At 52.7% G+C, this 57,671-nt stretch carries 41 protein-coding genes (1 of these 41 running past the window's edge); 17 read left to right on the top strand and 24 right to left on the bottom strand.

From position 1 onward, the window contains the following. The 5 genes from AB1L42_RS21655 to AB1L42_RS21635 all read left to right on the top strand — a co-directional run. On the top strand, positions 1-215 hold the 3' portion of the coding sequence (locus tag AB1L42_RS21655; protein WP_367061421.1) for a hypothetical protein. The gene continues 91 nt to the left of window position 1, outside the view; only the last 215 of its 306 coding nucleotides appear in the window; its start codon lies off the left edge, out of view; its stop codon occupies positions 213-215. Between the two features lie 107 nt (positions 216-322). After that, entirely contained in the window at positions 323-898 is a 576-nt protein-coding gene (locus AB1L42_RS21650; RefSeq protein WP_367061417.1) for a ParB N-terminal domain-containing protein, read from the top strand. An 80-nt stretch (positions 899-978) separates the two neighbouring features. Beyond that, a complete protein-coding gene (locus AB1L42_RS21645; protein WP_367061414.1) occupies positions 979-1,722 on the top strand; it encodes an ATP-binding cassette domain-containing protein in 744 nt (247 codons plus the stop codon). A 384-nt stretch (positions 1,723-2,106) separates the two neighbouring features. Next, positions 2,107-2,694: a hypothetical protein gene (locus AB1L42_RS21640; protein ID WP_367061411.1), complete on the top strand. Its 588-nt coding sequence runs from the start codon at positions 2,107-2,109 to the stop codon at positions 2,692-2,694. Continuing rightward, positions 2,612-4,111, top strand: coding sequence for a terminase large subunit (locus AB1L42_RS21635; protein ID WP_367061408.1), 1,500 nt, complete (start codon positions 2,612-2,614; stop codon positions 4,109-4,111). The genes AB1L42_RS21640 and AB1L42_RS21635 overlap by 83 nt, the downstream gene beginning before the upstream one ends. Before the next feature lie 64 nt (positions 4,112-4,175). Here the strand turns inward: AB1L42_RS21635 and ubiE are convergent, their stop codons facing one another. The 4 genes from ubiE to AB1L42_RS21615 all read right to left on the bottom strand — a co-directional run bounded on the left by ubiE (position 4,176) and on the right by AB1L42_RS21615 (position 8,915). Continuing rightward, positions 4,176-4,919, bottom strand: coding sequence for a bifunctional demethylmenaquinone methyltransferase/2-methoxy-6-polyprenyl-1,4-benzoquinol methylase UbiE (ubiE, locus tag AB1L42_RS21630; RefSeq protein WP_367061405.1), 744 nt, complete (start codon positions 4,917-4,919; stop codon positions 4,176-4,178). A 153-nt stretch (positions 4,920-5,072) separates the two neighbouring features. Next, positions 5,073-7,070 carry a redoxin domain-containing protein gene (locus AB1L42_RS21625; RefSeq protein WP_367061402.1) on the bottom strand — a complete coding sequence of 666 codons (1,998 nt, stop codon included), beginning with the start codon at positions 7,068-7,070 and terminating at the stop codon, positions 5,073-5,075. A gap of 152 nt (positions 7,071-7,222) precedes the next feature. Beyond that, the gene (locus AB1L42_RS21620) at positions 7,223-8,008 is read right to left on the bottom strand and encodes a PIG-L family deacetylase (protein WP_367061399.1); all 786 of its coding nucleotides are present in this window, start codon (positions 8,006-8,008) and stop codon (positions 7,223-7,225) included. After that, positions 8,001-8,915, bottom strand: coding sequence for a hypothetical protein (locus tag AB1L42_RS21615; protein ID WP_367061396.1), 915 nt, complete (start codon positions 8,913-8,915; stop codon positions 8,001-8,003). Before AB1L42_RS21615 ends, AB1L42_RS21620 begins: the two co-directional genes overlap by 8 nt. A 246-nt stretch (positions 8,916-9,161) precedes the next feature. Between AB1L42_RS21615 and rpsT the strand changes: the two genes are divergently transcribed. Further along, positions 9,162-9,425 carry a 30S ribosomal protein S20 gene (gene rpsT / locus AB1L42_RS21610; protein WP_367061393.1) on the top strand — a complete coding sequence of 88 codons (264 nt, stop codon included), beginning with the start codon at positions 9,162-9,164 and terminating at the stop codon, positions 9,423-9,425. A gap of 336 nt (positions 9,426-9,761) precedes the next feature. On the opposite strand, the gene AB1L42_RS21605 is transcribed toward rpsT, so the two are convergent. After that, positions 9,762-11,348 (bottom strand): hypothetical protein, encoded by a 1,587-nt coding sequence (locus AB1L42_RS21605; RefSeq protein ID WP_367061390.1) that lies wholly within the window; start codon positions 11,346-11,348, stop codon positions 9,762-9,764. Between the two features lie 151 nt (positions 11,349-11,499). Between AB1L42_RS21605 and hisF the strand changes: the two genes are divergently transcribed. The 3 genes from hisF (at position 11,500) to AB1L42_RS21590 (ending at position 14,447) form a co-directional block, all read left to right on the top strand. Then, positions 11,500-12,360, top strand: a complete 861-nt coding sequence (gene hisF, locus AB1L42_RS21600) for an imidazole glycerol phosphate synthase subunit HisF (RefSeq protein ID WP_367061387.1) — start codon at positions 11,500-11,502, stop codon at positions 12,358-12,360. Between the two features lie 72 nt (positions 12,361-12,432). Continuing rightward, positions 12,433-12,681: a hypothetical protein gene (locus tag AB1L42_RS21595; protein WP_367061384.1), complete on the top strand. Its 249-nt coding sequence runs from the start codon at positions 12,433-12,435 to the stop codon at positions 12,679-12,681. Between the two features lie 167 nt (positions 12,682-12,848). Then, positions 12,849-14,447, top strand: coding sequence for a calcineurin-like phosphoesterase family protein (locus tag AB1L42_RS21590; protein WP_367061381.1), 1,599 nt, complete (start codon positions 12,849-12,851; stop codon positions 14,445-14,447). Positions 14,448-14,598: 151 nt separating this feature from the next. Here AB1L42_RS21590 and AB1L42_RS21585 read toward each other — a convergent pair whose 3' ends face one another. Then, positions 14,599-16,188 (bottom strand): TrkA C-terminal domain-containing protein, encoded by a 1,590-nt coding sequence (locus tag AB1L42_RS21585; RefSeq protein ID WP_367061378.1) that lies wholly within the window; start codon positions 16,186-16,188, stop codon positions 14,599-14,601. Positions 16,189-16,570: 382 nt separating this feature from the next. Next, positions 16,571-17,503 (bottom strand): GDSL-type esterase/lipase family protein, encoded by a 933-nt coding sequence (locus AB1L42_RS21580; RefSeq protein WP_367061376.1) that lies wholly within the window; start codon positions 17,501-17,503, stop codon positions 16,571-16,573. A 334-nt stretch (positions 17,504-17,837) separates the two neighbouring features. Here AB1L42_RS21580 and AB1L42_RS21575 point away from each other — a divergent pair, with 334 nt between their 5' ends. Together AB1L42_RS21575 and AB1L42_RS21570 are read left to right on the top strand one after the other, a co-directional pair. Next, positions 17,838-19,199, top strand: coding sequence for a cyclopropane-fatty-acyl-phospholipid synthase family protein (locus AB1L42_RS21575; RefSeq protein WP_367061373.1), 1,362 nt, complete (start codon positions 17,838-17,840; stop codon positions 19,197-19,199). Between the two features lie 136 nt (positions 19,200-19,335). Beyond that, on the top strand, positions 19,336-20,658 hold the full coding sequence (locus AB1L42_RS21570) for a DcaP family trimeric outer membrane transporter (protein ID WP_367061370.1): 1,323 nt from the start codon (positions 19,336-19,338) through the stop codon (positions 20,656-20,658). Positions 20,659-20,709: 51 nt separating this feature from the next. On the opposite strand, the gene AB1L42_RS21565 is transcribed toward AB1L42_RS21570, so the two are convergent. Both AB1L42_RS21565 and AB1L42_RS21560 read right to left on the bottom strand, forming a co-directional pair. Then, a complete protein-coding gene (locus tag AB1L42_RS21565) occupies positions 20,710-21,435 on the bottom strand; it encodes a protein-tyrosine-phosphatase (protein WP_367061367.1) in 726 nt (241 codons plus the stop codon). A gap of 255 nt (positions 21,436-21,690) precedes the next feature. Beyond that, positions 21,691-23,067: an MFS transporter gene (locus AB1L42_RS21560; RefSeq protein WP_367061364.1), complete on the bottom strand. Its 1,377-nt coding sequence runs from the start codon at positions 23,065-23,067 to the stop codon at positions 21,691-21,693. 302 nt (positions 23,068-23,369) lie between these two features. On the opposite strand from AB1L42_RS21560, the gene AB1L42_RS21555 reads away from it, so the two are divergent. Together AB1L42_RS21555 and AB1L42_RS21550 are read left to right on the top strand one after the other, a co-directional pair. Then, the gene (locus AB1L42_RS21555) at positions 23,370-24,581 is read left to right on the top strand and encodes a sialidase family protein (protein ID WP_367061361.1); all 1,212 of its coding nucleotides are present in this window, start codon (positions 23,370-23,372) and stop codon (positions 24,579-24,581) included. Positions 24,582-25,046: 465 nt separating this feature from the next. Continuing rightward, the gene (locus AB1L42_RS21550; protein ID WP_367061358.1) at positions 25,047-25,286 is read left to right on the top strand and encodes a hypothetical protein; all 240 of its coding nucleotides are present in this window, start codon (positions 25,047-25,049) and stop codon (positions 25,284-25,286) included. Positions 25,287-25,664: 378 nt separating this feature from the next. Here AB1L42_RS21550 and carB read toward each other — a convergent pair whose 3' ends face one another. Then, positions 25,665-28,943, bottom strand: coding sequence for a carbamoyl-phosphate synthase large subunit (gene carB, locus AB1L42_RS21545; RefSeq protein WP_367061355.1), 3,279 nt, complete (start codon positions 28,941-28,943; stop codon positions 25,665-25,667). Between the two features lie 450 nt (positions 28,944-29,393). Further along, the gene (locus tag AB1L42_RS21540; protein WP_367061352.1) at positions 29,394-30,569 is read right to left on the bottom strand and encodes a M24 family metallopeptidase; all 1,176 of its coding nucleotides are present in this window, start codon (positions 30,567-30,569) and stop codon (positions 29,394-29,396) included. Between the two features lie 203 nt (positions 30,570-30,772). On the opposite strand from AB1L42_RS21540, the gene AB1L42_RS21535 reads away from it, so the two are divergent. Continuing rightward, complete coding sequence (locus tag AB1L42_RS21535) at positions 30,773-31,309, top strand: hypothetical protein (RefSeq protein ID WP_367061349.1); 537 nt, start codon at positions 30,773-30,775, stop codon at positions 31,307-31,309. Positions 31,310-31,392: 83 nt separating this feature from the next. On the opposite strand, the gene AB1L42_RS21530 is transcribed toward AB1L42_RS21535, so the two are convergent. From AB1L42_RS21530 to AB1L42_RS21515, 4 genes are all read right to left on the bottom strand, one after another. After that, the gene (locus AB1L42_RS21530) at positions 31,393-32,616 is read right to left on the bottom strand and encodes a DUF1501 domain-containing protein (RefSeq protein WP_367061502.1); all 1,224 of its coding nucleotides are present in this window, start codon (positions 32,614-32,616) and stop codon (positions 31,393-31,395) included. Positions 32,617-32,763: 147 nt separating this feature from the next. Then, a complete protein-coding gene (locus AB1L42_RS21525; protein WP_367061346.1) occupies positions 32,764-36,498 on the bottom strand; it encodes a DUF1553 domain-containing protein in 3,735 nt (1,244 codons plus the stop codon). After that, positions 36,495-37,928 (bottom strand): DUF1501 domain-containing protein, encoded by a 1,434-nt coding sequence (locus AB1L42_RS21520; protein WP_367061343.1) that lies wholly within the window; start codon positions 37,926-37,928, stop codon positions 36,495-36,497. Before AB1L42_RS21520 ends, AB1L42_RS21525 begins: the two co-directional genes overlap by 4 nt. Next, positions 37,918-41,106 (bottom strand): DUF1553 domain-containing protein, encoded by a 3,189-nt coding sequence (locus tag AB1L42_RS21515; RefSeq protein WP_367061340.1) that lies wholly within the window; start codon positions 41,104-41,106, stop codon positions 37,918-37,920. Before AB1L42_RS21515 ends, AB1L42_RS21520 begins: the two co-directional genes overlap by 11 nt. 952 nt (positions 41,107-42,058) lie before the next feature. Between AB1L42_RS21515 and AB1L42_RS21510 the strand changes: the two genes are divergently transcribed. Both AB1L42_RS21510 and mscL read left to right on the top strand, forming a co-directional pair. Further along, entirely contained in the window at positions 42,059-42,940 is an 882-nt protein-coding gene (locus tag AB1L42_RS21510) for a DUF1571 domain-containing protein (protein ID WP_367061337.1), read from the top strand. Positions 42,941-43,301: 361 nt separating this feature from the next. Next, positions 43,302-43,814 (top strand): large conductance mechanosensitive channel protein MscL, encoded by a 513-nt coding sequence (gene mscL, locus AB1L42_RS21505; RefSeq protein ID WP_367061334.1) that lies wholly within the window; start codon positions 43,302-43,304, stop codon positions 43,812-43,814. Between the two features lie 56 nt (positions 43,815-43,870). On the opposite strand, the gene AB1L42_RS21500 is transcribed toward mscL, so the two are convergent. From AB1L42_RS21500 to AB1L42_RS21470, 7 genes are all read right to left on the bottom strand, one after another. Further along, complete coding sequence (locus AB1L42_RS21500) at positions 43,871-45,337, bottom strand: ATP-binding protein (RefSeq protein ID WP_367061331.1); 1,467 nt, start codon at positions 45,335-45,337, stop codon at positions 43,871-43,873. A 183-nt stretch (positions 45,338-45,520) separates the two neighbouring features. After that, positions 45,521-47,392 (bottom strand): ABC transporter ATP-binding protein, encoded by a 1,872-nt coding sequence (locus AB1L42_RS21495; RefSeq protein ID WP_367061328.1) that lies wholly within the window; start codon positions 47,390-47,392, stop codon positions 45,521-45,523. Between the two features lie 185 nt (positions 47,393-47,577). Continuing rightward, complete coding sequence (gene mntR, locus AB1L42_RS21490; RefSeq protein WP_367061325.1) at positions 47,578-48,111, bottom strand: manganese-binding transcriptional regulator MntR; 534 nt, start codon at positions 48,109-48,111, stop codon at positions 47,578-47,580. A gap of 288 nt (positions 48,112-48,399) precedes the next feature. Further along, entirely contained in the window at positions 48,400-49,365 is a 966-nt protein-coding gene (locus AB1L42_RS21485) for a nucleoside hydrolase (protein WP_367061322.1), read from the bottom strand. Between the two features lie 29 nt (positions 49,366-49,394). Continuing rightward, positions 49,395-50,666: a Gfo/Idh/MocA family oxidoreductase gene (locus AB1L42_RS21480; RefSeq protein WP_367061319.1), complete on the bottom strand. Its 1,272-nt coding sequence runs from the start codon at positions 50,664-50,666 to the stop codon at positions 49,395-49,397. A gap of 144 nt (positions 50,667-50,810) precedes the next feature. Next, positions 50,811-52,277, bottom strand: a complete 1,467-nt coding sequence (locus tag AB1L42_RS21475; protein WP_367061316.1) for a hypothetical protein — start codon at positions 52,275-52,277, stop codon at positions 50,811-50,813. 61 nt (positions 52,278-52,338) lie between these two features. Next, positions 52,339-52,824 (bottom strand): flavin reductase family protein, encoded by a 486-nt coding sequence (locus AB1L42_RS21470; protein WP_367061313.1) that lies wholly within the window; start codon positions 52,822-52,824, stop codon positions 52,339-52,341. 324 nt (positions 52,825-53,148) lie between these two features. Between AB1L42_RS21470 and AB1L42_RS21465 the strand changes: the two genes are divergently transcribed. Continuing rightward, positions 53,149-53,373, top strand: coding sequence for a hypothetical protein (locus tag AB1L42_RS21465; protein WP_367061310.1), 225 nt, complete (start codon positions 53,149-53,151; stop codon positions 53,371-53,373). A 127-nt stretch (positions 53,374-53,500) separates the two neighbouring features. Here AB1L42_RS21465 and AB1L42_RS21460 read toward each other — a convergent pair whose 3' ends face one another. Further along, positions 53,501-54,172: a DUF4956 domain-containing protein gene (locus AB1L42_RS21460; protein ID WP_367061307.1), complete on the bottom strand. Its 672-nt coding sequence runs from the start codon at positions 54,170-54,172 to the stop codon at positions 53,501-53,503. Between the two features lie 279 nt (positions 54,173-54,451). Further along, complete coding sequence (locus tag AB1L42_RS21455) at positions 54,452-56,263, bottom strand: CotH kinase family protein (protein ID WP_367061303.1); 1,812 nt, start codon at positions 56,261-56,263, stop codon at positions 54,452-54,454. Positions 56,264-57,671: the final 1,408 nt, after the last annotated feature.

The raw sequence follows: 57,671 nt of genomic DNA, 5'->3' as shown, positions 1-57,671 counted from the left end.
GGGCGGATCAACGAAAATGGAAGTACCTGGCGATGCTCGCACTTCGCGAGAATGCAGGATGGCCGCTCGACCGGATTGGCAATGTCTTCGGTCATCCCAAAGGGCACGTCACTCGATGTCTGACACGAATTAAGCAGGAGCTTCGCGAAGAATTCGATGTCTCTCCGGAAATGCTTGGTGCCGACGAAGATGATCCATTTTCCGACATCACTTGAGACTGACTTGGTCTCAACATTCGCTGTCTTCACCTCGAAGCAATCCTGCCTCGTCGCTGACAACCGATTGAAGGTCTCTCTCCTGCTGTCTGCTCAGAAGGAATTTCATGATTATCGAAACTCAACCGATTCATGCTTTGAAGAATGCGCCTTACAACCCGCGAGTCACTCTGCAACCGGGTGACGAGCGGTGGGAACGCCTGCAACGATCGCTGGATGAATTCCAACTCGTTCAGCCGATTGTCTGGAACCGCCAGACTGGTCATGTTGTTTCCGGCCACCAACGTCTCGCGGTTTTGAAACATCAAGGTGTTGAACAGATCGAATGTGTGGTGGTTGACCTGCCGCTCGAGCGTGAGAAAGCGCTCAATGTCACGCTCAACAATGCAGAAGTCGGAAGTTCGTGGGATACGAGCAGACTCATCGACCTCGTTTCTGAACTTCAAGATCTCCCGGAAATGGATGCCACTCTCACCGGATTTGACGACCAGCAACTCCGTGATCTCGTGTTGTCACCGAACGAAACTGAATCGATCGCTGGTGAAGAGGACTTCGATTCTGATCCTTCCAAAATGCGAGTCATATTGGAAATTCCGGAAGAGGAATGGGAAACGGTCGAAACAGATCTCGACAGCCTCTTGAGCCTGCACCCTGAGATTCGACTTCACCTGCTTCACAAATAGATCGTTCGAGACTTAGCTCCCCACTCCCCTGCACTCGATTCTCTCGATCGATCCTCCCTGAATTCGAAACTACCCAACCAATGAAAATCTCTGCACAGCATCAATTTCTTCCGAAGGCTCCAACCGCTCGGTCCGCCATGGTGATGGATCACTTTGGAATCAGCTTTGAAACGGGGCACCATGTCATCGCGAGTGACCTCGAACTACCAATTACTCCGGGATCAATCGTTCTCTTCACAGGAGATAGCGGGGCAGGAAAGTCTTCCCTGATGCGGGCTGTTCGACAACAACTCGAATCCGCGAATGAGACCGTCGTCGATCTTGAAGATCTCGATAAAGCCGACGAACTTCTCGTCAACTCGTTTCAATTGCCGCTTCCGGAAACACTTCAATTGCTGGCTCGATGCGGGCTCGGTGAATCGCAGCTGATGCTCCGGACTCCCTCGGAACTTTCCGCCGGGCAATACTATCGATACCGGCTCGCGCAAGCGATTTCGCAGAAACCGAAGTGGATTGTGGCAGATGAATTCTCAGCCACTCTCGACCGGGAACTAGCGAAAGTTGTGGCCTGCAACATCCGTCGAATTTGTGATCAGTCCGGAATAGGATTTTTATTCGCGACGACACATCGTGACTTCGTCGACGATCTTCGCCCCAATCTCCATGTACTCTGTTCACTCGATGGAGGCATCGAAGTTGTTAGCGAAAAGAGTAAAAAAAAAGACATCTCTCAATCTCTAGCGACATGTGGATCTCACGCGGTTCCAAATCCGACTGGCCGTACTTCTCTCGGTGGCATTATCGAAGCAGCAAGCTCGGCTTAGTTCGAGCAATTTTCGTCCTTTGGCTTCGCGATCAGCCGATTGGAATTTGCGTCTTCAACTCTCCTCCCAAATCTCTCGCCATGCGAAATCGCTTCTTTGGTCGTTCTGGGCGCTGGGAGCGAACAGCGATGCAGGCTTTGAACCGTCAGTTGATCTCGCTGTCGCGAGTTGTCCTGCACCCAACCTATCGAGGTGCAGGCCTGGCCTCTGCGTTTGTTCAGAAGTGCTGTCAGATGACCGGCTATCCGTGGATCGAAACTCTCGCCGAGATGGGACACATCAACCCTTTCTTTGAGCGAGCCGGGTTCCTGCGAATTGGCACATCGCAGCCTGGTCCGCGTTCGCGAACTTCTCACTCCACTCTGTACGGAAGCAGAAAGAGACATGGCCAAGAAAAAAGCCTCCTCACCAAAGAGACCTTCGAAAAAAGCCGCTTCGCGAACCCGATCTACTACATCTTCGACAACCGAGAGCACTCCGGCCAAGCGGCAAGCTCTGCAGGCAATCGAAACGACCAAAGTCGAGAAAGCTGATCCAACTCCAACTGCCAGCTATTTGCGGACTGACAACGTCAACAACCTTCTGACGAAAGATCAGCAGTTCGCCTACATCACACTGCTTTCCAAGGGTGGGTCGCCAGCTGCCGCCTGCAGCCAAATCGGAATTGCACTGGCTGACGTGATCTGGACGTGCGAACACGACGCGCAGTTTGGCTTGATGCTTGAGCGCATTCAGGAACTTCTCAGTCAGAATGTGGCAGCTGCACTGTATCGATCCGCGATGGAAGGCAGCGTCACCGCCCAACAGTACTACCTGAAAAATCGACCGCCACCGAATTGGGCCGCCTACGCAGCAGAATCTCCCTCGACTTCTGAGACAGAAATGACCGATGACGAATTTCTTGAGTACTTCCGAACGGAAGCGACTGCACTCCTTGATCGCATCAGCCAAAGCCAGAACTCTTCAACGTGACCTCGGTGAGCCAGAACGCTTTCGCAACCGAGTGCTGATTCCGAGCGAGCAACTACTTCCTTTCTCATCAGTCGCTGCACCGTGGCAGATCGAAGATCTCGGTGCATTGGATGAAGCCTGGAAGCGACTCGCATCCGGCGATGTTGAGCCCGACGCCAATGTGATTCGCAGAGCGTATATCGAACGTCCTCGCGGCCACTCGAAAACGTCGGATATGGCCCTTCAGATCTCTTGGATTCTGCTGGCTGCCGTTCGTCCAGTGACCGGTCTCGCAGCAGCCGCTGACCGCGATCAGGCGAAGTTTTTGTATGACTCGATTCAACGACTGACGAATGCTAATCCAAATCTCTTCGAAGAACTCTCATTCGTCCAGCATCAGATCAAGAACAAACGTACTGGAAGTCGACTGGAGGTGATTTCCTCTGATGTCAAAAGTTCCTTTGGAGCCCTTCCAGACTTCGTCGTCTGCGATGAGTTGTGCCACTGGGAAAAGCCCGACATGTGGTACTCTCTCCTCTCATCGGCAGCAAAAAAATCGGAATGTGTCCTTTCCATTCTGACAAACGCCGGAGTCGGGAAAGGTTGGCAATGGGAAGTCCGTGAACATGCCCGTCAGAGTTCTTCGTGGCACTTTTCTTCGCTTGATGGACCGCAGGCACACTGGATCACAGACGACTGGTTGCAGGAACAACGCTCGCTCTTGCCCGAACCAGTCTTTGAAAGACTCTGGCTCAACCGCTGGCAGCACTCCGATGGAAACTTTGTCACTCTGGATGAAGCGGAAGCTTGTCGCGACTCACTTCTGATGTATCAGGTGTGCGGCCAACCTGGAATTCCGTACGTGGCGACGATCGACTACGCCGAGAAGCACGATTTGACCGTCGGTTGTGTTTGCCATCTCGATGGGGAAAAAGTGATCGTCGACCGGATGGACGTCGTCAAACCTTCTCCCCAGAATCCAACACGAATCCAATGGGTTGAAGACTGGATCGAGGATATCGGCAGCCGTTTTCATCGCGTGCGATTCGTCGTCGATGAATATCAGTTGCTCAGCACCATTCAGCGGTTGGAGAACCGTTACCCGATTGAACGGTTCGCATTCCGGGCTGGAGGAGGCAATGAACGACTGGCGGTCACACTCCGTCAGTTGATCCTTCACCAGAATGTTGGCTGGTATGCTGACTGCGGGGCTGTCGATGGCTTCCACCGTGACGATCTTGAGACCGAACTCTCATCGCTGTTGTTGCGACAGACGTCACGGGGACGGGTTCGCATTGATCATATCGCGGATGGCGTGCATCACGACGACCGATCATTTGCCCTTGGAGTTGCGTGTCTGGCACTGAAGGACGAAAACCACGTCGAAGATCACTTCGTCGTGACTCCACCTTCACTCACTGGAGACTTCCTGTGGTGATCTCGAAGAATTCGAAACCAATGCTTTACTCAAGCTTCCGGTGAAGCCCCGATCAGACAGCGCTTCAAGCAGGTTTGTGACCGATATAGAGCGTGGCGATTCCGAACGTCAGCGGCGTAAACGAAACGTCTTTCAATCCGCACTCGGTCATGATCTCAGCCAGGGCTTGACCACTTGGAAACTCGCTGACCGAAGCAGGCAGATAGTCATAAGCCTGCTCTGAGTTCGACGCAAAGAGTTGCCCGAGTCGTGGAAGGACGTTGCGAAAATACCATCGATACATTCCCGCCAACCCCGGCAGAGTGGGATTGGAGAACTCAAGAATCGCAACCCGACCGCCCGGCTCGCAAACCCGAATCATCTCTTTGAGGCCGTTGCGTGTGTCTGCGACGTTTCGCAATCCGAAAGCGACTGAAACAATTTGAAACTGATCGTCAGGGAACGGAAGCGACTGCGTATCAGCTTCAATGAAATTGATTTCTGAGTTGTCTTCGTCAGCACGTTTGAGGTGAGCTGTTTTCTCGCGTGCCAGTTCGAGCATTCGCGGTGTAAAGTCGGTTCCCGTGACAGGAACTTGTTTTCCGCCAGCTTTCCAGAAAGCAATCGCGAGATCACCAGTTCCGGTGCAGACATCCAGGACCGGAGACGTTCCCTGAATCGGAACCTTTCTGACTGTATACGACCGCCAGTAGATGTCGATGCCACCGGAGAGGAGATGATTCATCAAGTCATAGCGGTCGGCGATCTGTCCAAACATTCGTTGAACACGTTCGCCTGACTTATCGACGATGACCGTTCCGTCCACCATGCTTCACTCTCGCTCTGTCACACTCATCATGAAGAATTCTGGCGATCAACCGATTTTGGTTGGCAGAATCAACACACTTTTCAGAGTTTAGACAGGTCGCGATAAGAATACGAAGCCACCGGTCCGCCGTTCATCAACTTCGCGTAAACTCTTCTATCGATTCTGGAGTCGCTTCACCGCTGCGGACAATTCGTCCTCGCTGACGAAACCATCCCCGTTTTGATCCACCCGCTCAAAGTTTCGTGACAGAAGATCAAGTGGCTTGGCCTCAGCTACAGAGAGGCGGGAATTCTGATCCGAATCAAGCTGGGCAAGAATCTTACCGACAATCGCCTCGACTGGTCCGATTGAAGTGAGGAGCTCGGGATCGACGGGAATCATGATGTCGTAATAGCCGAGCATCATTTCATCCCAAGACTGATCACCCCAATATACTGTCTTCGAAGGATCGGGATTTGCCAGATTTTTGTCTGAATTGTCAAAGAGTGCAGTGCAATGGAGTCTCGTTCCAGCCGGGAGTCGGCGTGGTTCGACGAGTCGATACTGAGTCTGCCAGTTGAAATCATACTCAGGGACATCGAGCAGAATCTCGCGGCTGCCGTCCGGGAACTCTGCTTCAAATCGGAAAGCTTGCCCACGCAAGTGCATGTGCGGAGACATTGAAAGCAACGTCACTTCGTCCGGGCTCTTTCCAGACTTCGCTTTGACTTCCTGATCAGCGAGATACGGCTTTAGCTCGAACTTGGTATTCCCGACATGAAGTGTTTTGACTTCGTAGCTCACGGAATCCGGTTCGGCGAAAATCAGGCCGACCTGACTGAGATCGGTTTCCTCAGTTCCTATTGGCGTGTAGTGCATTTCAAACCGCAACCATGAGCCCGCTGGAATCAGTTTGGCAGCGCCGGGAGGGAGAGCCTGAAGGCGTAACCCAGGAACGTAAGCGGTCAGGAACGAGTGTTCCCGAGTGTTTTTCCCTTTCGGATGAACGTAAACGATGATGTGGTGCACGACCAGGGGATTGCCCGGACGTGCTTCCATTCCAGTGACCCAGCGATCGTCTGTGATCTTCGGATCGACCCAGAAGTGTTGGTATTTAATGCCTTCCGGACCGACTTCGGCAGCGACCTCAAACGGTTCATCAGCCATCGGGACGACCATGTCCGGAGAATCTCCCAGCTGCCATCCCTCAACATAATCCAGAGGTTCCGGAAGTGCGCTCGGGTCACCTTCGGGAGCACCGTTGGCTACCCAAGTTGCGATCAGTTTCTTCTCTTCCGCACTGAGCCTGACATCATTGGAAAAGTGCCCGTACTCCGGATTTGCATGCCAGGGAGGCATTCGCTCTTCCTGAACGACCTCAGCAATCATTTCACCCCAGCCTGTGACGTCATCGAATGATTCCATCGAAAATGGAGCGACTTCACCTTCTCTGTGACATCCCACGCAGCGTTTCTGAAAGATGCGTGCAATCTGATTTGAGTAAGTCACCGACGAATTTTCGTTAGGTGTTTTGCGTCGACCAATAATGCATCCCAGTGCCTGAGTTTGAGAGACCGTCACCGTTTTTCCGTCCAACAGCTCCTGAATGGCGATCTTAGCGTCTTCACGAGTGGGAGCATTGCGGGTGATGCCGACGACGTATTGATCATCGACACGGCCGGAATATCGAATGATGCGGTTTTGATCGAGGACGAATACCTCAGGCGTCCGTGTCGCGCCAAACAGATCGGCGACTTCATTCGTCGCGTCTTTCAGGACCGGAAACGTGATCGCCTGATCTCGAACGGAAGCTGAGATATCACTCAGCGAGTCCTGAACATTCGAATTCACAGCGACAATCGCGAGATCCTCAACACCAAATTCTTCTTTCAGTTCGTTGAGTCGGTGCACATAAAGCTTGGCGAGCGGGCACTCTGTTCCGAGGAACGCGACCAGAACCACTTTAGAGTCGTTAAAGTCGTCAAGGGAATAAGTCTTCCCGCGATGGTCCTTCAAGGAAAAACTCTCGATTCGCTTTCCAAGCGACGCATCTTCCGCTGCCGCGTGCGACAGTGATGAACAGATCACAGCCACGATCGCAATCCCTCGCAAAACGAATGCTGAGGAGTGTTGAAGCAGTTGTAACGGTAATCGTGCGGAACAACTCGGCATAGGAACTCTCAATTCAAACAAGAATCGACTCGATTCGAACGTACAACAACGACGTGCAGCATCGTAAGTGAAATCCCCATTCACTGAGGAGACATTTTTAAGCGTCTGTATCTGAAAGTGTACCTGCCCGGCCGTTCAGAAGTTTCAAAAAACTACGGTTTGGGAGCAGCCTGCTGCTGAAATTCTTCACCTGTGTCTCGTCCCGATTCACCGAACATCTCGACGACATCGTTCACCATGATCGGTTTTGGCGAGACCAACAGCTCACCTGCTTCAACACCGTGTGTCTGACCTAGAAGCCTAGCTTGGCTCTCGACCAGATGAAAAACACGTTCTTTTCCGGGTGGAAATTGCGTCTGATAGGCTTTGACCGCTTCGATTTTCTGTTCCAGGCATCCGGAAATGTCGCTGACAAAAGCTCCGGGCTGCTCGGTCGACTTCATTGAACCGAATCCGAGCGGATACCAGATTTGTTGTTTCACTGTATGAACCGGCAAGTGGTCAAATTCCGCGTCCCATTTGGTGAGTCGTGAATAAAAAACTCCTGCATCGGTGATTTGCATCGCCTGCCAATGATCGGGGGAGGCCATCGGTGTCTTTTCGGCGATTCCTAAGACGATCGATGGTCGGTAGCGGCGAAAAACTTTTCCGAGTGCGACGCGTGACTCGTAATTGTCGAACAATTTTCGGTTCGGCAGATCGAGATTGATGCGGACTTGCACACCCAGAATTTCGGCAGCCCGTTCTGCTTCCGCCAGACGAACTTCCGGGCCGGGGCTTTTGGGTGTCGGTTCACCGTCCGTCAGATCGACGATGCCGACGCGGTAACCTTGCTTCACAAGACGCGCAAGGGTCCCACCGATGGCGATTTCGACATCATCGGGATGAGCACCGACAGCAATGACATCCAGCTTTTGCGAGCTAACCACGTTATTCATGCGACTCCTCAGAAGCACATTCAAAAAATGCCCGCAGAATTTTGACCAGTCGATGCGGATGGGTCAGAAACGGATAATGCCCGGAAGTGTGCATCCACTCTACATCGCAAGCTGGCAGACTTTTTTCCAACCGATCTTCTTCGCGATTGATGATCGCTCCGTCGCCCTCAGCTCTCAGCAACAAGATTCGTTTCTGGATGTGCGACACTTCCGCACTCAGATCCGTCGCATCAGCTGCCAGCATTCTTCGACAGTTCTCGCTGACTGAAACACGGTATGTTTCGCTGAGAAGGAATCCAAAACGGGTTTCGTCATATGGAGGAAACCAGGGACGATGGTTGGCCACTTGCGACGAAAGCCAGAGCGGAACTCGCCGAATCGAAAACGGAATCCACATTCCGGATCGGGCGAGAGCAGTTTCTGTCCAGTTAAGAGGACGATGTGCCCAGGCACTCTGGAGGACGACGTTTTTGAGGAATTCCGGACTATCGATCATCATTTTCATCGCAATCTGCGACGAAAACGTGGGCGCGTAGACGTCAACCGGTCCGCCGAACAAGTCCCGAATTGCCTCAGCATACGAAGCTGCCAATTCGGGGATGAGATTGCGTGCGGACGGAGTTCGTTCGAACTTCGGTTCGCTGAAAATCCACAGCTGCCGTTCTTCCCGTAAAAGCCACGCCAGCAAAGCATAGATCTTGGCCGAGCACCCTGAAGCTGGAAGCAACACGAGTGGCGGCCCCTGCCCGATTTGAGTTGCTGTGAGTTTCGACCGTCCGAGAGCGATCTCACCCTCGCGACGTTCTTCGAGAAATGCACGCACGACATCCTGCCAGTCCAGTGGAGTTGGACAAGGTTCTGAATCGATTGATTCGGGGGATGCGTTCGTGTGACTCGTTTCCGTCATGATTCCCGCTTATGCGTCGCCGATGAATCTGCACCCGATTTTCGGGGCCATTGTCGTTTCTCGACGAATTCTAGCCAATCGCGTCCGGGATGTCAGAAGGGACACGAAAAATTCACTGTTCGCACTTCGATTTCTCTAGAAACCATCGAAATCGACCGTTAGACTACGCGATTCAACATGCTGCCATCCACACCGTATTTGTGAGTGTCTCCGGCAGCCGTCCAATTATTGGAACCCTGAAAGCAAATGCCAAACTCACCTAACGCACAAAAAGCACTTCGTCAAAGCGAAAAACGTCGGTTGCACAATCGAAATCTTCGTTCTGCTCTCAGAACTATTGTCAAGAAAGCTCGGGCTGCTGCCGCAGAAGGTGGAGCTGATGCTGATGAAGCTGTCCGACTCGCGGTCAAGCGTCTCGATCAGGCTGCTTCTAAAGGGTTGATTCACAAGAACACCGCTTCACGCACGAAGTCACGACTCGTCGCACTGAAGAAAAAGTCCGCCAGCTAAGCGGCTTTTGTAAAACGCTCCACTTCGAGAGTGCTTCGCAGTTCGTCTCACTAGCGAACCGATACATCTCGGAAACACGTTAGAGCGTTTGCTGTCTCAGGAATCGAATCGATGATGATCGGACGGTTTCCGAGAACCGAGTCAGCGAAGAATGCAAAAAGGAACCCGATATGAATCGGGTTCCTTTTTTCGTGCGCTCTTATGGTTTCAGGCACGCTGCTCGATTCGAGCATACTCCGAAACCACCTTCGCGATTCAGAATTAACGCTGGCGAAAAGTCCCCTCACCGGTTACAGACCAGCGAGGGGAACGCCTCTTCATTCAGTCAAGCAGTGACTACTTAAGATTTCCCCAATCCTGGACGTCGACGCGTGCTCGGTCGCCGCAAATCTCGCGAATGCGGGAGATCAATGAGTAGGTCCGACCGGTCACGTCTGCTGCATCTCGCGATTCGAAATTCACGCGCAGCAGCGGTTCGTTGTTGGAAGCACGAATGTTGAACCACCAGTCGGGAGTGTAATTCTGAACTTCACGGTAGATCGTGCCAGTTGGATCGCCAGATTTGTCGATCGTGAAGACATCGTCGACTGTCGCGAACTCGGGCTTTCTCGGATGGAAAACGCTCACGCCATCGATGTCGAGGACGTAGCTGTTCTTCTCGTCGGTTCCATACTCCTTCTTGATCGTCGAGATGACTTCTGCACTCATTGCTTTCCAGTCACTGCACTCGACGCGGAGATTCACTTCGCCGCTGGCCGGCCAAGGCTTCAACTGACCCAAAAGCTGTGAACACTTCAGTCCGGTTTCGAGAAGCATGTCCCAGAACGTAACCAGCGCGAACAGACCTGAGTCGAGACAGTAAGTGTCGGGGAAGTTGTAGTGGGCTGAAGACTCTCCACCGAAGACAGCATCTGTTTTCGTGAGAGCAACTTTGGCAGCATCCTGTCCGACTCGACAGAGAATCGCTTTGCCGCCAGCAGCACGCACAGTTTCCGGAACGAGCCATGATGAAACGGCGGAATAAACGACCGATCCGTTGCCGCCATTCTTTTCGACCATCGCTTTGGCGAGAGCGGCAAGCAACACCGAGCCGGGAACGAATTGTCCCCATTCATCGACGAGGAACACTCGGTCGGCGTCTCCATCGAAGGCAGCTCCGAACTCAGCACCCTCTGCAACGACGGTCTCTTGCAGGAGTTTCACTGCTCCTGGCAAACCTGGATTCGAAGGTCGAGTTGGGAACGTTCCGTCAATCTGTTCTGCGACTGCCAGCAGTTCGACTTCGGCACCGATGGCTTTGAGAGCTCGGCTGAGCAGAGGACGAAAGAGCCCACCGACGCCGTTTCCGGGATCGAGGACGACTTTGCCTTTTGCGTCTTTCAAACGATTCGATCGGGTCAACGCAGCATCGACAAATCGAGACTGCAGATTCATCTTTCCGTTGGATGGAAACGGAGAACAAGTCGCAGCCGGAGTCGCTCCGTTGTCTGAGTCTTCTTCGTAGCGCGGAGCCATGTGATCGAGCGGTCGCAGAATATCGATACCGCCCGTTTCAGGACTCTTCATGACTGATTTAATGCCGTTGTACTGAGGCGGATTATGCGAAGCGGTGATCATTACACCGGCAACCGCGCCACAGATTCCTTCTCCAACTCCCCATTGAATCATGTCCGTCGTCGACAGTCCGCAAGCGATTGGCTCGCCCCCTTCGCTGGCGATTCCCTGAATCAGCGAGCTGTAAATCGCCGGGGAGGATGTTCGCCCATCGCGGCCCACCATGACCTTCGGAGCTGCGCCCGAAAGCTCTTTTTTCAAGCTCTGCGTGAGGTACTTTCCGGCGAGCCATGCCAGTTCTTCGTTGATCTGATTCGGGTAAACTCCGCGGACATCAGCTTTTCGCTCGAACATGGCGGGGTCGAACATGACACATAACTTTCTGAGCTGAAATGAAATGATGAAAGGATTGGAAGTCGCAGTATGAGAGTTGATCCTCCATCCGTCAATTTTGCTCTCTCGAAGAGAATCGCTACACTTTGTGTTTCGTCCAACTGCCGACATCAACGAACTGAAGAAAATGCTAGCGAAACGAATCATTCCTTGCCTCGACGTCCATGCGGGCCGTGTCGTGAAAGGAGTCAACTTTCTGAATCTCCGCGACGCTGGCGATCCGGTCGATGTCGCTTCACGCTACGAATCAGAAGGGGCAGATGAACTCGTATTCCTCGATATTACTGCCAGCCACGAAGAGCGAGACATCATTCTCGACGTCGTTCAACGGACGAGCGAAGTGATTTTCATGCCGCTCACAGTCGGCGGAGGAATTCGGACCCTCGAAGACATTCGGCGACTCCTCAGCGCAGGCTGCGATAAAGTTTCAATTAATAGCGCCGCTGTCAAAGATCCTGAATTCGTGAAAGAAGCTGCTCTCCGATTCGGAAGCCAGTGCATTGTCGTCAACATCGACCCCAAGCGAGTTCCAGTTGCCGGAGCTGAAGCGATTCCGGGAGTCCGCAAAGATCTCGCCGTGATTCCTCGCCCCGGCAGAGATGGGTCTGAAGAAGTCTACTGGGATGTTCATATCAATGGAGGCCGCAAGCCGACTGGTCTCGATGCGGTGAAATGGGCTCGTGAAGTTGAAGAACTCGGTGCCGGCGAAATTGTGCTGACAAGCATGGACGCCGATGGCACGAAAGATGGCTTTGACATCGAAATCACCAAGGCTGTTTCAGATGCCGTCGGAATCCCGGTGATTGCCAGCGGAGGCGCAGGACATCCCTCGCATCTGTACGAAGCTGTCACTGCAGGAGGTGCCAGCGCAGCTTTGGCTGCCAGCATTTTCCACTACGGTGAGTATTCGATCGACGAAACCAAACAATACCTTCAGGAACGCAACGTTCCCGTGAGACGAATTCCTCTCTCGACAAAAAGCGAGTGAAGTCAATAACTCGCTTGCAGAGAAATTCACAGTATTTCGGTCAGAGAATTGACCAACCTCAAGAGGCTCATCATGTCCCAATCAATGACCGCCAAACAGATTCTCGAACGTCAGTTTCTGGAAATGCGCTGTGGGCTCCTCGATCTCGCAGCTGCATTCGATCGAATTTCACGAGCGGAAGGGGCGTCGGAAGTTGCTGACGATGAACAGATGAAGCTTCTCGCAAAGGGGCTGGAAGTCGTCGCGGATTCCGAAGGCCAGCGAGCAGAACGTCTCCAGTTACTCTTCAGTGACGAGTACGTGGAAGGCTGGAATCGCTGAACTCCGATCTCTGATTGATTCGACGTCGGACTCATTCTGCGAATTCACCGTGAAGAATCGCGTGTGAGGGTCGACAGTCGCGTCCTCGGCTGAAAGACTTCTGACAGCTGACGTAACTCTGAAATTGCACATTCTTCGTACATTCTTCACTGGGAGAAATCCAGACGATGGCTCGTTTGCTTTTACTGACAATTGTCACAGGAGTTCTACTCCTCAGTCTCATGCTGGTGAGTTTGCCCGGCGAGACTTCTGTCTCTCTCGAAGACACTCCTCCCACAGCTAAAGGACTCGTTTTCCACGACAAGAACGGAAACGGCGTAGCTGATCCCGGTGAACCGGGGCTGGAAGGCGTTCGCGTATCGAATGGTTCCGATATCGTCGCGACCAATTCAGAAGGCCGGTACGAGTTGCCGATTTCGAGTGACACGACTCTCTTCGTGATCAAGCCACGAAACTGGCGGACTCCGCTCAACGAACTGAACCTGCCACAGTTTTACTATCACCACAAACCGATCGGGTCCCCAAAGTCTAAGTATCCAGGAGTTCTCCCGACGGGCCCACTGCCAAAGTCCGTGGACTTTGCGATGACGCCTCAGGAAGAGCCTGAGAACTTTAAAGCAATCATGTTCGGGGATACCCAACCTCGAAACCAGAAAGAAGTCGATTACATCGCCCATGACGTGATCGAAGAACTGATCGGAACAGATGCAGCCTTCGGCGTCACACTCGGAGATATCGTGTTCAATGATCTGGGTGTGATGCCTGCGATGAATAAAACCGTCGCGCTGCTCGGCATTCCGTGGTACAACGTCGTCGGAAATCACGACATCAACATGGACGCCCCCAGCCGAAAGCTTGCAAACGAAACCTTTGAGCATTTTTACGGTCCGTCGTACTACTCATTCGACTATGGTCCTGTGCACTTTATCGTCGTCGACGACATCGAATGGGTTGTCCCGCAAGGCGACGGTCGCTCCACATACCGCGGCGGAATTGGCCCGGAACAACTGAAGTTCATTGAGACCGACCTCGCACAGATTCCTGAAGACCAGATGGTCGTGCTCATGATGCACATTCCGATCATTGGTGTGCATGATCGCCACGACCTCTATCGACTTATCGAACAACGTCCGCTTTGCATCTCAATCTCCGGTCATACGCATCATCATGAGCACGTCTGGATCACCGACGTTGACGGTTGGAACGGACCAAAACCGCATCACCACATCATTAACGTCACTGTGTGCGGCAGCTGGTGGAGAGGAACACCAGATGAACGCGGAATTCCTCACGCCACCATGGCCGACGGTGCTCCGAACGGATACTCCATCCTGAACTTCGACGGGAACGATTACAAACTCGACTACTACGCCGCCAGTCGTGGATCGAACTACCAGATGGAAATGGATGCTCCCGAAGTCGTGACTCCCGACAATTCACACGAATCGCTCGTCTACGCGAACGTCTTCAACGGCGACCAGCACACCACAGTCAAGATGCGAGTCGCCGATGGAGAGTGGATCGAAATGGACCACGCTCGCGAAATTGATCCGAAGTACTTGCGAACTTATCAGTCCGAGTTGAAGATCCTCGAAAAGAACGCTGGCTTGTTTACAGAAATCCCGCAGCCGAAAGCTTCGACTCACCTCTGGAAAGCGAATCTGCCTGCTTCACTCCCACTCGGAACTCACCGAATTCACATTCAGGCTGTTGATCGACATGGTCGCCAGTTCGATGACTCTCGAATCATCCGAGTTGAAGAGTAAGCCTATCTGCCTCATTCAGTAAGCTTTAGAAACTTGAAAGGGCGACCGAGTTCCACGGTCGCCCTTTCTGCATGAATACCTGCAAGACGTTTTCAGGTCGTGCCCAAATCAGTGACGTTCTCGCTAGATAAAAACACCGCTGGTGAATTGGTCAGCCAATGAATGCGATCAAAGCAGGTGTCAGGAGCGTGATGAGAATGAGAGCAAGCGGATAAGCGGTCGCATAGCTCGTCGCTGGCCGACTCGAATCGACCGTCGAAGTAATCGCCCCCAGCCCCGGAGTGGAAGTCATCGCTCCGCAGATTCCGCCGAGTGCTTCTAACCATCCGATCTTGAACAGTCGGCGAGCCATGACCACTCCCACAATCAGCGGAACGGTGACGACGCAAATCGAAACCAGACACAAGACCAGCCCGTATTGTGCAATCACCGATACAAATTTCTGCCCGGCACTCGCACCAGCTTGAGCGAGGAACAGCGCCAGTCCAACTTCTCCCAGCAACAACTTGGCGGCGGGCGGAATACGAACTGCCAATGGACCGATTTTTCGAACGCGTCCCAGAATCAGCCCGACGATGAGCGGTCCTCCCGCCATTCCGAGAGTGATCGATAAATCGCCAAAGCCAAACCGAACCTGCCCCAGTAAAATACCAAGGCTCAGCCCTGCGACGAGCGAAATCAGATCCGTCTCATCAAGCGTCCGCTCACGATGGCCTGCAAACCGGACAAACTCAGAAATTGCTTCCGGCTCTCCAATCACGGTCAGTGCATCTCCGAAGTAAATCTCATCCTTCGGGCTGGGAACAAATTCAATCTCCTGCCGAAAGACTCGCGTCACCGTGATTCCCATTCGGCTGCGAAGATGAAGCTGTTCGAGAGTTTTTCCGACCACCTCACTGGAAGTCACGACAACACGTCGCCGCTGACGATCAGTGTCTCTTATGTAGTCGCCGCTTTCGGTTGATTGCCCGAGAACTTCAACAATCCCTCCCAGTCGGTTCGCTCCACCCACGATCAGAACCTTCTGACCAGCCTCAAAAACAAAATCTCCTTTCAAGGGCTGTAAACGTCCATCGACGAGTACTCGAGAAATCTGGCACTTGGAGTTCGACAATGACGTCACCTGGCTGGGTCGTTTACCGATGACAGCGGGGTTGGAGATCTCCACGAGCACGTTGGAAATTGCGCCATCACCTGAAGCTTGTGTGTCATCAGATTTCTGCAACTCCTCCGAGTTGATGAACTGCTTGGCAATCAACTGAATGAAAACGATCACACAGATCACGCCAAAGGGATAAGCGATTCCAAAACCGACAGCTGCTTTGGAACCGGGAGGAAGCGAATCGATCGCCGCAGCGAGGGCTGGAGTACTGGTCAACGCTCCGGCAAAGAGCCCACCGGCAAGATCTGCTTTCAAACTGAAAACCTGAGCCAAGAACCACGTCGTGAGCCCACCCGAGAGAATCATCGCGCCTGCCATCAGCGACAACGACTTCCCCTGTGAGAACAGGACTTGGAAGAAACTCGACCCGGCTCCGATTCCCAGGCAGTAGACGAAGAGCACAACACCGATTTGGCCGGCTGTCTCAGGCACGCGGAATCCAAAATGCCCAGCGACGAGGGCAACGAACACGACTCCCGATGTCCCCAGCGAGATTCCTCGCAGACTCACTTTGCCGAACAGCAAACCGAGACCGACAACAACCAGCAGAGAGAGAAGTTGCTGCGTCGACTCGTCCATGATCGTTTAACCTTCGATGCTACAGACTCATTTGAACAGAGCGAGCGTTCATCTGAACCACGGAGCGTGATTCATTGCACAGTCAGCAAACTACCGACAATCGTCGGTGAGTTGCTACTCCGTTCACCTGTAAAATGAACCGGATCAACCATCTTTGATTAACGAGAGCCAGCAACCCCTCACCGGCATCGCACTTCATCGAAGTCGAAGCACTAAGATTGAAATGGAAAGGCAATGGCGGTTAGGTCTCACTCCAGCCGGTGAGTCGTAAGAAGAAGAGAAGCAACTCATCGCTTGAGCTTGTTTAAGCTCGTATATCGAATTGCTTTCGAAGCACATCGCAGCAGCATTGCGGCATCGTTGTGAGTGACCGCCGTTCAAATTATTCGGTCGCTGTTGCCACGTTCTCAGCGGAAGCAGTTGGGATCGTTTCGAGGATTCCGCGAATCTGGTCGGCGAGCATCACTGCCGCTGAACCGTTGATGTGAAGCCCGTCGAACGTGTATTCCTCTGCGAGCTCTCCCTCTCCATTCAGAAAAGGACTGATATCGACAACGTGAACTTTTGAAGAAGTCTCGTTCACTTCGTTAATGAGCTCAGCAAGAGCTCCGACTTCCGCCTGTTCTGGAGGATGAATTCTCGGATGTGTCCGCACGATTTGTTCGTGATAAATCCGCGAATTGATCGGGAAGCACGGGACAAGAATGATCTCAAAATCTTTGTTGGCCAGCATTGTGAGCATCGACCGAAACTGCTGCTTCACTTCTTCAACATCTCTTCCGCCCTGAAAGTCGTTGATCCCACCATTCACGATGACGCAGCGAGGACGGCAGTCGACAATCTCTGAGAGTCGACGCTGAATTTCTGCCAGCACCGCTCCATTAACGGCACGATTTCTAACTTCGCTTCCCAGCAGTTCGTGCCATTCGACGAAATCGAGTTGGCTGTCTCCGACGACGACAATGTCTCCCTCTGAAACCGGTGAGCACTCAAAGAAGCTTTCTCGATTCGTCGCGTAGCCTGCTTTTCGATCGACTTTGGTCAGTTTTGCCTGCAGCCAGTTCACTCCGCCGAGCATCAAAAAGAGACTGAATCCACCAGCGAGGAGCAACATGTTCAGGCTTAAGGACAGCAATGGCCAGATATTGCGATTCGTTAGCTTCGGTCGCTCGGACGGAGTCGGAGCATTCTGTGAGCCCTCAGAACGCTGATTCACCCGTTCATCCATTTCACGAAGCAGCTGGATATCGCGCTCGATATCAGCAATTTCGGCGAGTACGGGATGTTCAGGGGAATCGATCTCAGTTCGTTCCACGGCCTACCGAGTCCTTCTTTCGTCGACGCAGCGAGTGTGCGAGAAGTGTTTTTGCCCGTAGAAGTGAAATGCTTGCGCACATCCCGAACCCCTGGCCTGATCCCGGACTCTGAACGCTAGCTCGAGAACCTGGAGAGAGTGCGTAATTTGTCACAATTTTGCGAAAAATGACCGGGTGCTAAGCCTCACTCTCCCAAGCTGTGTCTCAAACGGTCGAATCGTCCCATTCTGGACGCGTTACAGCCTCGATCCGGGTGCGGATTCGGGTTGACCCCTATGAGAGATTTGGATAACTCACCGAGACAGTTTGACACTCCCACATCATGGACGATGGATGTCTGATATGCCTTCGAAGGAATCTCGCCAGCTTGCCGCCGCAAAATCTTTCTGGACTCATCTCGCTGAGCACGTCAATGCAGCGTTTTCGATCCGGCTTTGGGACGGAACTGAGATTCCCCTCGGAGATTCTGTGATCCCCGGCCGGGCAGTCTCGATTTCCAGCCCGGGCGTTGTGACATCACTGATCCGGCGACCGACACTCGACAATCTGGCTCGCCACTTCGCACTCAAGCACATCGATTTTCACGGTGCTGATCTCTACACCTTTCTCGCCGATCTCCGCACAAAACACTCACGGCGAAACCTCAAAGGCATCAGCAAGTGGAAAGCCATCAAATCGCTGTTCCCGTTCATCCTGGGAACTGCGGAATCGACCGATGTCGACCACTGCTATGCAGGTGACGAACTTGGGCTTCACCGAGAACAAGCTGAGAACAAAGACTTCATCCAATTTCACTACGACTTGAGCAACGAGTTTTACTCGCTGTTTCTCGATCCAGAAATGGTTTACTCGTGTGCGTATTTCACTGACTGGTCGAACTCGCTCGAGCAGGCTCAGCACGACAAGCTCGACATGATCTGCCGTAAGCTGATGCTGCAGCCGGGAGAAACATTTCTCGACATTGGCTGCGGCTGGGGTGCTCTCGTCTGTCATGCAGCCAAAGAGTACGGCGTGAAAGCCCACGGAATCACACTCTCAGAAGAGCAACTCGCTTTCGCGAATAACAAAATCCAATCACTCGGGCTCGAAGATCGCGTTACGGTTGAGCTCAAAGACTACGCCCACCTGACCGGGACTTACGACAAGATTGCCAGCATCGGAATGGTCGAGCACGTTGGCATCGACAACATGGGTCTATACATGCAGACGGTCAACAAGCTGCTGCCGGACAACGGATTGTTCCTCTGTCACGGAATCACACGGCCTGCGAAAGCAACTCAAAAGCAGTTCCGCAAAATGCGTCCCGAACGTCGGCTGCTCGCGAAATACATTTTCCCAGGCGGTGAACTCGATCACATCGGGCACATGCTGCAATCGATGGAAGCCCACAAATTCGAAGTTCACGATGTCGAAGGATGGCGAGATCACTACGCTTTAACCTGCAAACTGTGGTGTCAGAAACTCTCCCAACACGAGCAGCAAGCCATCGAAATGATCGGTGAAGAACGTTACCGCATGTGGTTGTTGTACCTCGCCGGCGTCTCGTTCGCTTTGGGAGATGGATCGGCATGTATCTACCAGACGATCGGCAGAAAGCGCGCATCGAAAGGCATCTCAGGTATGCCATCCACTCGCGAGCACTTGTACAAACCGAAGACTGCTAATCACTCGCAGGTTGAGCGCCGGGCGGCTTAACTCTGCTGATGTATTCCGCCTGAAACACACAGCGAAGTTGATCATTCACTCATAAAACAATCTGATGGAGTCGCCGTTTTCAGAGGTGTCCAGTTTTGCTCGACTGGCAGGTCCCAAGGTGATCAAAGCACGCACAATGTCAAAGTCATTCGCGCTGGTCATCGGCTTGCTCATCGTTGTGTTCGCCCAGAACCTCTCTGGGCAGGAGCCTCCACCTGACAGCAACTTCTTGCTGCCGGAACTCCCTCAAGTTCCTGTTCAAGTTGATGAAGTCTTTGCCGAACCATCGTCGTCGATTGTTGCATCGCCTCCGTTTGAAAACCTCAGACGTTTTCAAGGACGCTTCAACACGAATGACACTTCCTTCGGGATTGGAACCGACCTCTATTCAGCTCCGGACTTTGAGGGCGGGCTAATTGTTGTCGGAGACAACGTCGCCATGAAGATTGGTGGCTATGTCAAAGCGGACTTCATCTACGACTTCTCTCCAATCGACTCGATGGACTCCTTCATCACGACGAGTATTCCGGTCGGAGCCCCTCCCCGGACGAATACTCGATTCCATGCGCGTCAAACGCGGATGAGCTTCGATACTCGCTGGGCATCGAACGAACGATTGATCCAGATCTACGTCGAAGGCGACTTCTTTGGAGACGGTTCGACGTTTCGACTGCGACACGCTTACGGGGAAGTTGGACCGCTGCTCGTCGGGAAAACCTGGACGACGTTCACAGATGTCAGCGCCTTTCCTTCGACTCTCGATTTCGAAGGCTCAGTCTCGAGCGTCAATCGACGCCAGGCGCTCGCGCGCTGGACAACTGGTCTGCCCGGCTTCTCAGAAGACGTGACGGCAGCCGTCGCGGTCGAAGATCCTTCGTTCATTTACGAACTTCCGCCAGGAGTCGTCGGGAACGTTCGAACTGTCGCGCCGGACTTCGTCTCGCGTATCCGCTACAGCCCTGATTGGGGACAATTCCAGGCAGCGAATGTCCTGCGCATCGGAGGATTTCAAATGCCTCACGATGACGTGACGACGGGATTTGGCTGGGGATTCAACTTCAGCGCGGTGAAGACAGTCGGAACCAGTTCGAAGATTTACAGCCAGATCGTCTTCGGAAAGGGAATCGGAAGTTTTCGCTCGCTTCCCGATGCAGCTCCTGATTCGTTGACGAGCGTTGAACCAGTTGGAATGTTTGGCTGGATGGTCGGCATCACCCACGATTGGAATGAGGAGCTGAGCTCCAACTTCACCTACGCAGAAAACACCCTCGATAACGCTCCCCTGCAACCACCGTCAGATGTGCAGAAGACAACTTACCTCGCTGTGAATCTACTTTGGACACCGCTTGAGAGAGTAACGACAGGCGTTGAGTATCTGTACGGCGTCCGCACAAACGTTGACGAAGATTCCGCCGCTGCTCATCGGCTGCAAGCTTCATTCATCTTCGACCTGCCATAGTAAACCACAATTCTGGGCAGACTCTCACATCGCTCTGAGAGACTCGGGGTTCTATTTGCCGACGTTGGAATTGTCGTTCTTCAATTGGGCGAAGACATACAGCATCTCACGAGCGATTTGAGCTGAGCGGTTGTCATACGCCTGTGATTCTTCCGGCGTTCCGTCGGCAATTTTGGGATCCTCGTAAGGAATCGCCACGCGCAGCTGCGCTCCTTGAACTTCCGGGCAACTCTTGTCAGCACTCGAACACGTCATGACAGCACAAAACTCAGAGGATGGATTCGGCGGACTGTCGTAGATTTTCGAAAAGCAAGATTGAACCGGGCTGGCTTTCGAGAATCGAACGACATAGACAGGGTTTGAACCGGGTTGATTCAGTTCGATATTCATTCCTGTTCGATTCAGTGCAGCGACAGCTCGCGGGTTGAAGGCGGTGGCTTCTGTTCCGCCTGAAAATGATTGATAGCTCTCCACGTCGAAATAGTGAGCCGCAACTGCCGACCAGAGCTGACACATATGGCTGCGCCGGGAGTTGTGTGTGCAAATGAATGTCATCTTCACGGGCAGATCAGACGCCTGACGTGCGCGAATATAGCTCGTCAGCTTGTTCAATTGCGTTTGACGCTCGATCGGAATTTGATCGAACTCAGTGAGACGCTGTTCCACGTACTGGTCGAGTTCTTCAAAGAGGTCGTCGGCAATCAGAGTCGATCCAAACATAATCGAAGTGAGCCCCAAGGCCCATGCTGTAACGATTGCGAAGTTGAATGAATGCATTGTCTACCTGCATTTGACTCGTTGCCAATCATCCGCCCGGAATCCAGACGAATTGAGGAACTCCCATTAACACAGTCAAACACCATGCTTTCCACGATCCAACTTGTCAAGCGCCGATGGCTGCTTCGCAAGGTGCAACCAATCGTGAACCTCCTGAGCGTGATCAAGGCGAATCACTTCAATTGATCTCAGAAGCAAACACAACGATCGCAGAAAGAAAGGAGTTGAAGAGAACCCAAGAACCGAGAACGAACATCAGGAAACGTCTTTGAGTGTCAGCTTCGAGCGTTTCAGGACGATCCCGAAGCCGATCAATCCTGCCACCATGAACCCGGAACAGAGAAGGAAAATCTTCTCTGGATGTTCACCGGATGCGTTCGTGAAGAGCGGTCGGAGGATGGGATACAAGAGCGCTGCCACGGTGAGAAACCCGAACGAAATCCCGCTCGATGCTCCAAGAACACGGCCGCGTTCATGTGTTGTCGAAAGACGTTGAAGCAGAGCCTGCAACGGAATCAGATAAAACCCTGCGGCAATCCCTGCTCCGAGAATCAAACCTGCGTGCGAACTGAATAGTATTCGGATCGTCGGAGCTTTGTCTGGCAGCGTCGGAGGAATGGTCCCCAACAGAAAGAACAAGACTGCCAATGCCACGCCGCCAATGGGAATCAAAACCGGACGAATCTTCGAGCCAGAAACATATCCCGCGACGGCGCTTCCGATCCCGATTGCGAGGCCGAGAATTCCGAGAAGCACGCTCACTTCAGAGCGAGAAACTTCGTATCGCTGCAAAACGACTGTGTATTCGGGGATAATCAGCAGAGCCAAACCAGCCAGAAAATAGAAGTAACCGGACGCAATCGCGATCAGCAGCAGCGGCCCTTTGGCCATCTCTTTGATGGCCCACATGTATCCCGTTGATGGATTCCAACTGTATTGAATCGACTTCCTTCCCGGAGCGAGAGGAGTCATAAAACTGATTGCCATCAAGCCTAAGACCGCGACGACAACTAACACAATACCGGGCAACCAGAGCATCGCAGGCGGTGTCGGAACGCCCTCTCGTGGAAGTGGGCTGTAGTAATCGGCAATCACTCCGGCGGACAGAGTTCCCACAATTACAGCTACATTCGACATCATTCCGATCAGGCCATTCGCGCGGCTGATGCGACTCACCGGGACGAGTTCGGGAATCATTCCGTACTTTGCAGGTCCAAAGAAAGCGCTTTGACACGCCAGAGCAATCAGACTCAACAATGTCACCCAAAGGTTTCCGGTCCAGAAACCGATCATCGCAACGATCGCGATTGGAATCTCGACCACCTTCACCAGTATGCTGACAAACCTCTTGCTGTGCCGATCGGCAAACTGTCCCGCCATCCCGGAGAGAAGCAAGAACGGGATCGACAAACAAGCACTGACAATTCCCTGCCCCCCGGAGCCGAGTTGTCCTTTCCAGGCGCCGTCGATCACCATGTAGATCAAGACTCCCTTCAAAACGTTGTCGTTGGCAGCTCCGAGAAACTGAGTGATCAACAGCGACACAAACCCGCGGACGGAATGTGTCGACTCGGACACTTCTGCCGGGCTGCTGCCTGTTGGAGTTTCAATTGCAGTCACTGTCGTGTTCATCGAATCCGTCCTGAATCGACATCAACATCCCGGTCGAGGAAGTGATTTGCTCAGTCATTCCGTCTCGCTCACGCGAAACCGAACTCACTGGGTTGACGAGAGAAGCCATCCCGCTGAAGTCCTAGAATAACTCGCACCAAAAATTGAAGCGAGGTCAATGAGTCGACTCCAACCGGTGCCTCGATGGACCGAATTCGGAGCTGAATTCAAGTTGATTCAGCGATGAAAAAAGGCCGCGGGCTTGCTTCGCGACTGCTTTCTCTTTCATCATGACTTAAGTTCCCGCCTCAAGAACGGACTGGATGGCCGCGATCGTTTCCATTCCGTTCCCAGCCTGCAGAGTTTTCTTCATGCGAATCTTCACTCAATGCGCGCTATTCGTCCTTCTCTCATCTCACTCCACATTGTTCGCACAAGATGAAGAGCAATCCTCGAACGCTCCCCCGAAGTCTCGGAAGATCTCGATTCCGTTGATCGACCTTGCTTCGGACGTTTCGCGACAGGTGATCGTCGACCGAGAAGCTGGGCAATACCTGGGACATCCTACGACGCTGCTTTTGGAGGACGGTGAGACAATTCTTTGCGTCTACCCCAAGGGCCACGGGCGCGGTCCGATTGTTTACAAGCGCAGCAACGATGGAGGTCTAACCTGGAGTGACCGCTTGCCGACTCCGGAAAACTGGTCGACCAGCAAGGAAACTCCGACTTTGCATCGAGTCATTTCCTCCGACGGAACGCGTCGACTCATTCTCTGGTCCGGACTCTACCCCGCCCGCATTGCAGTCAGCGAAGATGATGGGAGTTCATGGACACCGCTGAAAACTGCCGGGGACTGGGGCGGAATTGTCGTCATGAGTTCACTCGTTCCGACTGGAAAGCCCGGAGCTTATCGTGCATTTTTCCACGACGACGGCCGCTTCTTTCAAGAATCTGGCCAAGCTGAAAATCCCAGAATCTTTACGCTTTACCAAACGCTATCGACTGATGGCGGTTTAACCTGGGAGAGCCCCGAAGCGATCCTCGCACGATCTGATTTACATTTGTGTGAACCGGGGGCTGTCTTCTCTCCCGATGGGAGCGAACTTGCCTTGCTTCTGCGTGAGAACAGCCGAACTCGAAATTCGCACATCATCTTCAGCTCCGATGCTGGCGAGACATGGTCGAGTTCGGTTGAACTCCCTGCTTCATTGACTGGAGATCGCCATACAGCGAAGTATTCTCCCGATGGGCGGCTGGTGATTTCATTCCGCGACATGGCTCACGAGAGCCCGACTCGAGGAGATTGGGTGGCTTGGGTTGGCTCGTACGAGCAACTTCGCTCCGGCGGTGAGGGAGATTATCGGGTGCGTCTCATGGACAACACACACGGGGCTGACTGTGCTTATCCCGGTGTCGAAATCCTTCCCGATGGGACTTTCGTGGCGACTACATACGGCCACTGGACTGCTGGCGAAGAACCGTACATCGTCTCCGTGCGGTTCAAGCTCGATGAACTGGACAACCTGGTCGAATAAATCCCGAGCCGACTTGCTTGATCGGTGAGCCTGTCGCTCGATTTTCTCCACCGGAAATTCTTAACGGAAGAATTTCGGTGCGCTCATGCTCACGGCAGTTTCTAACACTCGCAGTAGGCGCAATCTCTGTTTCGAACTGGCGACATTCCGCTGTAAACGTGGCCAAATCGCATCAATTGAGACTCGATGACCGTGTGAGATTTCGAAAATTCTCGAAAAATCCCGACCACTGTCACAATCGCGACCTAGTGTCCAGATAGGCATCTCTGAGGCGGGTCACTTTCTGGAGAGATGTCTTCACTCAATTTTCTCTAAGTTAGCGAAAAAAGTGGGGTTTTAACGCATCCAAAACAGTCAATTCTTGCTATCACTACTCTCTCATTTTGAGAGTGACGTGGTTTGACTAATGGACATAGTTTCCCCGTAGCGTACCTCTCTCATTGAAACTCTTCTTGGAGCGAGAAGTTGAATCAGCGAACTACCGGCCGAACCGGGATGGATTCGGCCGCACACGGAGGCGAGTTCTCAGTCTTTCTGTTCACGAACGGGGACTGGTTTCCCATTGTGGAAAACGTTGCCCTGGAAGATGCACAGAGGACTGTTGGGCAGATGTCGACAATCATGGATTGCGCGACTCAAATTCGGAATTCGGATGAGACCATCATCATCCAGGAAGGTGAATTGATTTCGACCTGCATTGTGTAGGAAGACGATCTTCACAGCTCCGGATCTCGAACGCTTACCACGTCTCGTGTCGATCGGGTTGCGCTTGCAGCGAATGCTCTCATTCGGGATCTGCGCATTCTGAGATGCGACCTCGTCGCTTCAGCATCGCAAACAACACCTGCTCAAATGTCGAGTAGAATGGCACGAAGAATCTTCTGCGTTGAGCGCAATGGGCATTGTGTCATCGTGCCGCACTTGCGTCGTTCGTGAATCACTCAAGCAGCGTTCGACGGGAACGAATCACTGGACATGACGGTTCCCGCCTTCACTTCGGAAGCTTCTTTGCTCAAGCAGACTTTCGGGATTGTCGAACAACACTCTTCTGGCAGATGAAAGCCGATTCTCCCGTTGACGAAGTTAGTCTGTCGAATTTGATTGCAGGTGCCATTCCTGGATCGACTCCACGCGCGGCGTCGGATGCTTGTCGAGATACTCCAGTGCTTTAATCATCGCTTCGCAGCCCGGAAGTGTCGTCGCACAAGGAACTCCGTAGGTCACCGCCGCCGCTCGAATTCGACCTTCCTCAGTCCGACTTCCCTTGCCGCTTGGTGTGTTGAAGATGAACTGCACATCTCCGTTGACCATCATGTCGAGCAGATTCGGTCGACCTTCCTGAACCTTCTTGACGGTGTCTGCTTCGACACCTGCATCATTAAGAACTCTTGCTGTCCCGATCGTCGCAATGATTCGGAAACCGAGTTCCTTGAGTCGTCTGGCCGGTTCAATCATGGCTGACTTATGAGCCCCTGCCATGCTGATGAACACAGTTCCGCTCGTCGGAAGTTCAACTCCTGCTGCGAGCTGACTCTTCGCGAATGCAGCTGAGAAGTCGTCGTCGATCCCCATGACTTCCCCGGTCGATCGCATTTCCGGACCGAGAATGATGTCGACTCCGGAGAACCTTGAGAATGGGAATACGCTCTCCTTCACAGACGTATGTGTCGGCCACACTTCTTCAGTGACACCTTGCTCTTTCAGCGAAACGCCCGCCATCACTTTGGCAGCCATCGAGGCAAGTGGAAGACCGGTCGCTTTCGAGACAAACGGAGACGTTCGTGAAGCTCGCGGATTCACCTCGAGAATGTAGACGTCGTACTTCGTCCCCTCTGCTTTTTCAGTCTTCTTGATCGCGAACTGAATGTTCATCAGTCCGCGAACCTGAAGTTCTTTGGCCAGTGCGTAAGTCGATTTCTTGATCTCTTCGATGACATGCTCTGGAAGCGAGTAGGGCGGCAACGCACAAGCTGAGTCACCACTATGCACGCCCGCTTCTTCGATGTGTTCCATGACACCGCCGACGAGCGTTGTTGCACCATCTGAAATGGCATCGACATCGACTTCAATCGCATCCTGCAGGAATTTGTCAATGAGGACCGGATGATCCGGGCTGGCGTCGACAGCTTCTGTCATGTAGCGGACGAGGTCTTCTTCCTCGTAGCAGATCTCCATCGCTCGACCACCGAGAACGTAACTCGGTCGAACCAGAACGGGGTAGCCGATTCGCTGGGCGCTGGCTCGTGCACCTTCGACATCGATTGCTGTGCCATTTGGAGGTTGGCGAATTCCGAGCTTGTTGAGGATTTCCTGAAAGCGTTCGCGATCCTCAGCTGCGTCGATGTTGTCCGGACTGGTTCCGATGATAGGAACTCCAGCAGCTTCCAGCCCGCGAGCCAGGTTGAGCGGAGTCTGACCACCGAACTGGACAATGACGCCGTCTGGATCGAGTTGGTCGCAGATGTTCAACACATCTTCGGTCGTCAGCGGTTCGAAGAAGAGAAGATCTGACGTGTCGTAATCCGTCGAGACTGTCTCGGGATTCGAGTTGACCATCACGCTTTCAATGTCCAGCTCCGCCATCGCGAAGGCTGCGTGACAGCAACAGTAATCGAACTCGATCCCCTGCCCGATCCGGTTTGGTCCTCCACCGAGGATCATGATGCGTTTGCGATCGCGATTCGGACCGGGAGCTTCGTTTTCGATTTCGTAGCTACTGTAATAATACGGTGTGTACGCTTCGAACTCAGCGGCACACGTATCGACCTGCTTGAACGTCGCAGTGACGCCGAGCTTCTTGCGATAGTTCCGGACGTCCATCTCAGATGTGAGCCACCAGTCAGCAAGTTGGCGGTCTGAGAAGCCAGCCTGTTTGACCCGTCGCAAAAACTCTGCTTCGACGTCTTGAAGGTGTCCAACCTTGCGAATCTCTTCTTCGATCTCAATCAGATCTCGAAGCTGGAAGAGGAACCACGGATCAATTCCGGTCAGCTGGTTGATCTCTTCAAGAGACAACCCGGCCTTGAAGGCATATCTCAGGTAAAAGACACGTTCGGAATTCGGTGTTGCGAGCTTGCTGCGAATCTCTTCGATCTCTGGTTGTTTGTCGGTTCCCCACAGATCTTTTTTCCCGCCGCCGAACCCAAAGTGGCCAATCTCAAGCCCACGCAACGCCTTTTGGAACGACTCTTTAAAGGTCCGACCAATGGCCATCGTTTCACCGACCGATTTCATCTGAACGGTCAGAGTTGGATCTGCATCGGGGAACTTCTCGAACGTCCAGCGAGGATACTTCGTCACGACGTAATCAATCGTTGGTTCGAAACAGGCCAACGTCTCGCGGGTAATATCGTTCGGGATTTCGTCGAGTCGGTAGCCGACCGCAAGTTTTGCGGCGATTTTCGCGATCGGAAACCCGGTCGCTTTGGATGCCAAAGCACTCGAGCGACTCACGCGAGGATTCATCTCGATGACAACCATTCGGCCGGATCGAGGATCAATCGCAAACTGCACGTTTGATCCACCGGTCTCGACACCGATCTCTCGCATGCAGGCGAACGTCGCGTCGCGCATCCGCTGGTATTCTTTGTCGGTCAGAGTTTGAGCAGGAGCGACGGTGATCGAATCGCCTGTATGAACTCCCATCGCATCGAAGTTTTCGATGGCACAAATGATCACGCAGTTGTCGGCGCGATCTCGCATGACCTCCATCTCGTACTCTTTCCAACCGAGTACGGATTCTTCGAGCAGAACTTCTGAGACCGGAGACAGCTTCAGTCCGTTGCGGACTTTCTCTTCAAACTCTTCTTTGTTGTATGCGATTCCGCCGCCGCTTCCACCCAGTGTGTAACTTGGGCGGATAATGATCGGCAGACCGATTTCGCGCTGAGCAGCGCGGGCTTCTTCCATGTTGTGAACGACGATGGAACGCGGCACATCGAGGCCAATTTTGACCATCGCTTCTTTGAACGATTCGCGGCCTTCAGCTTTCGCGATGACATCCGAGCGAGCCCCGATCATCTCAACGCCGAGTTGATCAAGAATTCCGCGACGATGCAAATCCATCGCGGTGTTCAACCCTGTTTGTCCGCCGAGAGTCGGCAGGAGTGCGTCTGGACGTTCACGCTCCAGAATTTTGGCCACATACTGCCAGGTGATGGGCTCGATGTAGGTCCGATCCGCCGTCTGAGGATCGGTCATGATGGTGGCGGGATTCGAATTGACGAGGACAACTTCGTAGCCTTCGTCGCGGAGGGCTTTACATGCCTGCGTTCCCGAGTAATCAAACTCGCATGCCTGGCCGATAACAATCGGGCCTGAGCCGATAATCAAGATCTTTTTGATATCTTCGCGTTTGGGCACGTGGTTCCTCTTTCTTACCGGCTTCTCACTCCTGAATTGCTCTTGTCCGTCGCGACAATTCCTTCAGGGGCGAAACTGCGTCACATCTTGATTCGCACTACTCGTTGACTTCTGCGATGTCTCCCAGCGACACAGGAGCGAGTCTGAAACTGCTCCGTTTGGCTGGGATCTCGCACCGCAGTTTCTCTGCAACATTTCATACAGAAAGATCGTCCGATGCGAAGCCAATCCATCGCGCACAGGGAACCAACTCTCCCTGCGCATCCTGTTTGTGCAATTCGATCCTCGGAATTGCGCAAATTTCTGAGAAGCTACCAAGCTTATCGAGCGATTCAAGCGATCAGACCGCTTCCGCCCGTGAATTCAACAGAATGACCCACGAATGACAGCACTTCAAGCGGTCTCATCATCTGAGAATTTTTGTGAATTCTCCAGTGGAGCACTTGCGATTCAGCTGCGAACCAGAATTCCGGGGCGATCGATTTGAGTTCCTTTCACCTCGACAGAGAGCATTGGCCAGCTTTCTGCAGGGGTGAGATTCTCGGCAGCTCCCTCGCGGACGAGCATCGTATCGGCAGCCAAACCTGAACGAACTGAGGGATGCCAGCAGATGACTTGCCCGTTTTCGAACCTGTGATCTGATCCGGGAACCATGCGAATTTCCGAATCGCGATAGCCCATCAGTTCCGCCTGATCTGCGGATCGCCATTCGTCAGGCACTCCAAACTTCTCATAGATGCGACCGACGCGCGGCCACGTTTCAGACATCGACCAGCCTGCTCGCGAGAAATAAGCACCTGTCGCCTGAACAAGAGTCGCCAGGTGATGGACTTCCTGAAGCTCGCTCGAAGGTTCTCCGATACAAACAGTCCGAGAAGTAGAAACATGCAGACCGCGACGGCGCCCGGTGGCTGAAATCACGACGTGTCGTTCGACTCTGTCGTTGCCGTGAGTCCAATGCCGATATCGCCAACCTTGACCATCTGCCATGATTTGCATGCGAACGGGTTCGATTCCGTTTTTGATCAAGCGATGCGACAGATGACCGGCGATCTCAGCTTCGCAAGAGCCGATTTGAAAATTTCGGCCAGTCGCTTCAACAGCATGAGCAACTGCGAGTCCCAGTTCAGCAAAGCGATCGTGCTCGACTTTTGAGTAGTGCAGACGAAACGACTGCAAATCATCGCGAACGTTCGTCGTTCCCGTTAACGGGACATCGCAGGCGATTACTCTTCCCCGACAGACATCGTGAACGAGTTTCCCCGGATCTTCGGTCCATGGCCGCTCTTTCAGCAGGAACCCAAGACCTGACAAGTCCCGATCGAATAACTGCCCCGAGTCAACGTTGTTGCAAAGCACAACCCGCGCGTCAGCGGTGACCATGACGGTCGCGAAGACATCGGTGCCTCGTGCGTGTAGATTGCTGCTTCCGTCAGTCAGCCAGGAAAAGTTGGCCGGATCGCGGATCAACAGCCCATCAAAGCCTTTGAGTTGAAGATACTCAGCCAGCAGCGTGTGTTTTCTGTCGACTTCGCCGATCCGCTGGAAATCGATCGTCTGAATTTCTCCGGAAGAAACCGGAAAATCAGGAGCGACAGCGGTCGATGTTATCGTCGTACTTCTCATAGGCTTCGATCAGACAATTTCGAGACAACGAATTGCCTAACTGAATGATAGACCTTGTCTCCACCAGTTTTTCGATGAATCTGCGTTTTTTGAAAACCGCTCAATTCATCAGTGATGGGTACTTGTCGAGTTGAATGGACTAGCTGAAGATGAGAATAACACCGACTTGATGGGCATTCCAGCAAAAGCGACCAGAACGTCAGATGCCCGGGCCAGTTAACGAGAATGTTCCGACTGAATTGATCGCAATGGCACGCAACGAAGCCGACCGCGAAGACCTCTTCGAAGAATTCCGATCCGCCCGCATCAAATGGGAGTTTGCAGACAGTGCAAGCGAAACGGTCATCGTCGCTGGAATTCGTCACGATGAGCGGTTGTCCGTCTACTTCAACACTGATCCCTGCTATCACTTCGATGCTGAGAATCGGCTCATGCGGGCCTTCGTCGACGGGAAGCTCTTACGAACACACGGAACTTTTCTGGCCCAACTCAATCGAATTCGCACCGAACAAGAGACAGTACTTCAGCGACACGACATGGTCGATGATGAACTTCAAGAACTCTTGAGTGATGTTCACGCCAACTTGAAGCAGTTCCAAGAATCGCTTGTTCAGAATCAATTGACGGTCGTGCGTTCGTCAGACGAGGAGACTGATTTGAGCAGTCTCACGGAACGCCTGGAAGTGATTCTCAGCAAACCGATCGCCCTCGCCCCACCTTACCCAACGCGTCGCAAATGAAGCCATTCGCCACTTCTACGGGAGTCGACATTCACAACCGGTAGAGAACACTTGCGGAATGTTCTCAGCCAGTTGAATTCGAGTTAACTTAAAAGCTTGGCGATTGGATTTCCCTGATCAGTCACCGGTACCGGTCGATCTCCGGCATAGAGTGACTTTCGATAATCGACACCAACTGCCGCACATATTGTCGCAAAGAAGTCCGGAACACTCACAGGGTCAGACACGATCTGCTTTGAGAGTTTATCCGTCACTCCATAGGCTCCGCAGTGTGCCAGTCCACCGCCAGCCAGCACGCATGAAAACGCGGTCCCCTGATGGCCGCGTCCCCCACCGCTGTCGAATCCTGATGGGCGTCCAAATTCTGACGTGATCGTAATCAACGTCTTGTCGAGCAGCTGCTTCTCTTCGAGGTCGACAATCAATGTTGAGAGTGCCGAGTCAAGCTCTTCGATCAGTTTGTGCTGGTTGACGATTCCGCTGTTGTGCACATCCCAGCCGGAGCCATTGAGAAAGTTGAGATTGTGACTGACTTCGATGAAACGCACTCCACGCTCCACCAGTCGTCGACTCAACAAGCATCGCTGTCCAAACTCTCCACCGTATCGGTTGCGTAATTCGCTCGGCTCTCCGTCCAGTTGAAAGACACGATTGAACTCCGGACCGCTCAGCTTGAGACTCTGCTGAATGGCAGCTTCATAATCGAGAAGCTGCGCGACGGCGGTCTGCTCATCGCTCTTACGAAGCGAATTCAAGAACCGTTCACGACGTCGTTGGCGTTTTTCTGTGATTCCATCCGGTCGGGAAAGTCCAGCCGGGCCACGACCAGTTTCTGTCAGATAGAGGTATCCGTACTTGGCTCCCAGAAACCCGGGACCACGCGTCACATTTGGGTAACCGATTAAGACATATGGAGGAGCCCCGTCGTCTACGGGACCTCGCTCATGACAAATCAATGAACCGAGCGAAGGATATGTCACTGTTCCGGAAATCGTTCGCCCGGTATGCATCCGATTTGTAGCAGCGGCATGCTCGTCGATGACGTCATGATGTACCGTTCGAACAGCCGTCACTCGATCCATCACACCTGCTGTCTTACTCAGCGGTTTGCAGACTTGAACGCCGTCAACAACCGTATTGATCGAGTCGTAATAAGAGCCCGGCTGTTTGGTGAGTGGATCACCTTTAGTTTTGGGGTCGAACGTATCGACCTGCCCCATTCCGCCTCCGAGCCAGATCGAAATCACATGCTCTGCATTTCCGCTCAGTAGCGGAGCTTGCGTGCTCGCCGAGGAAGTTTTGGCCATCGCAAACGCACTCGCGGCAGCTGCGCTCGTTCCGAGAAATTGACGGCGGGACTGAGTTTTCATTGATAAATTCCTCGGTGGGAAAGCTTCAGGAAGTCATCAGTTGGTAGGCATTTTGGATTTTACAGCACTGTCGAACTTGAAGAGCTATGGAACCCAGACGAATGATCGATCGTTGACGAGACTCCAAATGACATCTTCGTAAACCTCTCGCCAATCACGATCGAGGCGAGGATCTGGCGACGGGCCGCGGAGGACTCGTCGCTGCCACTCTTCTTGAATCTCATTCGCCTCCGGAACGAGATGATTCGACCAGGTCGATTTCGGCAGTGGTGGGTCTTCGGAAGGGGCTTGCACTGCTCCCAAAGAGACAATTCGTTCATCAAAACCGGCGGACAATTCGGGAAGGAACGCCTGCTGCTCTTCGGCCGTCGCATAACGGCTGTGAAAACGTAAGAAGAGTGTATTGAGGAGATCTTCAGGAGACTCAGCATCGACGGCGATTTGAGCGAGTTCGCTCTCGAAGGAAGCACGAGTCAACGACATCGTCAGCGTTCCATTCTCCAAAATCCCGGGCTGTAGCAGGTTCGGGTCCGTTTCTCGTTCGAAGATCGGCTGTTGCCGAGTTCCGGTCCAACCGAATGCTTGAAGCACATCGACAATTGGTTGAGCGCGGGGGAATGACAAGCTGGGACGATCACGCTCGTTGTTCAAACCTGCGAACATCCATGCCCGTCGAGGAAACCCGAGCGTCGTTCGCCGCGTCGCAGATTCCGCTCCATCATGTGTAAATGTCAGCTCACCGACATCCATATCACTTCCGGTCGCAACAAACAGTGAATCGACGATTTGCTCAGCTGTCAGTCGTCGAGGATCGGGAGCATTAAAGAACCGATTCTCCGGAGAAGCCAGATGATTCTTCCCCACCGCTTTTCGCTGATACGCTTGCGATGTCATGATGAGTTTCAAGACATGCCGCACATCGTAATCGTGAGTGACAAACTCATTGGCCAACCACTCAAGAAGCTCAGGGTGACTGGCAGTTTGACCTTCCCAGTCATGGACAGGTTGCACGATTCCCGCACCGAGTAATCGATTCCAAAGATGATTCACTACAATCTTCGGGAACCTTTCATTCTTGGGGGATGTGATCAATGCAGCGAGCCGTTCCCGAGAATCGTCCGGATTCTGAATGAGAAGATCGATGTGCTCATCATCTTGCACTCCGGTTTGCTCAGCAAAAGGCCAGTCAGGCGACACCTTCACTCCCGGTTGCAGCGTCACCTCAATGAGGGACTCGCGACCGATGCCTTCGAAAAACGCATCCGGAACGCGACTCGTATCCGGCGGTGCCAGCGACTGACGTTTCAGCATGGCCGCTAACGAGTAAAGATCTTCTTGGGTCGTGCTGTGGTAAGGAGAATCGTGGCAGCGAGCACATTGCATTTCGATGCCTAAAAACGCCGAAGCCAGAATGTGTCCTTTGGCAGCCATGGGAGAATCGTTCTCGCCAGCCATTCCAAATCCGGCACTTCCCCCCTCATGACCACTCCCTCGCATCAGAATCAGTTCGGTCACCATTCGGTCGAGCGATTTTCCATCGCGCAAAGACTCGTACAAGAACCATCGAAACGGACCGGTCGAATTCAACGACTGATTCAGAAGCGTCGGATTTTCCGCGAGGATGTCCATCCAGAAACTGACCCAGTGATCCGCATACCGGTCATCTTCCAGAAGACTCTCCACCAGTTGTTCCCGTTTTCGCGAGTCTGTATCGGCGAGAAACCGCGAGGCTTCTTCGAGATTTGGAACAACTCCGATTGTGTCCAGATAGACACGTCTGAGGAAAGATGCATCATCCACAACCGGTGCCAACTGCAGCGATTCCTGATCGGCGGAGTGATCCACCCAGACCGCGCCATCGCGGACCCAGTCTTCAAGAATCTCAATCTGTCCCTGCGAAAGTCCTTCTTCTGTCGGAGGCATATCTCCTGCGCGAACCCGGGCGATGAGTTCGCTCGTCTCAGGATCTCCAGGCACGACTGCAGCGAAGCCGGATTCTCCGTTTGACAAAATTCCCTGACGGGAATTGAATCGCAACCCGCCCTGCTCTTTTTCCCCATGACAGCGGAAGCACTGCTCCTGAAGGATAGGAAAGACCTTCTCCTGGAAGTTCTTTGCAGCTGCGGTTTGACTTCCTTCGAGCTGACTCTGAACTGATGCGATCTTGTCGAGAATGAAATGATCAACGGGATGATCAGCCAATTTAGCCGGACGCTGAAACGCATTCGTGAGCGACTCGCTGGCAGCTACGAATTCTCTAGCAATCGTGTGCCGACGATCCCAGAAGTCGTCCTGAGACGTCGCTGCCTCGCGTCGAATATGATCTTCGAACGCAATGAGTTCAGCCTCAATTTCCTTCAGTTTGGGCTCAATAACGTCATCGGTCATGAACAGAGGATCGTTGGAATTTCCGCTGAGCACTTTGAATGGACCTTGTCCGTCCTGCTGAATCGCGACACAGATTTCCCCAGACTCCGTCCGATTTCCCGGTCGACCGACGATCACTTCCAGCACGACGCGCACTCGCCGTGAATTTGCGTCTCCATCCGGAGCAATCACGAGTTCGCTGATTGCTTCCTGTTGCGGAAATGGAAGTCGCCGTGCGCCCGGAACAAGTGGATCAGGAACCGGCACGATTGGCTCAAGATTGCCACTGCGTCTCGGGGCACTTTTCAAACGTGAAACCAGTTTTCCGTCGATCCACAATCGACTTGTCGAACGAGCTCTGACCAGGCATTGATGACTTCCCACCGGAAGTTCAATATCTCCAGCGATCCGCAACAGGACCGGTGCATTCCAACTGGAACGGATACCCCATGATTCGTAACGAACAGGAATTCTGGAAAGTAGAAACGAGTCGGAAGACCAGCGGAGAGTCTCTGTCGGCCATGTTTCTCCGTCGTAAAGCCAGCGGTCTCCGGATGGCATTCCTTCACTCATTTGAAGGATCACATGCCCACTGGGAATTGCTCCAAGTTCGGGCATTTCTTCCGGTGCGTAAACGACCGTTCGCTGCTTGCCAACCCGGTGAAACTTTGCAGCCAAGACTTCATCTGACAATACAGCACGATGAATTGCGATGCCGTCGAGTCGCCCAGTGAAACCGTACCCGATCCTGACTTCATCATCGTCAACGACAGGAGGCTTGGTCGTGGCCCCTCCCATGTCCCACGTTCCGTCCGTCTTCTTCCCGTTCAGCCAGCCGGTGATGGAATCCGGATCGCCAAATCGATAGGTGATGGCAATGTGATGCCAGCCAGTCGCGACAGGAAAGCCGAGAGTGGACGTCCAGCGATGCCAGTGCTGATCACCCTTGGAGAGCTTGGAAGCGAAAAGAAAGTTCAGCTTCGCTTCGCCCTTCTTTCCCATTAACCGCAGCGCCCAGTTTTGATTATCGCGTGCAAACTTGCCGGAGTTGGTCCGTCCTTTACCGATCACATAGAGCAGTTGACCATCACGAATCAAGGCTGTGTTCACCCATGCTTCGAGTGTGATCTCGTCGCCATTATCGAAATCGAAGCGGCTCTGTTCCCCATCGTCAGGCACTGACAGATAGGCTTCAGCGTCGAGTTTGACCGCCAGATTGGTCGGAAGCATGTCCGGAAACTCAGGCGGTCGGGGACCTTCCTGATCACCTTCGACATTACCATGAGCCTGGTATTGCGCTGATTCCCCTTCCTCGAAATTCCACTCCGCCACAGCTTGGAGAGATTCTGAGTCAGGAGTGGATGAGTTCGGTTGAGCGGAAGGCTGAGCACTCAAAACTCCGCACGGGAGTATCACCCACAGCGTCGCTACGGCTAACGAACGAAACTTCATGTGGCAACAATCTCTTTGTAGGCTCGACCTTCGTTCTGATCGATTCGTTCCGGCCGCCCCTTATGAATGTAAATCAACTCTTTGTGGTTCAAGCCCATCAGGTGCAGAACCGTTGAGTGGATATCGTGCACGTGCAATCGGTCCTCAACTGCATGCAGACCGATTTCATCCGTCGTTCCGTACGCCTTGCCTCCCTGAACTCCGCCTCCAGCCATCCACATTGTGAAACCAGTAGGGTTGTGATCGCGTCCATCGCCTTTTTCACTCATCGGAGTTCGACCAAATTCGCCGCCCCAGACGACGAGAGTTTGATCGAGCAGCCCTCGTCTGCGGAGGTCCTTGATCAATCCAGCGACAGGCAAATCCATCCCGCCGCACATGCGTGTGTGATTGGCTTCGATGTTGTCATGAGCATCCCATTTGCTTCCAGCTCCATGATAGCACTGAACAAACCGCACACCGCGTTCGACGAGCCGGCGAGCCATTAACAGATTGCGTCCGTATGAAGCGGTCTTTTCGTTGTCCAGACCGTACAGAGCTTGTGTCTCAGCGGTCTCTTCAGAGAGGTCAACCGCTTCAGGGGCATGTGCCTGCATTTGGAAAGCAAGTTCGAAGCTGCGAATGCGCGCGTCCAATTCGCTGTTTTCTGGACGAGATTCCGCATGCCGATGATTGATCTGATTGAGAAAATCGAGCTCCATCCGCTGATGCTTCGTCGCGATCTCTTCGGGTGGATGAAGATTCGAAAACGGGGGGCCGCTCTTCTGCATTGTCGTGCCCTGATAGATCGCCGGCATGAATCCGGTTCCCCAGTTTCGGGCACCATTGATCACGCGACCGGTCCCTTCCTGCATCACGACGAACGCGGGAAGATTTTCATTCTCGGTTCCGAGTCCGTACGTGACCCAGCTTCCCAGCGATGGACGGCCGGCAAACTGTGACCCGGTGTTCATCTGACAGATTCCACCAGAGTGATTGATTCCGTTTGTCCAACACGATCGAATCACAGCCAGCTCATCCGCAACTTCAGCTGTGTGAGGCAGCCAGTCTGAAATCCATAATCCCCCTTCGCCGTGCTGCTTGAACTTTCGCTGCGTCGGAAGAATGGGAGAATCGAACTCTCCCATGGCGGTGATCACACGCCCGAAGCTTTCCGGAATCGGTTTTCCGGCCAGTTTCTCAAGCTCAGGTTTCGGGTCGAATGTATCGAGATGGCTTGGCCCTCCGTCCATGAACAGAAAGATGACGCTCTTGGCCTGACCCGGATGATGGGTCAGCTTTGATGCCAGAGGAGACGTAATCGATTCCGATCCAGATGCCTGATCGTTTTGCAACAGACCAGCCAGTGCCAAAGCCCCGAACCCGCTGCCGCTCTGAACCAGCATCTTTCGTCGCGACAGGTTCTCAGTGCGCGCGTTTTCAGTCGACATAAATCACCTCATTGGAACACAAGAGTGCGTGCAACAGAGCTGTGCGGGCTCGCTTCATTGGCGAAGCCAAATTCAAGCCATCAACAGATGCATGAAGACCATTCCCGGAAATGTCGCCGCCCAAATGATCTTCCGAATCGAAACGAAGGTCCAGAACCCGATTGGCGTGTTCCGAATCATCGCCGAACAATTTTGATCGGTCCAGCACCGCACTGTGCACGCGGACGTTTTGAATCATGCCGTCCCAGAGATGACTTCCTGAACGACCACCAATTTGGACCGGTCGATCAGACTGCACGTTCCAAGTTGCTTGATGAGTCGCTTCGGCTTCCTCAGGGGGCTGTTCTGGTTTCGACAAATCCTGCAAATAAAAGTGAATGCCCGATCCCGCTTGGTCTCGGAAGTCAATCGTCACTGCAACATAGTACGGGGTATCGAGCTTCATTCTGAGATTTGACGCAACGACTTCGTAAGTCGGTTTGCTCTCATCTTCTTTCGTTGAACCGACAAGCTGGAGGATTAAGTTGCGAGGTTGATATCGGCTCTTGGTTGATGTCACTCCCAATGACCATCCTCGATCACTCTGCTTCCCACTCCAGTTGGCGACAATTGTGCGGACTGACGCATCAGGATAAAGCGAGTCCAGCAGCACTATCGCTTCTATGGTCAACTTTCCGTTGGTTTCGGAATCGGAAAGCTGCGGAACCTTACCCGTCTGCACGATACCCGGAGACTTCTCCGAAAAACGGAGAGCACTTCCGCCACTCGGAAATGGTTCTACGGGACTCTGACGATCCGTCGTCGAAACGTATTCTGAGTACTGCTCGACAAACTCTTTTGCGTCCTCAAGTTCATCGCGATCCGGTTCTCGGAAGAAGAGTCGGTCGTAGGCCGTTTCGATAAACGACTCAATTTCCGCGTCTCCGATGTTGGATTCCATGAGTTCTGCTCGCTCATGCAGCCACTCAGAATTCATCATCAACAGCGACTGGGGAGAAGTCGTTGTCTGATGCCGTTTGCACTGACTTTCCACTCGATCGGGGAAGTCGAACGCTGCGAGCAATGGGTCGAGAGAGTTTCTCAAGACCGGCTTGTAAATCGCTCGGTCAGAATCACCCATCTGCCCGCAGGCACACAACACTCCGTCGTGAATCTCTTCACCGGAGAGTCGTCGAGGATTCATTCGCCATAGCAAGACGTTTTGCGGATCGAGCTTGGCGATGTGATCGTCCATGGCTCGCTCTGTGGATTGACGATACGTCGCCGAAGTGAGAATCCGACGATGCAAGGCCTTCAGGCTCCAGCCATCCTCCATGAATCGGCGAGCCAGCCAGTCGAGGAGTTCTGGATGTGAAGGGGGCGTTCCAAGATGACCAAAATCGCTAGTTGTCTCGACGAGCCCGCGACCGAAGTGCTGTTCCCAAATTCGATTGACAATCACGCGAGCGGTGAGCGGGTTCTTTTCACTGACAATCCACTCAGCAAGTGCCCGGCGTCGACCAGTCGATTGAAGAGCTGGATGCAGAGGCTCAATCGTGGCTGCTTCCTCTTCAAGCACAAGCGGAAACCCGGGATCAATCGGAGTGGAAGTCGGATCGTCCGGAATGACCGTTTGCGGAGAGACTTGTCCCACATCACTGATCACAAACGGAAGTGTCGGAAGCGGTTCAGGTTTGAGATGATCAAACTCTGCAAGTTGTTTGCGAAGTTCCTGTCGTTTGGCTTCCGTCTCTTCATCAAGCCATTCGGGAAGCTTCTCAGGAAGCACATCGAACTGCTTCGAAGCCAGAGTCGCAATTTGGTTTTCGTAGGGATTCAATAAGTGCCGGCGACTGGAAATCATCGCCTGAATTTCTTTCGTAAACCGATGAACCCCCTCGCGAGTCGAATGAGCGAGCAAAACTGGTGTTTCGATTTCGTGCAGTTCTTTGCGAATTTCTTCGGTTGCTTCTTCCCAGACACGTTGTTGTTCGAGATATCGAGCTTTCGTTTCGACGTCGCCAATCTGCATGTCTTCGCGCGGTTTGAGCGGAGTGAAGAAAGCGCGGAGTGCGTAGTAATCTCGCTGGAGCAGCGGATCGAATTTGTGATCATGACAGCGTGCGCATTTGATTCCCTGCGCGAGAAAGACGTCTGCAGTTGTTTCCGTCACGTCGCTGAGAATCTGCGCCCACTGACCTTCAACATCTCGTTGATTGTGTTCATAGATCCAGTGCCGGAGGTACATCGTGCCAATGAGTGCGTTGCGATTCCCCGGATCGACTTCGTCACCGGCGAGTTGCTCTGCGACAAATCGATCATACGGTTTGTCTGCGTTGAATGACTGAATGACATAGTCGCGGTAGAGATAGGCATCCGGCCGTTTGTGGTCTGCGTTGTAGCCATCCGAATCAGCGTAGCGAACCAGATCGAGCCAGAATTTCGCCTGATTCTCACCGTATGCTTTTGAATCAAGGAGTTGATCGACGAGGCTCTCGTACCAGTCCGACTGTTCTTCAATGGCAGTTGCGACTTCAGAATCTGGCGGTAGTCCGGTGATTGCAAAGTGCAGCCGGCGAGCTAATTTCTTCGCCGATCCACTATCCGACGGTTCTAGCCCTTCGGTTTGCAACCGGTCGAAGATGAAGTGATCGATTTCGTTTCGGCACCAGCCTTGATCGTCCACTTCAGGTACAGCGGGATCATCGATCGGCTGATAGCACCACCAGTTTCGGTCATCGGAAGTAATCTTTTCCGTCGCTTTCAGAGCGAGCCCTTCCGGCCAATCAGCACCTGATGCAATCCAAGCTTGAACACCCTCAATGAGACTTTCGTCCAACTGACCACTTGGAGGCATTTCGTAAGATTCATACTTCAATGCCTCGAGCAGCAGGCTCTCATCCGGCTCACCTGTCACGATTGCCGGGCCGCTCTCCCCACCGGTCAACAACCCGTCCAGAGTTGTCAGATTCAGACCGCCTTCCTGTTTTGTCTCTCCGTGACATTGCAGACAGTGCTTGACGATCATCGGTCGAACGTGATTTTCGAAGAGATCACGATTCGCTGGCGAAGACTCAGCGACTGAGCTTTCGCTCGCCAGAAGACACAAACCGACTGCCATCGAGACGATCAGGGACCAGGATATCCGGACTCGATGAGTCGGAAGACAACTCTCCTCTTCGCTCAATCTCATCAGCATTGGTTCTCCAAAGTCCACGCAGCGCACATCACAACACAAATTGAAGCAAGCTCTACAGAATCACGTCATTCAATCAATCTCGGACTTCACTCGATCTGGATCCGAGCAAGTCCTCCCATCAGCGGTATCATCAAAAGTATAGAAACATTTCGTCATCACTCACCAGACAAGACACTCAGTTGATGTCCAGTGCCTAAAGAGTTTTCGAAATCTGCGATCGAGAATTTGCCTTACAAGACGCACCACTGCGACGAGTGAAACATCACTGTTCGACTTGAAAAGCAAATCTGCGATTTGCCCTGTCTCATCAAATACTTACTTCAATTCCGCGACATGGGCAGAGATTTCGATGGAGCGCTAATCTCCTCTCTATTTTTTCGGATCTGACCTGCTTTTCGCAACGGTTTTTAGATCATTTTCGAGGGATAGCTGCACTCAATACTGACCTGACTGCTGCGTTCCCTCCGACGAGTCGCTGTCAGGCTCGCTCAATGCTGTGTCAGATGTGGATTGCGCCGCTTCTGCGGGTTATGCGGGAAGCTTGTCTTTCGATTTCAAGTCTCGACGGGAACTTGTTTCCAGAGAGCGGGTCATCGCTTGGTTGCGCAGATTCCGACTTGGGTGATTGCGAAACAACCGCAGACCAAGTTCACCGCGATTAGCGTTCCAATCGAAGCGATCGAAATCATCAAGACACAAAATTGACATCGCTACGGCATGTTGATTTACAGGGTTTTCGAGCAAAACGTTCCCGATCCGGCATCGCTCCAAACAATTGCGCATACCATTTGCTTTGTCAGTTTTCTCGAGTGAAGGCGGAATGGAGTCATGAAAAGGATGCGAAGGTAGCTTTGAACCAAGAGCCCTTCGAGACACGGATGCGATCGAACTTCACATCGAGTTCAAGTCACCAACTCAATTCAAATGGATGACGGTCTAAGGAACTGACACGATGTTCATGAGAATCGCAACGATCCTGATTTCGATCTCAACGATAGCCAGCTTCGCCAAACTGCATGCCGACTTGGAAGCAAAGAAATCAGAGCCAGCGAAATCACACACCGAAAGCAACTCAACGACTGCCGAGCAGTCTGATGAGTACTCCGAGGAGGTCGAAAGTGAGCAAGCTGCGACTCCTGAAACAGACAACGAACGAGCGATGAAGCTTCTCGAAGCCTACTTGGGTGACTCGATGAACTACTGTCGCGAACGTCATCAATATACTGCTCGACTCGAGAAGCAAGTTGAGATCGACGGCACTCTCAAAGAGCCGGAAATGATCGAGGCCAAAGTTCGACAGGAACCATTCAGCGTTTATCTGAAATGGGACGACAGCGGGCAGGAAGCTCTTTATGTCAAAGGCAAGAACCGTGATCGAATGGTCGCAAGGGTCACTCAGGGAATCGCCATTCTTCGCAATGTTTGGAAGCTCGATCCCGAATCACGTCAAGCCATGCAAGGTTGCCGCTATCCAATCACCGAATTCGGACTCTTGAGAATGACCGAACGCGTCTCTGACTTCTACCAGAACCGCGCAGAGGAAGCGGGACTTCAATGCAGTCATCGAACAGACTTTTTCGGAGAACGTCCGGTCGTCATCTTCGATGTCGCTTTTCATTCACCGCAAGATTGCCCCGACTATTCATTGAGCAAACTCTACTTTGACGCAGAAGAAAAATGCCTCGTCGGAGTGGAGAACTACGGTTGGTCCAAAGATGGCCGCTCGGGTGGACTCGTTGAGAAATATCTCTTCCACGAGATTCAGTTTGACGCCCCACTGAGTGACGTGGACTTCTCGTTGGAAAATCCGTCTTACAAGTTCGTCAAAAACTAGAACATATTCGATTCCAGACAGAAGTAGTTACTTGGATCACTCAAAGAATTGAGCTTTAAAAAAGCTGACACTTTAGCCCCCCCAAATCACTGCGTGACTCGTACTTCGACATACTCGATTCCGACTCTCATTGCTTTGAGACTCTTCGATTCCGATACGACAGTCACGGTGATCACAAGCGTCACTGAGTTCTCGCCTGCTCTCATCAGCTGGCGGTTCTGAGTGACGCTTTTTTGTTTTAGCGAACTGCCACTGCATCAATTTTTTAGAGTCATCAGTTTTGGGAGAGAAGAAAAATCTTCGCATAATACAAATAGTGAATGAGAGCGACTGGAAAACGACACAAAGAGAGGACACTTCAATGCTTCCGATTATCGATGAATTCAAGAAGTTCGCACTCCGCGGAAACATGGTCGACCTGGCGATTGGTTTTACCGTCGGTTCGGCATTTACATCGGTCGTCAAATCGTTGGTGGACAATATCATCATGCCGCCGGTTGGCATGATCCTCGGAGGAGTTGACTTTACGAACAAGTTCCTCGTTTTGAGTGTCCCCGATCATGTCACTCCACCCGAAGACGGTTTTCAGTCGCTCCAATCAGCTCAAGAAGCGGGCGTTGTCACTCTCGATTATGGCGAGTTTTTGAACTCGTGCCTCACACTCTTCATCGTCGCAGTCGTCATGTTTGCGCTGATTCGGGGCTTCAACCGACTCGACGAAGGACTCGATCAGATGATCGGCGAAGAGCCGCCTCAACCGGGCGAACCGACCGAAAAGAAGTGTCAATATTGCCGATCGACAATCGCTTACCGAGCGACACGTTGCCCGCATTGTACTTCTGAAATTGAAGCCCCATCAGAATCGAATGCGTGAAGCTCGAAGCATCAATTGCAATGACATTAGCCAGCTACAAACTCGCTCAACAATTATCAGAGGTCCGCGCGAACTCGTTTCTGCTCGTTTAATACATAATCGACCAACTCACCAGCGACATCTTCGAGGATATGAATCGCTGCGCGATCGACCGCTTCAACGAGATAAGCCATCCGTAGCAAGTCACCATCTTCCGCGAAGTTCGGAGCGATCCCTAGAAATCCGAATCCGTCCTGTTCCAACTCTTCGACGAGTTGCGGTGTCGACGCGTTTCCGAGCGGCAACTCGACATAGACCACTTCAACGTGATCCCGTTCAACAAGTTCACGACGTGCCCGTTGTATCAGTTCAGCAGTATCCAAACCGATAGCCTCGACGGAGATATTGGCCCGAGCGGCACCTGAGTCGACTTTGATAGCCAGACTTCCCAACCCTTCCGGCTCGACCGGTTGCCCAAATTCCAACGGACAATTCAGACACTTGTAGATGCTGCTGACAATTGACTGGTGACGCGTCGGAACGAAGATTTCTCGCGCTGCGGGAGCAGTCAGCCAGTGAAAGAACAGCAAGCATGTTACTCGTTGCGGTTGATCGCTCGCAGAATCAAAGTGCTCTTTCTTCGGCGAGATCGCCAGGTCGACGCAAGTAAGTTGGCCACCATGAGCGGCATTCGACTTCTGAGTGAAGGTGTGGACCGTCACTGCATCGGCGTACCAGCCAACTAAGTTCAGCTTCGCTGCTTCATCGAGAGCCACACTCTTCATTTGATCTAACAACCCCCGGCCGCGATGTGCTGGATCAACAACTGCCTGCCCGCCTTCGGCAACCGGGCCTTTCTGATTTCGCTCGAGCGCGTAATGTCCAGCAATTTGACCACTCTCATCGACCGCCACGAAAGAGATCACAAGGCCGCGAGCGTTCTCGGCAGCGATGCGTGCGGGATAATAAACGTCCTCATTGAAATAGGTGTTTCCATACGTGCGATACATGAGCTGCGAAACTTGCTCAGCTTCGTCATCCCACATGCGCCGAAATGTGTACGACTGCTCAGGCGCAGCAGGCGGTTCGTCAGTGAATTTCTCAATCTTCTCTGGTGATGACGTCTCAGTCACGTGATCATCGTGCAGCCACTTAACGATTCGAAGTGCCTTCCCATCACGCCCGTAGGCAATCCAGTGCACCTCATCCGCTACATCAGCAGCGAGGGCGGCAATTCGACTTCTCGCATTTTGACCTGCAGACTGCAATTCCTCTTCGAGTGCCTCGACATCTCTCGGCATCCCGAAGTCTCTCACGACAATTTCGAGCTTGCCGTGAAGTTCCAGAATCGACAGAGTGACCAGTCCAGATGTTCCCGCCGGATAAGCTTGGTCGATGGCATTTTCAGCTGCGGTTTCAACAATTTCATTGAAAACGACGATCGCTTTTTCGTCGAGCGGAAGCTGTTGCAGCGAGGTATTTGCGAACGCCGCGACACTGGGGAGATGAAGTCGATCGTTCCCGAACGTCAATTCTAAGTGCATCAAATCGCCTTTTCATCATCCCGATCGAGTCATTGAAATCGCTTGAACAGACTCGTGACGGCTCTCGACTACATGTCCGAACTTCCCCGACACTGACCAATTCCAACATCGGCTATGTCATCCATCAACTCGACAATGATTATGTATAGCACGCGATGGCGTTGACGAGTGACAGTCACGATCTCATCGATTTGCAGAACGGTGTTTTTTGCGTTGTTCAACACGTTCCCGAATGAGATCGAGAGAGTCGCTTGGAATCGATGAAATCAGCCGCTTTGTGTAGTCCTGCTGCGGGTCTTCGTAGATCGCCTCGCTCGGACCAAATTCGACAATTTTCCCTTCGTTCATCACTGCCATCATGTCGGCCATAAACTTGACGACACTGAGGTCATGGCTGATGAACACATAGGTCAAATTGTGCTGCTCCTGCAGGTCCTTTAATAGATTCAGCACTTGGGCCTGCACAGACACATCCAACGCGGAGACAGATTCATCACAAATGATAAATTCCGCGCGGACTGCGAGAGCTCGAGCGACACTGATTCGCTGACGCTGCCCACCTGAAAACTCATGCGGATATCGTCGAAGGTGAGCCATCTCCAAACCGACTTCTTCAAGAAGCTCCGCAGCCCGACGTCTTCGCTCCATCTTGGTATTCAGGATTCCGTGAAGCATCATTGCTTCTGTCAGCATCGCTTCGACGGTCATCCTTGGATTCAGTGAACTGTAAGGGTCCTGAAAGATAATCTGAACTCGACTGCGGAACTTGCGTAGTTCACTTCCTCGCAAAGTGGTGACATCAGTTCCGTCGAAGAAGATCTTGCCGCCGGTGATGTTGGCGAGTTTCACAATCGCCCGACCGGTCGTCGTTTTTCCGCAACCCGATTCCCCAACCAGACCGAGTGTCTGCCCCGGATAAACCTTGAGGCTGACCCCGTCGACCGCTTTGACGTGATCAGTGACGCGTTGAAAGACTCCACTTCGAATCGGATAGTAAACCTTCAGATCATCGATTTTCAGAAGTGGCTGTTGATCTTCCTGAACCGTGGTTGTGTCCGAGGATCGATGCAAAGACTCGATGGGATGCCCCATCGCAGCGAGCTCTGACTCCGGATGCAACAATCGTCCGCGACCGGTCATGGAAAGTTGCTCGATCTCCTTTTCCGACATCTCCTTTTCAGTGATTTCGTAGCTGCCGTCGGGCTGTTTCTTTGCCGTCATGAAGTCACTGACGGTCGGCAGTCGTCGATAGGTCGACTCCAATCGAGGCCGGCACGCTAGCAGCCCTTTCGTGTAGGGGTGCTTCGGATCAGAGAAGATCTGCTCCACAGCCCCCTGCTCGACCAGCCTGCCGCGGAACATGACAGCGACTTCATCGGCGATCTCGGCAATCACTCCGAGATCATGAGTGATAAAGAGAATCGACATTCCCCGCTCATCGCGCAACTTACGGAGTAGATCGAGAATCTGTTTCTGAATGGTGACGTCGAGTGCTGTTGTCGGCTCATCAGCAATCAGAACCTCCGGGTTGCAAGCCAACGCCATTGCAATCATCACGCGTTGTTTCTGACCGCCGGACATCTCGTGCGGGAAGCTGGAGAATCGCCGCTCTGGATCAGGAATCCCAACCTCGTGGAACAACTCAATCGTTCGCTTTCGCGCGTCCAGATAGCTTCCACCCTGATGCCGGAGAATGCCTTCGGTGACCTGACGTCCTACTCGAAAAACAGGATTGAGGCTGGTCCCTGGTTCCTGAAAGATCATGCTGATTTCGCTTCCGCGAATCTCCTGCATCTCGGAATCCGAAAGCTTAACGAGGTCCTTCCCGAGATAAGAAATCCGGCCGCCAGCGATTCGAGCGCCCCGATCAGGCAGAAGCCTCATGATCGTCAGCGATGTGACCGATTTTCCCGATCCTGATTCTCCGACGAGCCCGAGAGTTTCCCCTGATTTCAGAGTCAGGGTGAGATCTTCGACGGCCTTAACAGTGTCACTTTTGGTTTCGAAGTAGGTCTTGAGGCCTTCGATTTCCAACAAAGCATTCCCGGCGTCCATGCTTGCTCCAATCCCTGTTGTTTCATTCGATACTGTTGTTCGATTCGATGGCAGCTCATCGATCGAACGATCACTCTCAATGGAACCTGTTAGCGTAACCTGTCAGTGGAATTTCCGATATGAATCGAATTGCCGTCGTGCAGAAAGTTGCTGTTCCCAAAGTGCGCGAAAGTCTTCGGAGAATTCTACATGCTGGCGCCGACCTGCTCTCCCTTCAACTGTTTCAGGTGGCGACGAAACACCGAAAGAGTCTTCTCGCTGACATGATGCTCGATTCCTTCAGTATCAATTTCGGCCACATCCGGAGGGACTCCGATCGCCACCAGATATTCTAAGACGACGTGGTGCCGCTCTCGAGATCGGCGAGCCAGTGTCACACCTTCTTTGGTGAGTTCGATCGGGCGATACGGTTCGGTTTGAACGTAACCTTCTTTCTGAAGGCGACTGATGATTCGCGTCACAGTCACATGAGAAACGTCAAAGCGTTTGGTCAGGTCAACGACGCGACACTGCTCCTGATCTTCAATAATCTCGAAGATCGCTTCCACGTAGTCTTCTGCCGTTTCCGTGGCATGGTCTTTTCGAGTTCGACGATGTCGATCAGCGATTTTGCGTGGTTTGTTCATTCGCGACTGTGAGTCTTCCGATGTGTCGAAATGATCTGCTTGTTTTCGAAACGATTGCGTTCCCGATGTCAGCGTTGGCCAGACGCCTCGCACTTGGCGAAATAGACAGGGATTGGAAAATCGATCCTCAAACAGATTGGCTGGTAGTGAATTTCACCCGATCGACCGAATCGATCCGCATCGAGCAAGACCTCAGGTGAGTCCATGAAAACTGAATGAACAGATTTCCGAACTCTCACCACGCACGATAACCGAAAGAGTGCAAAATCTAAACCGGAATCCGCCGAGCAATTTCGCTCGATTCCATCGTCCCGGACGTTGAATCTCGCCCGCGTCTCATCAAGTTAGAAATCGATTCTGAAATTCCGCATCGACATCAAGTCACTCACCAACGCTCGAACTGGCAATCAGACGCAGCATGTAATCGAGAACTCCGGCGGTATCGACTTCCGTGAGCACTTCGATATTTTGCTTCCAATGGGGAACGGGTCGACGATCGAAGACAGTCATCCCCCGCGTTAGTTCTCCTGTCAGTTCAACGTCACAAACCATCGGTCGCTGCTCGAACAACTCGCTGTGAGAGATACTCGCGACAGCCATCACCTCCGGCAGAAGAATCCCCTCTCTCCCGAGTCTTGCTCGACTGATTCGCAGTGCAAATGGAATCAATTCGTTCAACAATCGCCCCAGTCGTGAATAGCCATCCACTCCCATCTGGCTGTATTGATCGAAGCTCAATTCGAACTGGTGAGAAGTATCGAGCGGAAGCAGCGTTTTGTTAGCCGGGGAAGTGAGAATCGCTTTCGCAGCGACAGGATCGGCAAGCATGTTGAGCTCAGCACACGCAGTGACATCGCCCCCAACGGAAACCGATCCCCCAAGAATTCGCAGCTGTTTGAGCTCATTCAAAAACTCACTCGAACGCTCGAACGCTCCCAACACATTCGTCAGCGGCCCCAGCGTGAGTAAAGTCAGCTCCCCAGGATGGGCTTTGACAAGTTCGACCATCAGCTTGACTGAATCTGTCGGCTGATGAAGCGGAGCCGCGATCGGCTTGCAGTCTCCGAGACCGCTTTCTCCGTGACCACTCAAAATTCCGGAGAACACCGGCGAGTCTTCAACGCGAAACGAATTCCCGTTCGACCAACCGAGACGTGGCCACAGCGGAGGATCGACCATCGAAATGATCGTTTGCAGGTTTCGAAATGCCTGCTCCCCAGACACGAGCCCCGCACAAGAGGTCAAAGCGACCACTTCCAGTTGAGGGTCCATGAGTGCCAGTGCAATCGCGACTGCGTCCCCAATCCCAGGATCCGCATCGATAATGACTTTGTGCCGCACCGACATGCATCCTCCAACTCAACATGGTCGTTCAATTACCCGGATGACATTAGCAGCGTCGCTTCGGGATCGTCTTTTACTCTCAACCTTTTCGTGTCAATGTCAAGAGCGCGACCAACACGATAGGAAATATTGCCCAGGTGACATGCAGTGCTGACGAGACTTCCCGACTCAATCGAGTCTCGCGAATGTCCGCCTCCAGCCGTGATCGAGTTTACAAATGATCGAAGTGCGCTCAGTTTAAACTCGCTCGCCCCAGCGAATCGTTCATCGCGATGTCCGTACACCTTCCAACCACTTCGATCGACGACGAGAGTCCCACGCTCACCGTAGAATGCAGTGCCAGAAGTACGACCTTCGATGCCGCGAGTGCCCCATTGCCGATGCTCCCAGACAATATCGACCGACGGATATTCGTAGGCCACCGTCAACGTGTCGGGAGTCTCTCGATCGTCTCGGAATGTCCGGATTCCTCCAGTTGAGGATACACGTTTCGGCAGGCCGAGCTTCAGCGCCCAGAATGCGAGATCGAGATTGTGCGTCCCCCATTTTCCAAGTTCACCGGAGCCATAATCCCAGAACCAGTTCCAATCTCCATGGAAACGATTCGCTGCAAATGGTCGCTGTCGAGCAGGTCCAAGCCATCGTTCGTAGTCGACTCCACGAGGTGGGGTTGATTCGGCGCAGTAGCCAATCGATTTTCTCTGATGGACAGCCCAGGCACGTGCCAGCGGAACGCGACCAAGAAAACCTGACTGCACCAGTTCAACTGCCGATTGAAAGTGCGCTCCGTGTCTTTGCGGCAGCCCAGCCTGAACAACACAGCCAGACTTCGCAGCCACTCGATTGATGCGGTCGACGTCTTCGACAGTATGGGCAGTTGGAGTTTCCAAATAGAGATGGCGACCAATCTGCAGTACATCGAGGGCCTGCTGAGCATGCCAGTGATCAGGCGTAGCGACAACCACTGCATCCAGGTCCGGGCGGTCCAGCATCATCTGATGGTCGGAAAACGCCAGTGGGCGCGAGTGCTGAATCTCCTTCAAGTCAGCCTGACCAACTGCGAGTCGGGACGCATCGACATCGCAAATGGCGGCGACTTGAACATCTTTCATTTCGGCGAACGACTTCGCCAGTTCAAGACCATGAACCCCGAGCCCGATGACTCCAACCTGAAGGCGATCGATCGGAGAGCGAACGTCCTTCAGCCCCATCATCCCGACGGTCAAACACGCAGCATTGCGAGAACTGGATTCCAGAAACTCTCGACGAGAGTAAGAAGATTGATCTCCAGCTGACACCGTCATTTAACTTTCTACGATTGGCGAAAAGGGCAACAACGAAAAACTCATCGAAATCATACCATCTGTTTTGATCGAGGACTACGTCCAATTCTCTTGGCTGGCCGAATCGCTGTTTCTAAGAGTCAAGTGAACATCGTCTGCGAAGCTTCACTCTGCTGGAATGAAGTTCAATGTGTAATAAGCCTCCGAATGCAGAAGCGGAAGTCCCTCCGCACTACGCACTCCGGATGACTTCAGTTCATGAACATGCCCGCGTTGCAGCCCTTCAATCTTCAGACGCGCACTCATTCCGTCGTCGCTGACAATGACTGACTGAATCACTGGAAGGGTCTGATCAACTTCAGGACTGCCATAGCTCGACTGAAAAATATAGGTGTACGTTTCCAGCGAGTACGATTCCGGATCGCTCGCGGTCGTCGCATCGACTGGCTGTGTGAACGTCAATTCGAAGCCATCTGAAAGAGCGTTCATCGAAAGAATTTCGAACGGAACTTCTCCGGTCCAATCAACCCGTTCGACGGCAAACGGACTCTTACCTCGCGATCCCCAACCTCGATTCGTCCCACCGACAAACATCACGCCATGGGAAGACAACTCCACACCCAGCGTTCCCGAATCGAATCCTTCCAGAAACGGAATGCAGCATCCCTGATAATGGCCGTCGACCTCCTCCAGAACAACACGCATCACCGTGCTGAACGTCTGATCTCCGACAAAGAGCTGACCTTCGAACGGTCCAAATCGTCCTTGCGAAAGATCACAGGCAATCCCGCTCGCTGATTGCCCCATTTTCTTGTAGGGAAACAGGACCGCTGGCGGTTCGTATTCGGGAATCTTCTCCGCTTCAACGACAAATCGACTGCCCGACTCGGGCTCAGTCGGTCTTGGCCCCATCACGTTTTCAGCCAGCTTGTACCACTCGAATCCTCCGGGATGGCCCACGAATTTCCCGGGGATCAGATGTTTCAGACCTGATGTTCCGTTCCACGGTCCCTGATTGTCCGTGTAGAAGATGTCCCCTGCAGCGTTCGCCCCCATTCCACCCGGAGAACGAATTCCACTTGTCGTGGGGATCATCTTTCCGTCCGGTGTCACACGCACACACCAGCCGCGGTAAGGGACCTCACTCGAAAACGACCCCGTCAAACACAGGGTGATCCAAAGATTCCCTTCGCGATCGAACTTCGATCCGAATGCGTATTCGTGGTAGTCGCCGGAAATTTCCCAGTCGTCGCAGACAACTTCGAACTCATCCGCTTTGCCGTCTTCGTTTGAATCCCGCAGTCGACTCACATCGCATCGCTGGACGACATACAACCATCCATCTCGCTCTGCCATGCTGAGAACTTCGTGAAGCCCGTGAGCGAATCGTTTGAACTGCGATGCATTCACTTCTTTGGCGAATGGGTCGGTCACGATCCAGATTTCACCGCGTCGCGAAGCCACCGCGAGTTGATTGTCACTCAACAGCTGAAACGAACTCGCTTCGAGAACCACACCTTCAGGAACTTCGAAGGTCGTGATCGGGTAATAATCACTCTCCTTCGGATCTTCCGCGGTGACGACATTCGCAATGACAAATGAGCAAACGATTCCGCACAAAACCAGTCGCATCAGTTCCTCACATCCAAATGGAAAAGTGACCGCTGCATCTCAGCGAATCCGCCATCCTCGATCAATATCCAAATCCATTCTTGCGCAAATGCACGAACGGCTTCTGAGAGGAAACACCTTCTCCCGGCTTCCCGTCGGTAATCTCGACGACGTAAACGGTATGATCACCGGCATCGACTGAAGATCGAACGCGTCCTGCCAGCCAACCCAGTGCTCCGCTCAACACAGTGAGTCCGGATCCTGTTTTCTCAGTTGCAAGCCCGTCAAACGCAGGTTCTTCCGGTTCGAAGCCTTTTCCAAAGTGAGACAGATACTGCTTCTCACTTTCCCCCACGATACTGACAGCAACTTCGGACGACTCTTCGATCCAGTCGTTCAAGTAGCGTTTCTTGTTCACGGCCACAGTCATTGTCGGGGGCTCAAACGACGACTGCTGAATCCAACTCGCCAGCATCCCCGTTTCTAAACCATTTCCATTCTGAGCGGTCAAAATGAAAACGCCGCTCGGAATCTTCCCTAAAACCGGGCCAATATTTTCAACGTTCACAATCCGTCCTCAATGCGCACCAGGCGTGACAATCAATTTGTTCGCCGCAAATAGTAGGCGATCGACGGTCACTTGGCAGCGCAACAACGTTGCGAACGTCACAATTCTTGCAATCGTCCCTCCGCAGGTTGAGCTGGACATCGCGAATCCAGCTTTTTGATGCTTTTTTTCAACATCGCCTCAGAAAAATCGGCGCACCAAAAAAGGGTGAACTAAAGAACCAGTATTCAAGAAAGCATCCCCTTTGTCTTTCTGGAGAAATCGCGCCAGTGAGGTCTACCTCACTAGCCCGAAATTTCCATCAACCTCAGGACCATCATGAAGATGTCTCAGAACAACCGAATCGCCTCTGTTCTCAACGAGAAATCCACTGACGAGCCAACTCCCAACGACATCGCAATTGAGTGCGAAGCAATTCGCTCCAACTGGACGCCGGAAGTCCAGCGGCGACGGGAGATCATTCGCCGGTTTGATCAATCCAGCCGGCTATTCGAGGCAAATCTTCGCTTTATCGAGTTCCTGATCCAACGCTCTGAGACCACGAACTAACGCCAAGACAGACTCGCGAGCCCGTTTCAAAGTTCAAAGCGACACGCGAACTGGACGTCCAGCGCAACAATACGGCTGAATAGCGCGACTTGAATTCAACAGCGTGCGCGAAGTTCCTCGCAGCAACTTAGAAGTCGTCGTTCGAGTCGCCATCTCCGGTCTCAATGTCACCATTGTTCCCGTCGCCCGTCGCTGACTCTTCGTCGCAAGAGTAGTGAAGGACGATGCTGGCGAGCCCTTTCTTCAAGTCAATCTTGGAGATCTTCACCCTGTCGCCAGCCAGACCGGTTTTTGTTTCGATGTCCTGCAGAAGTTCTCTTTCTCTGCCAGGACTCAGCAAGGCGATGTTGTCGTACACAATGTTGCATTTGCACTTGGGAGAGCTGATCAAAGACTGCTCAAGAAAAAAGGCAGCCGAGAGAATAATTCCATTCATGGTCGCCAACTCAGCGTAGCTCGTCTGCTTATTCGACAGCGCATTGATGACCGCAATCCCAACAACCACGAATAAGTAGGTCATCTCTTTGACTCGAATGGCATCCGTGCGATATCGAATGATTCCGAAAATCGCAAACAGCCCGAGTGCCATCCCGATCCCCAGATCAAGCTTCTTCAGTGCAAAACAGATGAAGAAGATCATGACGTTCAGCAGCAAGAAACTGAAAACGTAATCGGCACTCCCCTTGTGGCGTCGATAGCAGAAGATCGTCAGCAACAAGACGACAACGATGTCGATTGCAAATCGAACCATCATCTTGATGAGGTCATCGTCGAACAGGGGGACTTCAAGAAATTCCATGAGTGGCAGTCTTAATTCAAACGATTGAAGGTGATTGTCGAGGAAGCTTGAACTCTCAAAGAGAAACAATCATTGCACAGTGAGATAACACCATCTTCTGAAACAGACTTGCGGTGCGAGCTCAGCAACGACTGAAAATCGTGAAAAGACTTGCGGCTCAATCCAAAGTTTCTGTGAAGCCGCCCTGAGCGAAACGAACTAATTGGGACAGCGGCAGTTCAACTCCACCGCTGTCCCAATCGAAGACGATTACGCTCAACGTCTTTTCCGCCCGATGCCTTATCGAAGCGACTGTTGCTTCACAGAGTCCTTCGGCAGATTCTTGATGACATCGAGATTGAGCAGATATTCCGCACGCTGGTCGCAGAACTGTTTCAGTTCGCCATCTTTCATGTCAGTTGCACGCTGAAAGTCTTCAAAGGAAGCGAGTTTTCTCGTGTCCTGTCGAACCTCACGCTCAATCAACTTTCGTGCTTCGTCGACATGCGGACCGAGATAGTCCCAGTCGAGGTACTTGCTCGCGATGAGGCGAACGTATTGCAGGTAGCGAGTTCGCAAGGCTTCGTTAGCAAGCAGCTTGCTTCTCAGAGGAAATCGATCACTGTCGAGACCAACGAGTGGATCGAGTTTCACACTCGGCCGCTCTCCTCCGCCGGGAGGGCCAAATCCGCGTCCGCCATCTCGCCGACCGTCTCGATCATCAAACCTCGGGGGACGTCCGCCATCGTCCGGGCCACCGAATCCACGTCGATCCCCAAACTGATCGCCACGTCCTCGATCTCGATCACCGTCACGTGGACCGCGATCTCGAAAATCGGGACGTCCCGGCTCATCTCCACCAGGAGGACCGAACCCGGGAAAACCACCGCCCGGAGGACCACCAAAACCTCGTCCCTGACGATCATGAAACGCTTCGTTCATGTCGTGGGGGAGGATGTGAAACTTTCCGTCGGGGTCCTGATAGATGTTGTAATCGCTGGCTCTTGTCCAATATCCGTCGCTATTAACCAGTGCCACATCGACCGCGAGAAACCAGAGCACTCCATCCAGATCCAAAAGGTTCTCAAGGCGCTCAGGAAGCTCCTGCTGCGGAGTCGTGTTCAAGACTTTGCAGAGATGAATGAGATCCCGCCATGACTTCTCATCGTCATCCGATTTAATCTCGAAGCGTTCGCGATAAGGTTCGAGATCGTCTCCAAGATACCGCAGCCCCGCATCTCCGCCTGGATTTCCGCTGACCTTCCAGCGTGCCCCCTTCTTCGTGTCGAAGTTATCTTTGAGGAAGTCTTTGTTGAACTGCTCTGCGTTCGCATAGATCCCCCAGCTGCGGCCATTGATCACCACCTTCATGAAGTTGACCTTCGGTGTCGCAATTTTTTCGCCAGCGATATGTGAGTACAGCAACGAACTCATCATCGATGCATCGCCGTTACAATTCAGAAGATTCAAAGAGCGGTAACCGTACAGACGTTGATCGTCATGAATGAAGTCAATCGACAGATTCAACGACCGCTTACTTCCCTCGGGGACCATGAAGAACGAAGACGAACCACGAAAGCTGACGCCAACGTCAGAATACTTTTCTCCGTCGACGATCAAAGTCGCTGGGATTTCAACATCGGTCGGCTTGAAGGCTGCCATCTCCTGTTCCCAGCCGTCACTTTCGAACTCAATAAACATCGTTCGCAGCACTGATGGATCGTACAGGTCCGCGTCCTTGATAACTTTAACGCTCTCCACGCTGACACGCGGTCCGGGAGTACCTTCTGGTCTTCCGCGTCCTGGACCACCACCGGGGGGACCTCCAAAAGAACCACCTGGACCGCCAGGCCCACCGGGAGGAGGACCACCAAATCCTCCTGGACCACGACGCCTATCGCCGCCTCGCTCACTCTGCATTTTCTGCATCGCTTCGAGAGCGAGTTTGCGCTCCTCAGCATTGAGCCAGCCATCTCCATTCGCATCGAACTTATTGACGAGTTCGATGTCCGGAGCGTTCGGACCACCCGGCGGTTGTGCTTGCAAGTTGGAAACCGAAAAGCCGACTACAAGAGCCAGCATTGCAGTGACGTGAGTGCGCAATGGGATCATTGGAAACCATTCTGAAGCTGAAGATCTTGGAATGCTTTTTTGAGCGTTGAAATAGACCGCTGACGAACAAAGAGCATCTGAAATGCTATCGATGCCCCCGAATGCCAAATTCGCGAGCCAGGACTCTGATACGTGCCAGTCATTTCGCAAAGACAAACTGGATATGTCCAAATCACGAGGTTCGCACAGTTGGCGTAGGACCGCCTGAGTTGCGAGTGAGACAGCAACCTCGTCGTTGTCTTCAGTATGTAAACGCAACTCAAACCAGAAAGTTTCGTTCGCCGCCCTAAAAAAATGAAGATTTCATGAAATCCTAGAGATCAACAAGGAATTCAACGCCGCAAAATTCAGAGAAAACACAGCCCAAATCCGCCAGACGAAAGCCACGCCCGGCCCATTTCCACATACCTCCCAACAACGATCTCAGCGCGGTTGCCACGTCCTCGCTCGCGTGGGCAAGTCGAAACTGGTCAGCCGCACAGCATTCAATTGACCTCGTCATCGAGATCCGAACGTTCGTATTACGAATCCGAATCAGATGCACGTGCTTCGGCATGATGCCCCACCCCCAGAGATCGAAAGGATTTTTCTGCTTGGTAAGACCAATGCCATCGACCAACTACTGGCACATACGTGCCTCTACTCAACAGAGAAAGTCGACGAAAGCATGAAAACTTCAGGAAGTAGGCATCACCGTCACTGTCATTGACTTCTCGAGTTTTTCAATGGCCAGAGTGCATGGCAAACTTTACCATCCAACGACCATCAAAACATGCCCGCGCAAGCGAGGGCATGGCACCCAGCACCCAAAATCTTTCTACAATGCCACCCAGCCTTGTCCGGCGGTGCCTCCCGGCGTAACGCATTGCGCAGAATGACGACATCGGATCATTTTGGCTGGCAACATCTCAAGAGGGAGTCACGATGGAAGCAAGTGTTGGCAAAGTGACACGTAATTCCCCACGTGCGAAAATGGCCGTGTTGATCGCAGCGTTAATAGTATTTGGATTCGCCGTTTCCCTCGGGGTGCTTTTTGTGTTTGCCGGTGGGAAGAATAAATTTAAGAGCCCATCAGTGTCGTCGCGTTCCGCGAGAATCAGTGGAGTGTTTTTGGACAGCGTCTTGCTCTCCCTCATCGGCGACCACAACGAGACAATGTTTGCCCCGAAAGAAGCGTGGATGGAGAACATAATTGAGAACTATGAGTCAATACCTTTACGGAAAGGAATAGTGGGGACAAGATTGTGCGTCCGACTGGACTATTCCGATTCCGGTCCATTTACAGAACACACGTGGCTAAACGAATTAGAGATGAAGTTGAACGGAAAGAAGCCGAAGCCCATGGGGGGGGTACAGCATACAGCACGAGTATGACTTTTCAATTTCCAATTGATTTCCACGAAGAGTT

The organism is Thalassoglobus sp. JC818, from assembly GCF_040717535.1.
GTDB lineage: Bacteria > Planctomycetota > Planctomycetia > Planctomycetales > Planctomycetaceae > Thalassoglobus.
The sequence above is the reverse complement of the archived record's forward strand: the minus strand, read 5'-3'. Positions and strand labels throughout refer to the sequence as shown.

Bases quoted from the DNA above. Each gene is read 5' to 3' on its own strand.
- AB1L42_RS21650 (WP_367061417.1), top strand. From the start codon at position 323: ATGATTATCGAAACTCAACCGATTCATGCTTTGAAGAATGCGCCTTAC.
- AB1L42_RS21645 (WP_367061414.1), top strand. From the start codon at position 979: ATGAAAATCTCTGCACAGCATCAATTTCTTCCGAAGGCTCCAACCGCT.
- AB1L42_RS21640 (WP_367061411.1), top strand. From the start codon at position 2,107: ATGGCCAAGAAAAAAGCCTCCTCACCAAAGAGACCTTCGAAAAAAGCC.
- AB1L42_RS21635 (WP_367061408.1), top strand. From the start codon at position 2,612: ATGACGAATTTCTTGAGTACTTCCGAACGGAAGCGACTGCACTCCTTG.
- ubiE (WP_367061405.1), bottom strand. From the start codon at position 4,919: ATGGTGGACGGAACGGTCATCGTCGATAAGTCAGGCGAACGTGTTCAA.
- AB1L42_RS21625 (WP_367061402.1), bottom strand. From the start codon at position 7,070: ATGCCGAGTTGTTCCGCACGATTACCGTTACAACTGCTTCAACACTCC.
- AB1L42_RS21620 (WP_367061399.1), bottom strand. From the start codon at position 8,008: ATGAATAACGTGGTTAGCTCGCAAAAGCTGGATGTCATTGCTGTCGGT.
- AB1L42_RS21615 (WP_367061396.1), bottom strand. From the start codon at position 8,915: ATGACGGAAACGAGTCACACGAACGCATCCCCCGAATCAATCGATTCA.
- rpsT (WP_367061393.1), top strand. From the start codon at position 9,162: ATGCCAAACTCACCTAACGCACAAAAAGCACTTCGTCAAAGCGAAAAA.
- AB1L42_RS21605 (WP_367061390.1), bottom strand. From the start codon at position 11,348: ATGTTCGACCCCGCCATGTTCGAGCGAAAAGCTGATGTCCGCGGAGTT.
- hisF (WP_367061387.1), top strand. From the start codon at position 11,500: ATGCTAGCGAAACGAATCATTCCTTGCCTCGACGTCCATGCGGGCCGT.
- AB1L42_RS21595 (WP_367061384.1), top strand. From the start codon at position 12,433: ATGTCCCAATCAATGACCGCCAAACAGATTCTCGAACGTCAGTTTCTG.
- AB1L42_RS21590 (WP_367061381.1), top strand. From the start codon at position 12,849: ATGGCTCGTTTGCTTTTACTGACAATTGTCACAGGAGTTCTACTCCTC.
- AB1L42_RS21585 (WP_367061378.1), bottom strand. From the start codon at position 16,188: ATGGACGAGTCGACGCAGCAACTTCTCTCTCTGCTGGTTGTTGTCGGT.
- AB1L42_RS21575 (WP_367061373.1), top strand. From the start codon at position 17,838: ATGTCTGATATGCCTTCGAAGGAATCTCGCCAGCTTGCCGCCGCAAAA.
- AB1L42_RS21570 (WP_367061370.1), top strand. From the start codon at position 19,336: ATGTCAAAGTCATTCGCGCTGGTCATCGGCTTGCTCATCGTTGTGTTC.
- AB1L42_RS21565 (WP_367061367.1), bottom strand. From the start codon at position 21,435: ATGCATTCATTCAACTTCGCAATCGTTACAGCATGGGCCTTGGGGCTC.
- AB1L42_RS21560 (WP_367061364.1), bottom strand. From the start codon at position 23,067: ATGAACACGACAGTGACTGCAATTGAAACTCCAACAGGCAGCAGCCCG.
- AB1L42_RS21555 (WP_367061361.1), top strand. From the start codon at position 23,370: ATGGCCGCGATCGTTTCCATTCCGTTCCCAGCCTGCAGAGTTTTCTTC.
- AB1L42_RS21540 (WP_367061352.1), bottom strand. From the start codon at position 30,569: ATGAGAAGTACGACGATAACATCGACCGCTGTCGCTCCTGATTTTCCG.
- AB1L42_RS21535 (WP_367061349.1), top strand. From the start codon at position 30,773: ATGCCCGGGCCAGTTAACGAGAATGTTCCGACTGAATTGATCGCAATG.
- AB1L42_RS21530 (WP_367061502.1), bottom strand. From the start codon at position 32,616: ATGGCCAAAACTTCCTCGGCGAGCACGCAAGCTCCGCTACTGAGCGGA.
- AB1L42_RS21525 (WP_367061346.1), bottom strand. From the start codon at position 36,498: ATGAAGTTTCGTTCGTTAGCCGTAGCGACGCTGTGGGTGATACTCCCG.
- AB1L42_RS21520 (WP_367061343.1), bottom strand. From the start codon at position 37,928: ATGTCGACTGAAAACGCGCGCACTGAGAACCTGTCGCGACGAAAGATG.
- AB1L42_RS21515 (WP_367061340.1), bottom strand. From the start codon at position 41,106: ATGCTGATGAGATTGAGCGAAGAGGAGAGTTGTCTTCCGACTCATCGA.
- AB1L42_RS21510 (WP_367061337.1), top strand. From the start codon at position 42,059: ATGTTCATGAGAATCGCAACGATCCTGATTTCGATCTCAACGATAGCC.
- mscL (WP_367061334.1), top strand. From the start codon at position 43,302: ATGCTTCCGATTATCGATGAATTCAAGAAGTTCGCACTCCGCGGAAAC.
- AB1L42_RS21500 (WP_367061331.1), bottom strand. From the start codon at position 45,337: ATGCACTTAGAATTGACGTTCGGGAACGATCGACTTCATCTCCCCAGT.
- AB1L42_RS21495 (WP_367061328.1), bottom strand. From the start codon at position 47,392: ATGGACGCCGGGAATGCTTTGTTGGAAATCGAAGGCCTCAAGACCTAC.
- AB1L42_RS21485 (WP_367061322.1), bottom strand. From the start codon at position 49,365: ATGTCGGTGCGGCACAAAGTCATTATCGATGCGGATCCTGGGATTGGG.
- AB1L42_RS21480 (WP_367061319.1), bottom strand. From the start codon at position 50,666: ATGACGGTGTCAGCTGGAGATCAATCTTCTTACTCTCGTCGAGAGTTT.
- AB1L42_RS21475 (WP_367061316.1), bottom strand. From the start codon at position 52,277: ATGCGACTGGTTTTGTGCGGAATCGTTTGCTCATTTGTCATTGCGAAT.
- AB1L42_RS21465 (WP_367061310.1), top strand. From the start codon at position 53,149: ATGTCTCAGAACAACCGAATCGCCTCTGTTCTCAACGAGAAATCCACT.
- AB1L42_RS21460 (WP_367061307.1), bottom strand. From the start codon at position 54,172: ATGGAATTTCTTGAAGTCCCCCTGTTCGACGATGACCTCATCAAGATG.
- AB1L42_RS21455 (WP_367061303.1), bottom strand. From the start codon at position 56,263: ATGATCCCATTGCGCACTCACGTCACTGCAATGCTGGCTCTTGTAGTC.